Origin of the sequence: Segatella bryantii, from assembly GCF_022024215.1 — a bacterium.
Taxonomy (GTDB): domain Bacteria; phylum Bacteroidota; class Bacteroidia; order Bacteroidales; family Bacteroidaceae; genus Prevotella; species Prevotella bryantii.
In genome coordinates this window covers 1,777,229-1,834,899 of the sequence record NZ_CP091798.1, presented here as the reverse complement: position 1 = coordinate 1,834,899, position 57,671 = coordinate 1,777,229, and the positions used below count along the sequence as shown (strand labels likewise).

46 protein-coding genes (2 of these 46 running past the window's edge) are annotated in these 57,671 nt (G+C 39.7%); 20 read left to right on the top strand and 26 right to left on the bottom strand.

All coding sequences use genetic code 11. The features are described from left to right. The 4 genes from rhaD to rhaB all read right to left on the bottom strand — a co-directional run. Positions 1-493, bottom strand: partial view of a rhamnulose-1-phosphate aldolase gene (gene rhaD / locus L6471_RS11730; protein WP_237797381.1) — the 5' portion only. Its footprint begins 329 nt before the window's first position; only the first 493 of its 822 coding nucleotides appear in the window; its start codon is at positions 491-493; the stop codon falls past the left edge of the window. A 58-nt stretch (positions 494-551) separates the two neighbouring features. Next, complete coding sequence (locus L6471_RS11725) at positions 552-1,898, bottom strand: MFS transporter (RefSeq protein WP_006283058.1); 1,347 nt, start codon at positions 1,896-1,898, stop codon at positions 552-554. A 2-nt stretch (positions 1,899-1,900) separates the two neighbouring features. Further along, entirely contained in the window at positions 1,901-3,157 is a 1,257-nt protein-coding gene (locus tag L6471_RS11720) for an L-rhamnose isomerase (protein ID WP_074613862.1), read from the bottom strand. Positions 3,158-3,220: 63 nt separating this feature from the next. After that, entirely contained in the window at positions 3,221-4,696 is a 1,476-nt protein-coding gene (gene rhaB / locus L6471_RS11715; protein WP_027453574.1) for a rhamnulokinase, read from the bottom strand. Between the two features lie 147 nt (positions 4,697-4,843). Between rhaB and nhaD the strand changes: the two genes are divergently transcribed. Next, on the top strand, positions 4,844-6,199 hold the full coding sequence (gene nhaD / locus L6471_RS11710) for a sodium:proton antiporter NhaD (RefSeq protein ID WP_237797380.1): 1,356 nt from the start codon (positions 4,844-4,846) through the stop codon (positions 6,197-6,199). A 103-nt stretch (positions 6,200-6,302) separates the two neighbouring features. Here the strand turns inward: nhaD and L6471_RS11705 are convergent, their stop codons facing one another. The 4 genes from L6471_RS11705 to L6471_RS11690 all read right to left on the bottom strand — a co-directional run bounded on the left by L6471_RS11705 (position 6,303) and on the right by L6471_RS11690 (position 10,660). Beyond that, positions 6,303-7,175, bottom strand: a complete 873-nt coding sequence (locus L6471_RS11705) for a helix-turn-helix domain-containing protein (RefSeq protein WP_006281922.1) — start codon at positions 7,173-7,175, stop codon at positions 6,303-6,305. Between the two features lie 125 nt (positions 7,176-7,300). After that, positions 7,301-8,248 carry a cysteine synthase A gene (gene cysK, locus L6471_RS11700; protein WP_006281921.1) on the bottom strand — a complete coding sequence of 316 codons (948 nt, stop codon included), beginning with the start codon at positions 8,246-8,248 and terminating at the stop codon, positions 7,301-7,303. 42 nt (positions 8,249-8,290) lie between these two features. Next, a complete protein-coding gene (locus L6471_RS11695; protein WP_094447925.1) occupies positions 8,291-9,577 on the bottom strand; it encodes an O-acetylhomoserine aminocarboxypropyltransferase/cysteine synthase family protein in 1,287 nt (428 codons plus the stop codon). Positions 9,578-9,745: 168 nt separating this feature from the next. Beyond that, the gene (locus L6471_RS11690; protein WP_074550337.1) at positions 9,746-10,660 is read right to left on the bottom strand and encodes a DMT family transporter; all 915 of its coding nucleotides are present in this window, start codon (positions 10,658-10,660) and stop codon (positions 9,746-9,748) included. Positions 10,661-10,813: 153 nt separating this feature from the next. Here L6471_RS11690 and L6471_RS11685 point away from each other — a divergent pair, with 153 nt between their 5' ends. After that, positions 10,814-11,632: an AAA family ATPase gene (locus L6471_RS11685; RefSeq protein ID WP_237797379.1), complete on the top strand. Its 819-nt coding sequence runs from the start codon at positions 10,814-10,816 to the stop codon at positions 11,630-11,632. Positions 11,633-11,647: 15 nt separating this feature from the next. Further along, positions 11,648-12,646 (top strand): DUF4435 domain-containing protein, encoded by a 999-nt coding sequence (locus L6471_RS11680; RefSeq protein WP_006283041.1) that lies wholly within the window; start codon positions 11,648-11,650, stop codon positions 12,644-12,646. Between the two features lie 59 nt (positions 12,647-12,705). On the opposite strand, the gene L6471_RS11675 is transcribed toward L6471_RS11680, so the two are convergent. From L6471_RS11675 to L6471_RS11655, 5 genes are all read right to left on the bottom strand, one after another. Beyond that, a complete protein-coding gene (locus tag L6471_RS11675; protein WP_006283040.1) occupies positions 12,706-13,668 on the bottom strand; it encodes a type I phosphomannose isomerase catalytic subunit in 963 nt (320 codons plus the stop codon). A 28-nt stretch (positions 13,669-13,696) separates the two neighbouring features. Beyond that, positions 13,697-15,157 carry a TrkH family potassium uptake protein gene (locus tag L6471_RS11670; protein ID WP_094447921.1) on the bottom strand — a complete coding sequence of 487 codons (1,461 nt, stop codon included), beginning with the start codon at positions 15,155-15,157 and terminating at the stop codon, positions 13,697-13,699. Beyond that, on the bottom strand, positions 15,154-16,497 hold the full coding sequence (gene trkA, locus L6471_RS11665) for a Trk system potassium transporter TrkA (protein WP_027453568.1): 1,344 nt from the start codon (positions 16,495-16,497) through the stop codon (positions 15,154-15,156). The genes L6471_RS11670 and trkA overlap by 4 nt, the downstream gene beginning before the upstream one ends. Next, positions 16,494-18,398 carry a 1-deoxy-D-xylulose-5-phosphate synthase gene (gene dxs, locus L6471_RS11660; protein WP_094447920.1) on the bottom strand — a complete coding sequence of 635 codons (1,905 nt, stop codon included), beginning with the start codon at positions 18,396-18,398 and terminating at the stop codon, positions 16,494-16,496. Before dxs ends, trkA begins: the two co-directional genes overlap by 4 nt. A gap of 148 nt (positions 18,399-18,546) precedes the next feature. Then, positions 18,547-18,942: an FMN-binding protein gene (locus tag L6471_RS11655; protein ID WP_027453566.1), complete on the bottom strand. Its 396-nt coding sequence runs from the start codon at positions 18,940-18,942 to the stop codon at positions 18,547-18,549. A 277-nt stretch (positions 18,943-19,219) separates the two neighbouring features. Here L6471_RS11655 and L6471_RS11650 point away from each other — a divergent pair, with 277 nt between their 5' ends. Beyond that, on the top strand, positions 19,220-20,077 hold the full coding sequence (locus tag L6471_RS11650) for a metallophosphoesterase (RefSeq protein ID WP_231390740.1): 858 nt from the start codon (positions 19,220-19,222) through the stop codon (positions 20,075-20,077). 51 nt (positions 20,078-20,128) lie between these two features. Beyond that, complete coding sequence (locus L6471_RS11645; protein WP_006283034.1) at positions 20,129-21,070, top strand: YitT family protein; 942 nt, start codon at positions 20,129-20,131, stop codon at positions 21,068-21,070. A 37-nt stretch (positions 21,071-21,107) separates the two neighbouring features. Here L6471_RS11645 and L6471_RS11640 read toward each other — a convergent pair whose 3' ends face one another. Further along, positions 21,108-22,007 (bottom strand): diaminopimelate dehydrogenase, encoded by a 900-nt coding sequence (locus L6471_RS11640; RefSeq protein ID WP_006283033.1) that lies wholly within the window; start codon positions 22,005-22,007, stop codon positions 21,108-21,110. Positions 22,008-22,227: 220 nt separating this feature from the next. Between L6471_RS11640 and ruvA the strand changes: the two genes are divergently transcribed. Together ruvA and sov are read left to right on the top strand one after the other, a co-directional pair. Then, positions 22,228-22,845, top strand: a complete 618-nt coding sequence (gene ruvA, locus L6471_RS11635; RefSeq protein WP_006283032.1) for a Holliday junction branch migration protein RuvA — start codon at positions 22,228-22,230, stop codon at positions 22,843-22,845. A gap of 18 nt (positions 22,846-22,863) precedes the next feature. Continuing rightward, a complete protein-coding gene (sov, locus tag L6471_RS11630; RefSeq protein ID WP_237797378.1) occupies positions 22,864-30,507 on the top strand; it encodes a T9SS outer membrane translocon Sov/SprA in 7,644 nt (2,547 codons plus the stop codon). 63 nt (positions 30,508-30,570) lie between these two features. Here sov and L6471_RS11625 read toward each other — a convergent pair whose 3' ends face one another. After that, a complete protein-coding gene (locus L6471_RS11625) occupies positions 30,571-32,229 on the bottom strand; it encodes an outer membrane beta-barrel family protein (protein WP_237797377.1) in 1,659 nt (552 codons plus the stop codon). 147 nt (positions 32,230-32,376) lie between these two features. On the opposite strand from L6471_RS11625, the gene L6471_RS11620 reads away from it, so the two are divergent. Beyond that, positions 32,377-32,871, top strand: coding sequence for an S-ribosylhomocysteine lyase (locus L6471_RS11620; protein ID WP_006283029.1), 495 nt, complete (start codon positions 32,377-32,379; stop codon positions 32,869-32,871). 95 nt (positions 32,872-32,966) lie between these two features. Here L6471_RS11620 and nadB read toward each other — a convergent pair whose 3' ends face one another. After that, positions 32,967-34,556 (bottom strand): L-aspartate oxidase, encoded by a 1,590-nt coding sequence (gene nadB, locus L6471_RS11615; RefSeq protein ID WP_237797376.1) that lies wholly within the window; start codon positions 34,554-34,556, stop codon positions 32,967-32,969. 154 nt (positions 34,557-34,710) lie between these two features. Between nadB and L6471_RS11610 the strand changes: the two genes are divergently transcribed. From L6471_RS11610 to L6471_RS11600, 3 genes are read left to right on the top strand one after another with little or no spacing between them, the layout of a single operon-like run. Next, on the top strand, positions 34,711-35,121 hold the full coding sequence (locus L6471_RS11610) for a PH domain-containing protein (protein WP_006283027.1): 411 nt from the start codon (positions 34,711-34,713) through the stop codon (positions 35,119-35,121). Beyond that, positions 35,118-36,398 carry a D-alanyl-D-alanine carboxypeptidase/D-alanyl-D-alanine endopeptidase gene (dacB, locus tag L6471_RS11605; protein ID WP_094447916.1) on the top strand — a complete coding sequence of 427 codons (1,281 nt, stop codon included), beginning with the start codon at positions 35,118-35,120 and terminating at the stop codon, positions 36,396-36,398. The genes L6471_RS11610 and dacB overlap by 4 nt, the downstream gene beginning before the upstream one ends. 26 nt (positions 36,399-36,424) lie before the next feature. Further along, the gene (locus L6471_RS11600) at positions 36,425-37,540 is read left to right on the top strand and encodes a mechanosensitive ion channel family protein (RefSeq protein WP_237797375.1); all 1,116 of its coding nucleotides are present in this window, start codon (positions 36,425-36,427) and stop codon (positions 37,538-37,540) included. Between the two features lie 21 nt (positions 37,541-37,561). Here the strand turns inward: L6471_RS11600 and L6471_RS11595 are convergent, their stop codons facing one another. From L6471_RS11595 to L6471_RS11575, 5 genes are all read right to left on the bottom strand, one after another. After that, positions 37,562-38,065 carry an N-acetyltransferase gene (locus L6471_RS11595; protein WP_237797374.1) on the bottom strand — a complete coding sequence of 168 codons (504 nt, stop codon included), beginning with the start codon at positions 38,063-38,065 and terminating at the stop codon, positions 37,562-37,564. A 53-nt stretch (positions 38,066-38,118) separates the two neighbouring features. Beyond that, positions 38,119-38,523: a hypothetical protein gene (locus L6471_RS11590; protein ID WP_027453558.1), complete on the bottom strand. Its 405-nt coding sequence runs from the start codon at positions 38,521-38,523 to the stop codon at positions 38,119-38,121. Positions 38,524-38,734: 211 nt separating this feature from the next. Then, entirely contained in the window at positions 38,735-40,459 is a 1,725-nt protein-coding gene (locus L6471_RS11585) for an acyl-CoA dehydrogenase family protein (protein WP_237797373.1), read from the bottom strand. 3 nt (positions 40,460-40,462) lie between these two features. Next, positions 40,463-41,485, bottom strand: a complete 1,023-nt coding sequence (locus L6471_RS11580; RefSeq protein WP_006283021.1) for an electron transfer flavoprotein subunit alpha/FixB family protein — start codon at positions 41,483-41,485, stop codon at positions 40,463-40,465. 3 nt (positions 41,486-41,488) lie between these two features. Continuing rightward, the gene (locus tag L6471_RS11575; protein ID WP_006283020.1) at positions 41,489-42,358 is read right to left on the bottom strand and encodes an electron transfer flavoprotein subunit beta/FixA family protein; all 870 of its coding nucleotides are present in this window, start codon (positions 42,356-42,358) and stop codon (positions 41,489-41,491) included. A gap of 258 nt (positions 42,359-42,616) precedes the next feature. Between L6471_RS11575 and L6471_RS11570 the strand changes: the two genes are divergently transcribed. From L6471_RS11570 to cls, 5 genes are read left to right on the top strand one after another with little or no spacing between them, the layout of a single operon-like run. Then, positions 42,617-44,224 (top strand): GDSL-type esterase/lipase family protein, encoded by a 1,608-nt coding sequence (locus L6471_RS11570; protein ID WP_006283019.1) that lies wholly within the window; start codon positions 42,617-42,619, stop codon positions 44,222-44,224. A 27-nt stretch (positions 44,225-44,251) separates the two neighbouring features. Beyond that, complete coding sequence (dnaG, locus tag L6471_RS11565) at positions 44,252-46,228, top strand: DNA primase (protein WP_006283018.1); 1,977 nt, start codon at positions 44,252-44,254, stop codon at positions 46,226-46,228. Positions 46,229-46,238: 10 nt separating this feature from the next. After that, on the top strand, positions 46,239-46,571 hold the full coding sequence (locus L6471_RS11560) for a 6-pyruvoyl trahydropterin synthase family protein (protein ID WP_006283017.1): 333 nt from the start codon (positions 46,239-46,241) through the stop codon (positions 46,569-46,571). After that, positions 46,558-47,148, top strand: coding sequence for a 7-carboxy-7-deazaguanine synthase QueE (locus L6471_RS11555; RefSeq protein ID WP_027453048.1), 591 nt, complete (start codon positions 46,558-46,560; stop codon positions 47,146-47,148). The genes L6471_RS11560 and L6471_RS11555 overlap by 14 nt, the downstream gene beginning before the upstream one ends. 25 nt (positions 47,149-47,173) lie before the next feature. Next, positions 47,174-48,598 (top strand): cardiolipin synthase, encoded by a 1,425-nt coding sequence (cls, locus tag L6471_RS11550; RefSeq protein ID WP_237797372.1) that lies wholly within the window; start codon positions 47,174-47,176, stop codon positions 48,596-48,598. On the opposite strand, the gene rsmD is transcribed toward cls, so the two are convergent. The 3 genes from rsmD to L6471_RS11535 all read right to left on the bottom strand — a co-directional run bounded on the left by rsmD (position 48,582) and on the right by L6471_RS11535 (position 50,531). Next, positions 48,582-49,178: a 16S rRNA (guanine(966)-N(2))-methyltransferase RsmD gene (rsmD, locus tag L6471_RS11545; protein WP_237797371.1), complete on the bottom strand. Its 597-nt coding sequence runs from the start codon at positions 49,176-49,178 to the stop codon at positions 48,582-48,584. The genes cls and rsmD overlap by 17 nt on opposite strands. 71 nt (positions 49,179-49,249) lie before the next feature. After that, positions 49,250-50,068 (bottom strand): DUF3822 family protein, encoded by an 819-nt coding sequence (locus L6471_RS11540; protein WP_006283013.1) that lies wholly within the window; start codon positions 50,066-50,068, stop codon positions 49,250-49,252. Next, positions 50,049-50,531 carry a hypothetical protein gene (locus L6471_RS11535; RefSeq protein WP_006283012.1) on the bottom strand — a complete coding sequence of 161 codons (483 nt, stop codon included), beginning with the start codon at positions 50,529-50,531 and terminating at the stop codon, positions 50,049-50,051. The genes L6471_RS11540 and L6471_RS11535 overlap by 20 nt, the downstream gene beginning before the upstream one ends. A 38-nt stretch (positions 50,532-50,569) precedes the next feature. On the opposite strand from L6471_RS11535, the gene L6471_RS11530 reads away from it, so the two are divergent. The 3 genes from L6471_RS11530 (at position 50,570) to L6471_RS11520 (ending at position 53,846) form a co-directional block, all read left to right on the top strand. After that, the gene (locus tag L6471_RS11530; protein WP_237797370.1) at positions 50,570-52,021 is read left to right on the top strand and encodes an ATP-dependent DNA helicase; all 1,452 of its coding nucleotides are present in this window, start codon (positions 50,570-50,572) and stop codon (positions 52,019-52,021) included. A gap of 65 nt (positions 52,022-52,086) precedes the next feature. After that, entirely contained in the window at positions 52,087-53,184 is a 1,098-nt protein-coding gene (locus tag L6471_RS11525; RefSeq protein ID WP_027453043.1) for a metallophosphoesterase, read from the top strand. Further along, positions 53,181-53,846 (top strand): SprT-like domain-containing protein, encoded by a 666-nt coding sequence (locus L6471_RS11520; RefSeq protein ID WP_094448170.1) that lies wholly within the window; start codon positions 53,181-53,183, stop codon positions 53,844-53,846. Before L6471_RS11525 ends, L6471_RS11520 begins: the two co-directional genes overlap by 4 nt. Before the next feature lie 102 nt (positions 53,847-53,948). Here L6471_RS11520 and alaS read toward each other — a convergent pair whose 3' ends face one another. Next, complete coding sequence (alaS, locus tag L6471_RS11515) at positions 53,949-56,615, bottom strand: alanine--tRNA ligase (protein WP_006281199.1); 2,667 nt, start codon at positions 56,613-56,615, stop codon at positions 53,949-53,951. 130 nt (positions 56,616-56,745) lie between these two features. Here alaS and L6471_RS11510 point away from each other — a divergent pair, with 130 nt between their 5' ends. After that, positions 56,746-57,093 carry a MerR family transcriptional regulator gene (locus L6471_RS11510; protein ID WP_027453040.1) on the top strand — a complete coding sequence of 116 codons (348 nt, stop codon included), beginning with the start codon at positions 56,746-56,748 and terminating at the stop codon, positions 57,091-57,093. 75 nt (positions 57,094-57,168) lie between these two features. Here L6471_RS11510 and L6471_RS11505 read toward each other — a convergent pair whose 3' ends face one another. After that, on the bottom strand, positions 57,169-57,671 hold the end of the coding sequence (locus tag L6471_RS11505; RefSeq protein WP_237797369.1) for a pectate lyase family protein. It continues 709 nt past the right edge of the window; the window shows 503 of its 1,212 coding nt (coding positions 710-1,212); its start codon lies beyond the right edge, outside the window; the stop codon is at positions 57,169-57,171.

Genomic DNA, 57,671 nt, shown 5'->3' with positions numbered 1-57,671 from the left:
GAGTCATTTCGTCGCCCTGAAGGAATCTCTTAATGTGGCTCATAGCAACGAGCTCAATAGGATGTGTATGAAGAGTTGCTTTATAGCAGCTACCTGTTTCAAGAAGGTAGTTTTGAAGAGCCAAGTGTGTTGGTAGCTCTGAAGTAGGAGCTACAGGACAATCTGCGATAATCTCGTAGCTAGCACAATCGTCACAGATGCGAACGATAGAACCATTCTGCATAGGGTTACGAGCCAAATCGCGCATACGTTTGCCTGTACCTTTGCAATAGAAATATTTGCCTTTGAGTTGTGGTAATACAAGACCAATCTGTTTAACTGGTGCTATAGCTGGTAAAGCTTTACATTCATCGTCCATGAATTCTGTAACATTAACAGTGATATTTCCACCGTTACGCTCTGCCCAACCTTTTTCCCAAAGGTATCCTGCTACTTCTGCAACTTGATCGATAACGGCTTTCAGACCGTCTCTTCCATCTAAAATACTTTTCATCTTTATTTTAAGTTTTACTTTCTTTTTATTTTTTATTTATGATTTTCTTTTGTTCTGTTTAGACATTATCGCCATAACGTTCCTTGGTAATGGCATCGAGAGTTTTGCCCTGTGTCTTTGGAGAGCCGATAACACCTACAACCAGTGAAATGAGCAGTAAAGCAATCATGCAGTAAGCTGCAATTTGAAAACCTTCGCCGTTTTCACCATAGATATAAGTAAATACTAATCCCCAGATTGCAGAGAGACCGCGAACGATAAAGAACATCAACCCCTGAGCTCCAGCTCTAAACTTGGCTGGGAATAACTCTGTGCCCCATAGGGCATAGAAAATCTGTACTGACATACCTCCCTCGATACCCCAAAGGATAGCAAAAGCCCAAAGTCCTGTAGGACCGTTTACTCCGATGGTAACAATGATAAGCCATGCACTAATAGCGAATAAGAGGCCAAGTATGTATATAATCTTGTGACTGCTATTGTCGATAAACTTTGAAACACCAAGTGTAGTAAGAACGATGATAGCCCACTGTATGCAGTTCATCCAGTTAGCCTGCTCATTGGTCACTCCTCCGGCGGTCTCGTAGATGTGAGGCTGGAAGAAGCCCATTACTGAAGCTACAAGGTTCCAGGTGAGATAGATACAAGCTAAGAAAACTACTGTACGAACTGCAATTTTGTTGGAGAATAATACTCCGATTGCGTGGAGTAACCCAGTATCTTCACCCTTGGCTTTTGCAGCTTCTTTACTAGCTTTCCATTCGCTACTTTCTTCTAGTTTACGTTGCATATTCCAAGCAATAAATGCTACTATGAAGAGTGAGAAAAATACAATACGAGAACTAAATACGTTAATCGCATCTGTGTTCAGATTACTTCCACCGATAGCCAGTGCCAGTGCTTCTACAGAGTTGAACAAGTATCCACCTGGTGCAAAGAACATACCAAACAAGAGGATAATCATAGGTCCAATTCCCCATGACATTTGTGAGATACAGATATTTCGACCACGATTGTTAACCTCTGAACTTTCAGAGATATAGGTCCAAGATGCAGGTACTCCAATACCTACAGAAATGCCTGTAAAAAGGAAACCACATAGTAGCATTGGAAAATTAACAGAAAACATGACCAATAATACACCTAGCATATATACTAAAAGATTGTACGTATAGATGAATTTGCGGCCATATTTGTCAGCTAGGAAACCACCGATGATTGCTCCTATAGCTGCACCAAGACAATTGGCACTAATAAAGTTTAACCATCCAAGATGAACTTCTGTTAGGCCAAGATATTTCTGCCAAAGGGTAAGTCCACTTGCTCCTGCTACAATTGCACCTGCATCCAGGTAATTATTAAGAGACACAGCGATCGTGCTCTTTAGACTGCTTTTTGCTGCCATAGTTATGCTCTTTTATTGATTATTTCTGATTGATATTTATCGATGTCAAGAATAAACTCGTGACCTACTGGTACGTTGTTTCGCATACAGAATTCATCGTATACGGCTTGCCAAGGCATAGCTTTCTGTTCCTCCAAAAGTGCCAGAACTTTGTAACCTTCTCCTGCAATTTCGTATTCTGAAATCTTTTTGCTAGGTTCTAAAAGGGCACGAAGCATACACTTCTGTGCTGCACGAGAACCTATTACATAGGCGCCTATGCGATTGATAGAGCCATCGAAAAAGTCGAGACCATAGTGTACACGGTCAAGTGCATCTGCACGAACAATTTCAGAGAATAAGTCCTGAGTGGCATCATCCATAATAGTAACATGGTCAGAGTCCCAACGTACGGGACGAGATACATGTAACATCAGTTCTGGGAGGAAGTTGAGTAGGGCACTTACTTTATCTGCTGGCATCTCTGTAGGATGATAATGACCTGTGTCGATGGTCTGCATCATTTGGTGAGAAGCTGCATAGGCAGTATAGAAATCGTGGGAACCGACAGTGAATGACTCTAAGCCTATACCGAATACTTTTCCTTCGATAGTGTCCTTCATCATTGGTTTCTTTTCTGCGTAAATCTCATCGAGAGATTCTTTAAGCAGTTTACGATATTGATAGTGATTTACGCTTACGTCTTTACATCCGTCGTGTACCCATAGATTCATGATACAAGGATCATTTTGGGCTTCACCTATGGCATTCGAAATGTCACGACAGCGCTTAGTATGCTCTATCCAAAAATCACGTATACTCTTGTCGGGATTAGCTAATGATAAATTGCCTGATTTTGGATGAGAGAAAGAGGTTGAGTTAAAATCGAGTTTTGTATTGTACTCTTTACCCCAGTCTATCCAAGACTGAAAATATTCTATGGTTACTTCATCGCGATCAACGATTTTGCCTTTAAAATCACCATAGATTTCATGTAGGTTTAATCGATGAGTACCAGGAATTAATGATTTCGCTTTTAAAATATCCTGTCGAAGTTCGTCAATGTTACGTGCTGCACCTGGCTGATTACCAGTAGACTGGATACCTCCAGAGAGAGCTCCTGCCTGTACTTCAAAGCCTTTTACATCGTCAGCCTGCCAACAATGCATTGACAGATGAAAGTTTTGTAATTTTTTGAGAACATCTTCGGTGTCTACACCAATTTCAGCATAGCGGTCTTTCGCAATCTCGTATGCTTTAGAAATATATTCTGCTTTCATTTTGCTTTTGGGTTAAGATTGAAAGCTGGATACGTTTATTACGTATCCAGGAGGTTTATAGGTTTATTTTGTAATCTCAAGATATTTGTGATATGCCTGATCCCAAACTTCTTGATCTTGAGGCATAAATTCTTTTAATTCCAAAGAGAATGCAATAAAACGACGCATTTCCCAAATATCTTTAACATCGCCTGCAGCTTTAGCCTGAAGCATGATGTTTCCAATAGCGGTACCTTCTTGAGGACCTGCCAGAACTTTTACACCTAGAGAGTTGGCTGTAAACTGATTGAGGTATTGATTGAGTGAGCCACCACCTATAATGTGTAAGGTGTTGATATCGAAATCTGCAAATTCTTTCAGCCAGCTAAAGATTTGACGATAGCGGAGGGCTAAAGACTCAAAGATGCATCGGGTGATAGCAGCATATCCTACAGGTACAGGCTCGTTGTGCTCCTTACAATAGGTTTGAATAGCTTCTACCATAGAGTTTGGATTTGCAAAAATCTTATCATCAGGATTAATAAGACTCTTGAAAGGCTCAGCTTGCATAGCTTCACTTAAAATCTGTTGGTGCCCCATACCTGAAACTTCAGGCCATTCCTTGCGACATCGTTCGTATATCCACATACCACAGATATTTTTAAGGAATCGTGTAGTACCCTCGATACCGCCTTCGTTGGTAAAGTTCTTGTCGAAACTGTTTTCGTTGATAATAGGCTCTTTCGACTCGATACCCATCAAGCTCCATGTACCAGAACTGAGATATGCAAACTTCTCATCCTTAGCAGGAACAGCTGCTACTGCACTTGCTGTATCATGACCGGCAACAGCAATAACTGGTATTGCACCAAGGCCTGTCATCTTCTGTATTTCTTCGGTGAGAACACCAATTTGCTCACCTGGATTAATCATTGGACCAAACTGCTCTCTTTTCAGGCCTAAGCTTTTAATCAAGTCTTCATCCAAGTCTTTGGTATTTGGATTAAGAATCTGAGAAGTGGATGCTACAGTATATTCGCAAACAGCATTTCCAGTAAGCATATAGCTTAAAGCATCAGGGATAAACAGTATCTTTTCGGCATTTTCCAATGCTGTATTTCCAGCTTGGCGCATCGCATATAACTGGAACAGTGAATTGAAATTCATAAATTGAATGCCAGTCTTGTCATAAACCTGCTCTTTGCTAATTTCTTGATCGAAATATTTTTCCATCACACCGAATGTATGAGGGTCGCGATAAGCTAATGGATTACGAAGGATAGCTCCATCTTTGCCGATATATACGAAATCGCATCCCCAAGTATCAATACCGATGCTTTTGATCGGAATGTTACGTTGGTGTACAATTTTTAATCCGTTGATAATCTCGTTATAAAGGGCATAAATATCCCAATAGAAGTGACCGCCAGTTTCTATAAGGTTATTATTAAAACGTGTCAGTTCTTCTAAATTAAATTTGCTACCTTCAAGTGTACCAATGATAGTTCTACCACTAGTAGCTCCAAGGTCTACTGCAAAAAAATATTCTTTATTACTCATTTTAGGTCAGATAGTTTTCTTTAATGTTGCAAAATTATAATGAAAATTGTGTCTGAAACACGATTATTTGATTTTAAATCTAAAAGTTTTGAGATTTATTGTTACCTTTGCATGAATTATAAAACAAATTTATAAATTATTTTTGATATGTCAATTTTAACCATTTCAATTGTGGTCGTATTTGTAGCAGGTTATCTTTGTATTGCTCTGGAGAGTGTTACAAAAGTTAACAAGGCTGCCATTGCTTTACTTATGTTTGTGGCTTGTTGGACTCTTTTCATGGTAGATCCAGGTAGCTATATTTCTGGAGTTGCTGATAATTTAATTCCACAAGCGGTAAGTGATATTATAGAGAAGCATTTAGGTAGTACTTCTACTACATTATTCTTCTTGATGGGGGCTATGACTATTGTCGAAATAGTCGATCAAAATGGGGGCTTCGACTGGGTACGTGAAGTTATGGTAACAAAGAGTAAGCGTAAACTTCTGTGGCGTATTACAGTTTTGACTTTTATCCTTTCTGCTATCTTGGATAATCTGACAACGAGTATCGTAATGGTTATGATTTTACGTAAATTGGTAGAAAATCGTAAGGATCGTATTATATTTGCTTCAATGGTAATCATAGCTGCCAATAGTGGTGGTGCATTCTCTCCAATCGGAGATGTAACAACTATTATGTTATGGAATAAGGGACTAGTTACTGCAGCAGGTGTAATTAAGGAGGTAATATTCCCTTCTATCGTTTCTGCTGTCATTCCAGCTTTGATTCTTCAGTCTCAATTAAAAGGTGAACTAGAAGCCCCTAATAATGTCATGTATGAGTCAGATGCACAGACTCAGGTGCTTGAGTTCTCGGGTACTCAGCGTAAAGTTATATTCTTACTCGGTGTTGGTGGTTTAATGTTTGTTCCTGTTTTTAAGACGCTTACTCATCTACCTCCATTTGTTGGTATTTTGCTAGTATTAGGTTTACTTTGGACTGTTACAGAGATTTTCTATCGTAATTTGCATCGTCATAATGATCAGATTTCTTTCCAAAAGCGTGTAAGTAATTTATTGTCTCGTGTTGATATGACTACCATCTTATTTTTCTTAGGTATTTTGATGGCAGTATCTTGTTTGGAACAGATTGGTGCATTAACTTTGTTGGGTCAAAGTCTTAATATTGCATTTGAAGGTAACCATTATGCTGTAACAGGTATTATAGGTGTACTTTCAAGTATTGTTGATAATGTACCATTAGTTGCCGGCTGTATGGGTATGTATCCTGTTCAGCCTACTGGTGATATGGCTGTTGATGGTATCTTCTGGCAGTTGCTTGGTTACTGTGCAGGTGTGGGTGGTAGTATGCTGATTATTGGTAGTGCTGCGGGTGTCGTTGTGATGGGCCTTGAAAAAATCAGTTTTGGCTGGTATATGAAGCATATCAGTTGGATAGCTTTTGTGGGTTATATCGCAGGTATTATCAGTTATTGGTTGCTTCGTACCTTTATTTTCTAAAGAAAGATTATTTGTGGGTTAATTCCATATTTTATATAATAGACGTAAAAAGGTTGCCTTCTTAATTGAAAAGGCAACCTTTTTACGTCTATTATATAATTAGTTAATACTTCATCTTCGACCGGTATTCGCTAGGCTTAAGATTTGTTTTAATTTTAAACTTAGAAGAGAAGTAATCGGGCGATTCAAAATTGAGGCGATAAGCTATTTCCTTGATACTCAAGTTTGTCGTAGATAATAACTCCTTTGCTCTTTGCAGTTTTAGATCCTGTTGGTAGAGTGAAGGTGAAATACCTGTAAACTCTTTGAATAGTTTTCTGAAGTTACTGTAACTAACACCCATTTCCTCAGCAATTTGCTGAATAGTTAAGTCGTCTTCTAAAGCTTCTCTGATTCGAAGTCTAGCCTGATTAATCATATCCACATGATTACGATTTTTATTAAGGATAATGTTTCTTTCCAAAGAATACATTAAACCTATAATATGGTTTACGATACCTGCTAGTGTCTGTTGTGAGTAAGCAGCTTCTTCCTGAGCTGTTTTGTATGCCTCTTCGTATAGGTGGATAATATCACTACTATATCCGATGTGATAGATGGGTTTCTCAGGTGATAAGAATTTTTCTTTCACTCGATCGTCTATATTCTTACCCTTGAATCCTATCCAATAACTTTTCCATCCTTTAGTAGGATGATAGGTATGCCATTCCCCTGGAAATAGAAGAAAAATGTCACCTGCGCGGATTATTGTTTCAGGAATATGTGAAGATTGAAATATACCTTCCCCTTCGGCGATATAAAGAAGTTGGTATTCATTGAGTTCTCTTCCCTTACTGATGTCGAAATAGTAGCCGTCAGCATGTCCTTTTGTTGGGTATGCGTCTTTTGGAGTGATGTCCTCGAAACCGGTGGTACTCACAGTAAGACCCCATAAGGCGTCTCTTGTGTTTGCAACAAGATATTTGCTTATTTGCATGTCAGACGATTTTTAGCTAAACTTTTGTATTTATTTGTATAATAAAGATGGTACAAAGATAAAAAAAAAAACGGACTTTCTGATTAAAGCCCGTTTAATTTATGATTAATTTTTAAATGATTTGCTTAAAGAGGATATTCTTCAAATGCAAAGAGTACAGTTGAGAGATAGCGTTCACCTGTATCAGGAAGAAGAGCGACGATCTTTTTACCTGCGTTTTCTGGGCGTTTAGCTACTTCGATAGCACCGTAAGCTGCTGCACCAGAAGAAATACCCACCAATAGACCTTCTGTCTGTGCCAACTGTCTTCCTGCGAGAATAGCTGCATCATTGTCTATATCGAGAACTTCGTCAACATATTCACCGCTATAAGTTTTTGGAACGAATCCTGCACCTATACCTTGAATCTTGTGAGGACCACTTTTACCACCATTCAGTACTGGAGAAGTTGCTGGTTCTACAGCAATGACTTTGATATTTGGATTCTTTTCCTTCAAGTATTTTGCAATACCAGAAATTGTTCCACCAGTACCAACACCTGCTACAAAGATATCAATTTCGCCATCTGTGTCAGCCCAAATTTCAGGACCTGTAGTAGCATAGTGCTTAGCAGGGTTAGCTGGGTTAACAAATTGGCCTAGGATGATACTTCCAGGAATCGAATCTCTCAATTCTTCAGCAGCCTTGATAGCTCCAGGCATACCGTCACTACCTTTAGTGAGTCTTACCTCTGCACCATAGGCCTTTACCAAATTTCTGCGTTCGATGCTCATGGTTTCTGGCATAGTAAGAATGAGGTGATAGCCTTTCACTGCAGATACAAGAGCCAAACCTACACCGGTATTACCGCTAGTCGGTTCGATAATCGTTGCTCCTGGTTTCAGTAAGCCTTTTTGTTCGGCATCCTCAATCATAGCGAAGGCAATACGATCTTTAACACTTCCACCAGGGTTGAAAGATTCTACCTTTGCGATGATAGGTGTTGTTACTCCTTTTAGTGATGAATATTTGCTCAGTTCTACAAGTGGAGTATTACCGACCAAGTCGGTTATTTGCTTATATATCTTTGCCATAGTTGTAACTATTATAATTTTTTCTCTATTATTTATGTTGAATTATTGAATAGCCTTGAAAGCCTGATCGAGATCTTCTATGAGGTCTTCGTAATGTTCGGTACCGATACTCAAACGGATTGTTCCGTCAAAGATACCCTGTTCATTTGCTTCTTCCTCGCTAAGCTCAGAGTGAGTTGTGCTCTTTGGATGAACAATAAGAGATTTCACATCAGCAACGTTAGCAAGATTAGAGAAGATTTTAAGACTATCAATGAAATCCCATGCCTTTTGTTGACCACCTTCGATTTCGAATGTAAAGATTGAACCTGCACCTTCTGGGAAGTAGCGGTTGTACAAGTCATGATTTGGATGACTTTCCAATGAAGGGTGATTAATTTTCTTAACTAATGGTTGAGATTGTAGATATTCGATAACCTTCTTGGTGTTGAAGATATGGCGTTCTACACGAAGAGATAGTGTCTCAAGGCCTTGAAGTAATACCCATGCATTAAATGGAGAAATACTTGCACCTTCATCACGGAGCAATAATGCGCGAACACGTGTTGCGAATGGAGCAGGAAGTTCACCGAATTTTAAGCCATAGTATGAAGCGTCAGGCTGTGTAAAACCTGGGAATTTGTCATTCTGGAACCAATCGAATTTACCACCATCTACGATAACACCACCGAGAGATGTACCATGACCACCTATAAACTTAGTAGCAGAGTGTACAACGATATCAGCTCCGTGTTCCAATGGTCTAATTAAAAAAGGTGTACCAAAGGTGTTATCGATAACAACAGGAATTCCGTTCTTGTGAGCGATTTCTGCAGTTCGCTCGATGTCTGATATATTTGAGTTTGGATTACCTAATGTCTCAATGAATACTAATTTGGTATTTGGTTTGATAGCTGCTTCTAACTCATCATAGTTATCTGGGTCTACGAAAGTTGTTTCGATACCATATCTGGTTAATGTGTGCTTGAGAAGATTATATGTACCACCATAAATAGTCTTAGTTGCTACTACATGGTCACCAGCGAATGCTAGGTTGGTAATTGCATAGGTTATAGCTGCTGCTCCAGAAGCTACAGCTAAAGCTCCAACACCACCTTCTAGAGCAGCTACTCGCTCTTCGAAGACACCTTGTGTTGTGTTTGTTAGACGACCATAAATATTACCTGCATCTTTCAGATGGAAACGGTCTGAAGCATGCTGAGCACTATGAAAAACATAAGAGGTAGTTTGGTAGATTGGCACTGCACGTGAGTCAGTTGTTGGATCTGCCTGTTCCTGGCCTACGTGAAGTTGAAGTGTCTCGAAGTGAAGTTTCTTTTCGTTGCTCATAATCTAGTCCTTTCTTTTATTTTTTTATTCTTTAATTTCTAGTTTTATTTTACGATTGCAAAGATAAGGCAAAAAATAGAGTAGGACAATAGCACAAAAAAGGCATTCTATATACCATATTTGTGGTATTTGGTATAAAATGCCTTATTTCATAGGGATTATTGAGCGTTATTCTGCTTTTTCGATGTCTTTTTTCGACTTAGATTTGATGACTAGCCATACTCCAGAAAATACGAGGATGATTGCTAATCCTTGGAAAATAGTGAACAATCCAAGTCCCATGCAGATGCTTACAGCTACAGAGACAATTGGTTGGATATAGTTGTATATACTTACGACTGTAGGACGTAGAACACGCTGTCCTATCATTGTTAGTATATAACCGATAAAGGTACCGAAAAATACCACATAGCCAGCTTCAAGCCAAGTTTGTAGTGGAGTAGTACTCCATTCTATTTGTGATACATGGTTTGCTGTAAATGGTAATAATAGGAATGAAGCCCATAGGAACATCCATTTATTAATGGTAAATACCGAGTATCTTTTTATAATAGGGCTGAATAGCGCTAGGTACAATGCAAATGACAGTTGGGCTGCAAGACATAATAAGTCACCTCTGGTGTCACCTACTTTAGTATTGACAGCGGTTGCACTAGAAGTGATGAGAATGAGAGCACCACTACATCCTAGAATTACTCCTACTGTTTTTTTCCAAGTTATTGGCTCTTTAAGAATGAAAAACGAGAGTATCATGGCAAAGATAGGCATGGATGTTGTCATGATGCTGGCATTCATAGGTGAGGTGATGCTTAAGCCGATCGTGTAGCAACACTGATTGCAAACTAAACCGAATATAGCTGCACCAGCAAACATAAGTTTGTCTTTCCAAGGTACATTTTCTTTTGGCGCAAAAATGGAAGCTATCCAAAATAGAATACATCCGCCTAAAACTCTGAATGATACCATGTCTATACCATCTAGACCATGGGTCATTGCATCTTTGGCTAATGGTGCCATGAGTCCCCAGAAGACTTCTGCACCAAACATACTTAAATGAGCAGTTAACGCTTTATTGTTTGTCATTTAAATGTTATTTATCTTTTTTACCTTAAAATCTGCTGCAAAGGTACTAAAAAGATGGGCTATAGCGGAATAATGTTTGCATTTTTTCTGAGAAATACATTTTGCAAGTCAGAAAAAATGTGTATGTTTGCATGAGAACAAAACAAAGAGACTATGCTAAAGTACGCTGATTACATACAGCAAATTGAGATTGATTCGCTCTGGAGTGGAACGAAGCATATTTTGTGGAACCTTGATCGACAGGTAAATATTCTGAGTGGAGTAAATGGTGTCGGTAAGAGTACTATTTTGACTAAGGTTATCAAGGGCTTAAGTTATGGAGGTGAGTTTCCTAGTCATATGCTTAAGGGTGTTCATCTTAAAGTGAGTCCTGTTGATGCAAAATGGATTCGTTATGATGTGATTCGCTCGTTTGATCGTCCCTTATTAAATTTGGAAACTATTAGTAAGATAGATCTGTCTATGGCGACGGAGATGGATTGGCAGATTTTTCAGTTACAGCGTAAGTATCTGGATTATCAAGTAAATATCGGTAATCGTATCATTCAAGTATTACAGAGTGGACAACCGGATGCTGCAGAACAAGCTCAGGCTTTAAGTGCACCGAAAAAGCTTTTCCAGGATATGATAGATGATTTGTTTAAAGAAACCGGCAAGAAAATTGTTCGTACAGAGAATGAAATAAAATTCTCTCAACTCGGTGAACTCTTGGAACCTTATCAGTTATCTAGTGGTGAAAAGCAGATGTTAGCTATTTTGTTAACTGTTTTGGTTGAAGATAATAAGCCATACGTGCTTTTTATGGATGAGCCAGAGGTAAGCCTTCATTTTGAGTGGCAGAAACGTTTGATTGAGTTGATTATGAAGTTGAATCCGAATGTGCAGTTAATCATGACTACACATAGTCCGGCTGTTGTCATGAACGGATGGGCAGACAAGGTGACAGAAGTAACTGATATTACAATTAATTAGGTGGAGGTTCTGCGTATGGGCAGTCGGTTAGTGGATAATATTACTTCAAAGTATATAGAGGCAGCTAATCAGTTGACTTCCAAGTCAGCTCGTCGGAGAATTGTTGCCTATGTAGAAAGTTATGATGATGTATATTTCTGGCGGACTATTCTTAGTCAGTTTGAAGATGAAACTCGATATTTTGAAGTGATGCTTCCTACTCGAGATAATACGCTTGAGCGAGGCAAAAAAGCTGCGATTACAAATATGAAAAAGGGATTAGGTAAAGATATGATAGCTTGTGTTGATGCAGACTATGATTATCTGAAATCGGGATATACCCAGTCTTCTCGAGAAATGCTAGATAGTCCCTATATTTTTCATACTTATGTTTATGCGATAGAAAATTTTCAGTGCTATGCTCCATCACTTCATAATGTGTGTGTGGCAGTAACGCTTAACGATTCACTGGATTTTGATTTTGTCGATTATTTTTCTCGTTTTTCCAAAATTATCTATCCGTTATTTGTATGGAATATTTCGTTGGCTTGTAGCTCTTATTTCAATGCATTTACGATGTCAGACTTTAATAGTGTAATAGAGATGAGGCATCTGCATAACAAGAATCCATGGAGTCTTTTAGATCGTTTGGAGGAGAAAGTCCGTGCTCGTGTACATGTCTTAGAACAAAATTATCCGGATGTAGCAGGACAGTGGAAGTTAACGGAAGAGCGTTTACGTAATTTGGGAGTTTCGCCCGAAAATACATATCTTTATATACAAGGTCATCATTTATTTGATAAGTTTACTTCTCCATTATTAAATAAAATATGTAGTCATTTGGTGGAGCAGCGTTTACGAGAAATTGATGAGCAGAGCATACACAGTGCACAGAAGGAGACAGAGATGACGTGTTATGAGAATAGTGTGCTGCCGATAAAGGCCATGTTGAAAAAAAACTTAGGCTTTGTTTTTGCTCCTCAATATAAACAAATTGTTAATGATTTGGCAAAATATATAGAAGAAACCTCTTGATAAAATAAAAAGTCGACTGGTCAATGGGCCAATCGACTTTTTGTTGCATCTTATTATAATTAGATATAAGTTTCAAGGAATTTAATAGTTCCGCTAACAGTAATCGTTTCTGTTGTAGCAGGGTAGAGAATTGATTCTCCTTCACGCAGAGTTACCTCATTGCCTTCGTTATCCTTTAGGATACCTTCACCCTTAATGCCTATAAGAATAACAAAACTGTCAAGTTCTGAATAATCAAGAGTCATCGGCTCATCCAAATCATATACAGAGGTAGTGAAGAAAGGACAGTTTACCATATTTACGCCTTTATTTTTCTCCGGTGTATATTCTGTTCGGTAATTGCTCTCTACATGATAATCGATACATTCTGCAGCTTGTTGGGTGTGAAGTTGACGATAGTTGCCATTTTTGTCTTTACGTTTGAAGTCATAGATACGATAGGTAACATCACTAGTCTGCTGTATTTCTGCTAAGAAGCATCCTGCACCAATACTGTGAATGCGTCCTGCAGGCAAAAAGAAACAGTCTCCTTCCTTCACTTGATACTCAGCGATAGCATCTGTAATCGTGTCGTTATCTACCATTTCCTTATATTCCTCTGGAGTAATCTTATTTTTCAGACCACTTCTCAGTTTTGCGTCAGGTTCACCATCCATAATGTACCACATCTCTGTTTTTCCACGTTCCTTGCCTTGGCGCTTTGCAATTTCGTCAGAAGGATGAACTTGAATGGATAGCTGTTGACGAGCATCGATAAATTTAATTAAAAGTGGAAATTCATTGCCAAAGCGAGCATAATTTTCTTTGCCCAATAATTTGTCTTTTAATTGGGCAACAACATCGTTGAGTTTTACTCCTTGATATTCCCCAGCAGAAACGATAGATTCGTTATCCTTGACACCTGAAATTTCCCAACTTTCACCAACGTCTTTTTGATTACAGTCAAGGTGTTTGAAGGGAATGATTTTGTCACCACCCCAAAGGGTTGATTTCAAAAGGGGAGAAAATTTTAATGGTTTCATTTCGTATATTTTATTTAGGTTTTCTTTTTTAGCGACCTCTCCAGAATTGTGGTGTGAAAATAACCAATACGGTGAATATTTCTAGACGTCCTACAAGCATCATGAGTGAGCATATCCATTTTGCAAAGTCTGGTAGGCTGCTCCAACTCATGGTTGGTCCAATAGGCATTCCAAGCGAAGGTCCCACATTGCCAATAGCACTCAATGTAATAGTTGTGGAGTTCACATAGTCGATACCCGCAGCTGTCATTACAAAGGATGATATCATGAAAAGAATAATATAAGTTGCCAGATAGGCTAATAACGTTACGCGTTTTTGATTGGGAACATTTGTTCCATCAACTTTTAGTGGTAGTACGGCATTAGGATGGAGTTTTTGCTTGAATTCGTTGCGGATAATCTTGAGTATCATGACACCACGAATGCTCTTGAAGCCACCGGCAGTACTTCCGGAAGATCCACCTAAGAACATACATACGGCTAGAGCTATCCAGGTAACATGCGGCCATGTACCTGCATTATCGTTGAATAGACCTGTTGTTGTCATAAATGACACCACTTGGAAAAGTCCACAACGTATAGCATATTCAAGATGATAATGATTTCTAATAATTAGTTCTACCGCAATGAATGTTGAAAAAAACAGGATAGAGAATAAATATAGTCTGAATTCTGAATTTTTCCATAGTTCCTTGAATCTCAACTTAGAAAGAGAAAAGTAGAGTAAGGTAAAGTTTGTTCCTGATAAGAACGTGAATATGATACAGACGTACTCTATAGTCTTAGAATTGAAAAATTCAATACTGGTGTCATGAGTAGCAAAACCACCGGTAGCTGTTGTTGTCATGGCGTAATTGATACTGTCGAAAACATTCATTCCGCCGATGTAATAGCCTAATGTGCATCCGATGGTCAAGATAATGTAGACTAACCAAATCCATTTAGCACTGGTAGATAGTCGAGGATGCAATTTTGATTTAATCGGTCCCGTAGCTTCTGCAGCAAAGATTCTTACGTTTCCTCCCACAAGTGAAGGGAGTAAGGCTATGGTGAAGAAAACAATACCTAAACCTCCTATCCATTGACTTAGCGACCGCCAGAATAGCAGACCATGTGGTAGTATCTCTACGGAGTCAATGATGGTTGCTCCTGTTGTAGTAAATCCAGACATCGTCTCGAAATAAGCATCTGTAAAATTAGCAATGTAACCACTAATCATAAATGGTAGGGTGCCAAAAAGACTAAAAACAACCCAAGTAAGAGCCACAACTAGATAAGCCTCTCTTCTTGATAAGTTGTTGGATGCTTCTTTTCTGCCTAAAATCTTTAGGATAAATCCTGCTAATACTGTAGTAATCGTAGAAACAACAAAAGCAAGAGAGTCGTCTTCACGATAGCAAAAGGATAAGATCGTGCAGTAGAACATTAAGGTTGCTTCTAGAAAAAGCAACTGTCCTATGACCTTATATATAATTTTCCAGTTGATCATGAAATGAAATATTTTTCGATCTTCTTCATATTGATATTATGACAAAATACCATGACAGAGTCTCCTGGCATAATCTGTGTATTACCCGAAACGAGCATACCCTCACCTTGGCGTACTAGGCCACCGATAGTAACGCCTACCGGCATTCCTAAATCTTTAACAGGGTGTTTGGTTACTTTAGCGCCTTCCTGAACGATAAACTCGGCCACATCAGCATTTGCAGAGTCTAAAAATCTTACATTCATAACGTCTGCATCTAACATCATCTGGTAGATGCGGCTTGCAGCGATAGTTTTACGGTTGATAATGGTACCGATATCCAAATTTTCTGCCATGGCTACATAGTCTGTATTTTCTACCATAGCAACCGTTTTTCGCACACCAAGACGTTTCGCAGTAAGACATGCTAAGATATTGGTCTCAGCATTACCTGTTAGTGCCACAAAGGCTTGAGTATTTTTGATCCCTTCTTCGATAAGAAGAGGAACATCTCGACCATCTCCATTGATTACCAATACATTGTCGTCAAGAATATTGTTGAGTTCCTGACATCTTTGATTGTCGATTTCAATAATTTTTACCCCCATATAGTTTGGCATCGTCTTGATGGCTCTTACAGCAGTTTGGCCAGCTCCCATCACCATGACATTCTTCACATCAGCATAGTGTTCTTTGCCAACGATAGTACGGATATAAGGAATATAGTTCTTGGTAGTCATGAAGTAAGCCATATCGAAGAGCTTTAGTTCATCATTACCGCCAGGAATAATAGTTTCACCTTGTCGTTTGATAGCAACAATATGGAAAGGATCATTTGGACCACAGATGTTTTTGAGTGGCTCGTTCAGAATCTCACATTCTTCACGAAGTTTGATGACAAGCATTACCAGGGCACCATCGTGTACATCCCATCGTTGGCGTACCCAGCTCATTTTCAGACCATTGTTGATATCTATAGCCGCAAGCATTTCTGGATAAATCAGAGAACTTACACCTAAATTATCAAAGAAAGCCTGTAGTTTTGGATCAGTAAATTCAGGGTTGTCAATCTTTGCAACCGTTTTTTTGGCTCCGAGAGCCTTTGCCATGATACAGCAGTTTAGGTTCAGAGCTTCGTCAGGTGTCACACCGATGTATAAGTCTGCATGTTCTACACCAGCTTCTTTCATGGCTTCGATAGAGCTTGGATTGGCCTCCATGGTCAGTAAGTCATATTCATCATTGATATGACTTAATCTATCCAAGTCCTCGTCCATCAATGTAATATCCTCATTGTTGCGGGATAATAGTTTTGCGAGGTGTATACCGATGGCATAAGCGCCAGCTATAATAATTTTCATTGTATAATTGCTTGCTTAATGCTTGTATTGTCTAATCCGACCAGTTTGCGTAGTTCATCTATCGTTCCATGTTCTACGAAATGGTCTGTTGGTAAACCCATTCTGATGATTTCAGGAGTGAAATGATGATCATCCATCCATTCCAATATAGCACTTCCCATGCCTCCATCTCTTACACCGTCTTCAATGGTGATGATACGTTTAAATTTTTTACCGATTTCTGTTAGCAGATTATTATCGAGTGGTTTCACGAATCGGATGTCATAATGAGCTACAGAAATATTTTTGGTTTCTTCGTCAGATTCAATTTCCTGAATCACTTTTTCCACATCGTTTCCGATAGGGCCTAAAGTAATAACGGCCACATCATTACCATCGTGGATGATTCGACCTGTACCTATCTTGATTTCCTCTAGAGGACATTTCCAGTCAAGGTGTTCACTGTTCCCTCTAGGATATCTGATAACAAAGGTGCCTTGGTTAGGTAGTTGAGCTGTGTACATCAGTCTGCGCAGTTCATGCTCATCCATAGGTGAAGCAATGGTAATATTAGGTACGGAGCGAAGCGCAGCAATATCGAATATACCATGATGGGTAGGACCGTCTTGACCTACTAACCCGGCGCGATCTAAACAAAGTACTACAGGGAGTTTCAGTATAGCGAGATCATGAATGACATTATCATATGCTCGTTGGCTAAATGCACTGTAGATATTGCAGAAAGGTTGCAAACCATCTTTGGCCATACCTCCAGAGAAGGTTACAGCATGTCCCTCTGCAATGCCGACATCGAACACGCGATCAGGCATTTCTTTTTGCATGATATTCATAGAGCATCCTGTAGGCATAGCCGGTGTTACACCGACAATCTTTGCATTCTTTTGAGCAAGTTCCAATAAGGTTTCACCGAAAACTATCTGATATTTAGGAGGGGTATTCGAATCATCTTCTAGAATTCGTTTCCCTGTCTTAGGATCAAATTTTCCAGGAGCATGCCATATTGTAGCCGATTTCTCGGCAGGTTTATATCCTTTACCCTTAACAGTATGAAGATGGAGGAGCTTTGGCCCTTTCATATCTTTGATTTGCTGAAGTACTCTTACCACCTCTTCGATGTTATGGCCGTCAAAAGGTCCAAAGTATCGGATATTCATGCCCTCAAAGATATTTTGTTGATGAGCAAGTGCACTCTTTAGAGCATTGTTGAGTCTTATAATTCCTTTACGTCTGTCTTCATTTAAATATCCTTTGGCATGTAACCATTGGCTGGCTTTAAAGCGTAAGCGATTATAGGTTTCATTGGTATCTAGATTAAGCAGATATTTTTCCATACCTCCCACGGCACGGTCAATACTCATATCATTATCATTCAAAATGATGAGCATGTCGTTAGGAGTAGAAGACGCATTGTTAAGACCTTCAAAAGCCAGTCCTCCGCTCATAGAGCCATCACCGATGACAGCAACAACATGACGATTAGATTTACCTGTCTGTTTTGCTGCCACGGCCATACCAAGAGCTGCTGATATGGAGTTGGATGCGTGGCCACAAGTAAATGTATCATATTCGCTTTCAAAGGGTGTAGGGAATGGACAAATTCCATGAAGCTGTCTGTTGGTCTTGAATTTTTCTCGTCTTCCTGTAAGGATTTTATGGCCATAAGCCTGATGACCGACATCCCATACAATGCGATCTTCAGGAGTATTGAATACATAATGTAAGGCAACAGTTATCTCAACAACTCCAAGAGAAGATGCAAAATGTCCGGGGTTAGCAGACACTTCTTCGATAATATCTTCACGGAGTTCCTGACAAACCTGAGGAAGCTGTTCTATTGTCAGCTTGCGAAGGTCTGAAGGATATTTGATCTGATTTAAAAGCCTATATTTGTTCTTATCCATTAAATGTTTCTACGTATAACGTTGCAAAGATACTTCAAAAAGAGGAGAGTGCAAAATAAATTTAAAGTAAATAGCAGAAAGTGAATAGAAACAAAAAGGGATTTCCATGTGGAAATCCCTTTCATAAATATAATAGTAGTGATGGAAATTATTTATTTTTCTGATAATATTCCAAGCCTAATTGTACATTTTTCTTAAGTGATTTACTTGTAAAAGTTGCACCAGAAACACCATCTACTTCCATTTTGGCAGCTTTCTTAACAGTTTTACCTTCATAATTGGCTAATAGTTTCTTTGCCATAGCCATATATTTTGGAGTCTCTTGATTTTTAAGAGCTTCAATTTTTATTACTTTATTTTTTTCAATATAGATTTTCAGAGGAGTAGCTCCGCGGAATCCACGTACCTTTTTACCTAGTAATTGTGTATTAACAATAGTTGTTTTACCTTCTTTGGTCATGATGCCGTCTGTAGGCATAGCACTTACAAAAATAGTAGCCATAGCAACTACGCAAGTGGCAGTCAAAGCTTTGATTTTTTTCATAAATTGTATTTTTACCTTAAATAATTTTATGGGTGCAAATATACTTGCTTTTTCTAAACTTTTGTATTAGAGACGTTTTAAAATTGCAAAAGTTTAACGTAGTACGATGTGTTTTATTAGAAAATTGCTATATTTGCTATTGCCTAAATAGAATTACATGAAGATAAAACTGCGTCATAATACATTTATGCGTCTCATTGTTGGAAGTTTTTTATTAATAGGCTTTCCTGGGATGTGCTTTTTGTTAGTTTGGTTGATATGGGGAGTTGGCATAGCAATGATGTCAGTATTATTTCTGCTACTATTGGTTGTCTATGGTTTTATTTTTGGGTGGCGAAGGATAGTAGTGAGAAGGGCCGAATGCTTTTCGCCATTACTACCAAAAGCTTTTGATGGATATCGGGTACTTCAGTTGTCTGATATTCATATTGGAACTTTTCTTCAAAATCAGAAATTTATTCATCGTTTGGTAGACTGTGTAAATGCGCAGAAACCGGATATAATAGTTTTTACGGGTGATTTAGTGAATGTATCTGCTAATGAGGTTATTCCTTTCATGAAGACATTGAACAAAATGCATGCTACTGATGGCATTTTTTCGGTTATGGGAAATCATGATTATTGCGAGTATGGTGAGGATAAGAGTGTTGGGAATATTATTCGTAACCAGAATATTCTGCAGTATATGGAAGAAAAAATAGGTTGGAAATTACTTAATAATCAGAATGTGACAATTTCTCGGGGTGAGGGTCAAAGAAAGTCTGCTATTTATTTAATAGGTGTAGAGAATATTTCACGTCCGCCTTTTCCTAATTATGGCGATTTGAAACGTGCAATGGAAGGATTGGAAAAAGGAACATTCAAAATTTTATTGAGCCATGATCCTAGCCATTGGCGTCGTGGTGTGTTGCATCAAACAGATATTGCTCTAACGCTGAGTGGACATACTCATGCAGGTCAGGTAAAAATTGGTAAGTTTTCACCAGCAAAATGGGCATATAATGAGTGGGGAGGTAAATATACTGAAGGTGGTAGTATGCTTTATGTTTCATTGGGAATAGGGGGAACCGTTCCGTTTCGTTTTGGTGCTTGGCCTGAGATAAATGTAATAACTTTGCGAAGAAAAGAGAGTTAATTTTTGTTTATTTGCATGTTTTTTGTAATTTTGCATAACAAAAATTATGCAATGGAAGCGAGAAGAAAAGAAAGTATCTATCGTGCTATTCGTGATTATTTGATAATTACGATAGCTATGTTGATTGGAGTAGTTGGTCTTAACCTTTTTTTACTGCCTAATCATATTCCGATGGGGGGCATCATGGGTGTTGCTTCTATTATTTATTGGGGAACTGGTATTCCAGTACAGAATACGTATTTTATACTAAATGCCATTTTGATTGTGATGGCCTTGAAGGTTTTAGGATGGCGTTTTTGTGCGAAAACAATCTATGGTGTTGTCATATTTACTGTAGGCTCCTCAATATTTCAGTCGCTCATGGATCCTCAACTTCATCTGTTAGCCGATCAAAAATTTATGGCTTGTCTGGTAGGCGGAGTATTTATGGGTATCAGTGTTGGTCTTGGTCTTTCTGCTGGTGGTAGCACTGGTGGTTCGGATGTGATAGCCGCAATGGTTCACAAATATCGTGATGTGTCTTTAGGCCATATCATTCTTTTTTGCGATTTGACCATAATCACATCCAGTTATGTGGTGTTGAGAGATTGGGAGAAGGTACTTTATGGTTATGTCCTATTATTTATCATCTCTTATTGTGTTGACCATATTGTCAACTCTTTGCGGCAGAGTGTACAGTTTTTTATCATTTCTGATAAGTATCAAGAAATAGGTGAGGCAATTAATAAAATTGCAGATCGTGGTTGTTCTACATTGAATGGTAATGGCTTTTGGTCAAAGAAGGATATTAAGGTCATTTTCTGTATTGCTAAGCGGAGTGAGTCGAGATTTATCTTTGATTTGATAGATGAGATAGATCCGAATGCTTTTGTAGCTCAAAGCGCAGTTATAGGTGTGTATGGTCAGGGATTTGATCGGGTAAAAGGTCGTAAGAAGATCAGTCTTGATGAAATCAATGAGAAATTAAATAAAAATCCGCAGACTTCAAAGTGAAGCCTGCGGATTTTTATTTAATAAGGTAAGATTTCGCTTATACCAATGTAGCAACGATTTCTTCACGAGAGCCTGGGAGTAAGTCGATTACAGGAATCTCAGGCATAGTATAGCAACCTGGCTGCAAACGAGTAGTTGCACGAGCTACGCATACAAGAACTTGTGCAGTAAGTGCAGGGTTGTTGATACTCATATTGAATTCGAAACGTTGGTTCTGTGTTTTACCGCTGACACCCTTACGAATGAGGTTTACACCGTGACCCATATCGCGAACATCGTCAACGCTTTCTACAGCGAATACGTGGGTCTCATCATGTGCAAAATAAGGGTCTGCCTTGATAGCAGCTGTTACATCCTCTAGTTTAGCACCCTCTTCCAGTTCAACATATACCATACGGCGGTGGATACCCTCGCCCAAAGGAATTGTTACAGAGAGAGCATTCTTAACACCTTCCTTACTGCGAACGCATACAGAGTGACCCATAGACATACCTGGACCAAAGTTGGTATAGCTTAGTCCCTTTGGTGCTAGTGCTTCAAGGAGAACACGTACTACAGAGTCTGATCCTGGATCCCAACCGGCAGCAATAACACTTACAGTGTTAGTTTTCTTGTTGTTCTCCATTTGCTTAGTGCGGTAGTCTAGAATAGAAGTATGGATATCGAAACTGTCAACAGTATTAATACCTAATTCTACGATTTTAGCAGCTTGTTCTGGGCAAGAACGTGTAGGGAGGGCCAAAATAGCTACATCTACATTGTCCAATTTTGTAATATCATCTACTACAGGGTAAGCAGCCAATTCCGCTGGTTTATCTTTGTCACCTTGACGACGAACAACACCTGCGATTTCGAAATCCTTAGCGGCTTCAAGTGCTTCAATACTGTAGTGTCCGATATTGCCGTAACCTACAACGGCAGCTCTGATTTTTTTCATATAAAAAACGTTGTTTTAGTTTGACTTATCTATTTCTTTGGCAACAAAAGTAATGATTAATTATCAAATAGCGTTAAATAGAAGCCTTTTTTTTCTAAAAATATTGAACAACTTACAGATTGTTAGTATATACTGTGTATTTGTGAATACTTGTAATATCATGCAATATACTTCATCTTTAATCGTTATACTATGTAGACGCGCGAAAATATTTGCAAATATGATTGAATATATCAAAGGAGAATTAACAGAACTGACTCCTGCTTTGGCTGTTGTAGAAGCCGCCGGTGTCGGTTATGCTTTAAATATATCATTGAATACGTACTCGGCTATTCAAGGTAAAAAAGATGTGAAATTATATGTTCACGAGGCTTTAGTAGCAGGGGGGCGTGATGATTCTTTCACTTTATATGGTTTCTTTACAAAACAAGAACGTGAGTTGTATCGTTTACTGATTACAGTATCTGGCGTTGGAGCAAATACAGCTCGTATGATTTTATCTTCACTCTCACCAGTAGAGCTTTGTACGGTTATTTCTTCAGGTAATGATAAGATGCTGAAGAGTGTTAAGGGTATTGGTCTTAAGACGGCTCAGCGTATTATCGTTGATTTGAAAGATAAAATTATCAGTTTGGGTATAGCTACCGAATTACCTTCTAATGCAGGTCATGCAACTGCGATAATCAATAATGACGTCAAAGATGAAGCGGTTGCTGCTTTGACGATGTTAGGTTTTTCGCCAGCGCCTAGTGCTAAGGTGGTTACTGCAATCTTGACAGATAGCCCAGATATGCCGGTAGAGCAGGTGGTTAAGCTAGCGCTTAAGCAAATCAAGTAGTTTTGGTGTTGTATAGGCATGGATAAACTGAAGCTTAGTAGACTTCTGAGTATTGTATTACTGATGGTGGCAGCTATTAGTTATACGATAGCTATGCCTATACTCCAGAATAATAGGCAAAGAAATAAGCAACAACAGAAAGAAGACGAGAAAAAGAAAGTTATTGGTGTAAAAGCCCAGCCGATATTGGTTTATGAGGATTCGATTCCTGATTCTCTGTTGCATCCGCGTTGGCAGATTCAGCGAATTCAGCCGATAACAACAGCCGATTTGTCTCAGAATGCAACAGATTTGCGTCGTCCTGATAATCTGAAATATGAGGTGGTCTATAATGATACGATTAATCGTTATATTATAGGTAATAAAATAGGAAATACATGGATAACAACTCCGATAGTGATGACTCCTGAAGAGTATCTCAAGTGGAGTGAGACAGAAGCTCGTCTTCGCTTCTACCGTTCAAAGAATGACGACATTTTCCAACGTAAAGGTAAGGATAAGTTCGATTTCAGTGATATGCACTTCGATTTGGGGCCAGCTGAGAAAATTTTTGGTCCTGGGGGAGTCCGTGTCCGTACGCAAGGTACTGCCGAATTGAAAATGGGTGCAACCATCAAGGATGTGGATAACCCTTCACTTCCTGTTAACAATCGTCATACTACCCAGATTGATTTTGATGAGAAAATTAATTTGAGTGTCAATGGTAAGATTGGTGATAAGGTTAATATGAACTTGAATTACAACACCGATGCTACGTTCGACTTCGATGCACAGAATATGAAGTTGAAATATGATGGCAAGGAGGATGAAATCATCAAACTTGTAGAAGCGGGTAATGTTAGTTTCCCGTCTAATTCTTCGCTGATTTCCAGTGCCAGCAGTCTTTTCGGTTTGCGTACAGATATGCAGTTTGGTAAATTAAAACTGCAGATGGTTGGATCACAGAAAAAATCGAATAATAAAAGTGTTAGTTCAAAAGGTGGTGTGCAGACTACTCCGTTCGAGATAGATGCAGCTAACTATGAAGAAAATCGCCATTTCTTCTTATCTCACTATTTCAGAGGCATTTACAATCAAGCTATGTCACGCCTCCCAAATATTTCTACGGGAATCAATATTACTAAAATTGAAATTTGGGTAACCAATAAGACAGGTACTACTTCCAATACGCGTAATATTGTCGCTTTGACGGGTTTGGGTGATAGACCTTTGTCTGCAGATTCTTCAAGTTGGAGTTTGCCTTCCAATACCGCAAATGATGAGTATGCTACTTTGAGTACAATGAGTGGTGTACGTGATATCGGACAAGCTACTTCCACTTTGGAGGGAATGAATATGGTAAGTGGCGTTGATTTTGAGAAACTGGAAAGTGCTCGTCTATTGTCATCCTCAGAATATAGCTATAATCCTTATTTAGGATTTGTTTCTTTGAAATCCGGATTGCAGACCGACCAAGTTCTGGCTGTAGCTTATTCATTTACTTATGGAGGACAGACTTATCAGGTAGGTGAGTTTGCCAGTGAGAAGACTAACGCCAGTGATGCTCTTTTGGTAAAATCATTGAAAAATTCTACTAATTCTCCTTCACAGAGAAACTGGAAATTGATGATGAAGAATGTATATTATCTAGCTTCTTCTGTCGAAAAGAGTAATTTTAAGTTGAATATTAAGTATCAGAGCGATACTACCGGTGTCTATTTGAGTTATATTCCAGAATCGCAGGTGAAGGATTATACCTTAATCAAGGCCGTAGGTGCTGATCGCTTGGATAATAACAATAAGGTACGCAGTAATGGTGCTTTCGACTATATTGAGGGTTATACTGTAAGTAATGGTCGTGTTTTTTTGCCTCGAGTAGAACCTTTTGGTGATGACATGAAGGCATTCTTGATAAGTAAGGGTGTTTCAGCAGCTGTTGCAGAAAAGTATAACTTCAGTGATTTGTATGATGCTACTAAGACGATAGCCATGCAGAATGCAGAGAAGGATAAGTACATTCTTACGGGTTCTTTCCGTGGTACCTCTGCAAATGTCATCTCGTTGGGAGCAGTAAATGTTCCACAGGGAAGTGTGATAGTTACTGCTGGTGGTGTTACTCTTACAGAGGGTTCTGACTATAGTATCGATTATAGTGCAGGTGAAGTTACTATTCTTAATCAAAGTATTATAGATGCTGGTACCAATGTGAATGTATCCTTTGCCAGTAATACCGATTATGGTCAAATTCGGAAAACGATGTTTGGCTTAAACTGGGAATATGATTTCTCTAAGAGTCTTCAAATGAGCGGTACTATTCAGCATTTATCTGAACAGGCACTTACTTCTAAGGTTACTATGGGCTCAGAGCCGCTCAACAATACTTTATGGGGTATAAATATTAATTGGAACAAGGAAAGTCAGTGGCTTACTGATATGTTGAATAAGATACCATTCTTGCATGTTACCCAGCCTTCAAAGATTTCGTTTACGGGTGAGTTTGCTCAACTTATTGCAGGTCAGGTAAGTGGTACTCAAGATAATGCATCTTATATTGATGACTTCGAGAATTCAACCAATGGTATAGATTTAAATTCACCAGTAGCCTGGATGTTGTCTAGTACTCCTTATGACAACGGAAATCATGGTTGGGGTTACAGTGATAAAACCTCTTTGAGCAGTGGGTATAAGCGTAGTCAAATAGCTTGGTATAATATTGATAACCTGTTTACACGTACCAGTAGTTCGCTCACACCTTCTCATATCAAGAGTGATCTTGATCAGTTGAGCAATCCATATTGTCGTGCCTGGTATGTTAACGAGCTCTTCCCAAATAAGGAAGTTAGTTCGTATAATGGTGAATCTACGACGCTTAACTTGTTTAATATTGCTTATTACCCACAAGAGCGTGGACCATATAATTTTAGTACCTTATTAAATCAGGATGGTACATTGGCAGATGATCCAAAGAGTCATTGGGGTGGTTTCATGCGTAAACTGAATACTACGGACTTTGAATCTGCTAATATTGAGTATATCGAGTTTTGGATGATGGACCCATTTATCGGTCATGAGAATGATTTGAGTTATGGGGGTAATTTATATTTTGATTTAGGTGAAATTAGTGAGGATGTGCTCAAGGATGGACAGAAATTCTACGAGAGTGGTATGTCTGTAGATGGTACAGGTTCTTATGAAACTACCCAGTGGGGTAAGATACCAAAGAATGCTACCATTACTTATTCTTTTGCTACTTCCTCAGGAAGTCGTGCAAAGCAGGATGTGGGTTTTAATGGTTTAACGAATGAAGAAGAACGAGAAACTTTTGCAGATTACCTCAATACTGTCAAGGGGGTAGTTAGTGACTCTGTTTTCCAAAATGTCATCTATCCAGACCCTGCTAATGACCATTATCACTATTTCCGAGGTTCTGACTATGATCAGCAGCGTACCTCCATTCTTGATCGTTATAAGCGTATCAATAATCCAGAGGGCAATTCACCTGATAGTGATAATGATACCGAGAGTTACAGTACATCATACAAGACTACTCCTGATGTTGAGGATATTAATCAGGATTATACCCTGAATGAGAACGACCGCTATTATGAGTACAAGGTGCCACTCGACCCTACAAAAATGTCTGTCAGCAGTAATCAGTATATTGTCGATACGCATACCGTGTCAAGTCGATTGCGCAATGGTGACAGAGATAGTGTAACTTGGTATAAGTTCCGTATTCCTCTTTCTTCAGGATATACTCAGGTGGGCAGTATCTCAGACTTCTCAAATATTCGCTTTATGCGAGTTTATTTGTCAGATTTCGAAAAACCTATCATTTTACGTTTGGCTAACTTCTATCTTATGCGTGGCGACTGGCGTTCTTATGAGCAGCCATTAAGTAGCTCTTCATCAGGTATTATGAATGTGAGTTCAGTCAGTATCGAAGAGAATAATACCAAGGAGCCGGTTAACTATATTCTCCCACCCGGTATTAGCCGTAGTACCGACCCAACGCAGAGCCAGCTAACCCAAGAGGATGAGCGCTCACTTCAGTTAGAGGCAAATAATTTTGCTTCAGGAGAAGCACACGCTGTTTATAAGAATACCAATCTCGACTTGCGTGAATACAAACGTATTCAGATGTTTACGCATGCCAATGCCTTTGAGAATAATACTACCAATTTGAAAGATAAGGAAATGTCTGTCTTCATTCGTTTTGGAAGTGATTATCGTAACAACTATTATGAATACGAGATACCATTAGATTTGACAGAGGCGCGTCAGTACAGTCGTTACTCTTTAGCTGATTGTCAGGCTGTGTGGCCCGAAAATAATATGATGAATATTACGCTTTCGCTCTTTACTCAGTTGAAGAAAAATCGAAATATTAAGAAGGCACAAGGTACCGCCTCATATACAGTAGAGTATAGTGAGTATGATACTGATTATCCGAATAATCGTGTCAGTATCAAGGGTAATCCAAGTTTGGGTGAGATCAAGACCATCATGATAGGTGTGCGTAATAATTCAAGTACAGTAAAGAGTGGTGAGGTTTGGGTTAACGAACTTCGTGTACTTGATTATACAAATGACGGAGGTTGGGCTGCTAATGGTAAACTCGATGTTCAGTTATCAGATTTAGGAAGTGTTAATGCTCGTGGAACTTATATTTCTGATGGCTTTGGTGGTCTTGAAGATGGCGTTGCTTCGCGAAGTACAGCTTCAGATGCGTCTTACTCGTTCACAACAAGTTTGCAGTTGGGTAAGTTCTTTCCTGATAAAGCAAAGGTATCTATACCTTTTTATTATAGTGTTACCAAAGAAACCTCAACGCCACGTTATAATCCGTTGGATACGGATATGAAGCTGGAGGATGCACTTGATGCCTTAGCTGATGAGGCTGCAAAGGATAGTCTTCGTGATATTGCCATCACTAAAACCACCAATACCAACTTTGCTATTTCTAATGCCCGTATTGGTATTAGCACGAAGCGTCATCCGATGCCGTATGATCCAGCTAACTTTACGTTCTCGTATGCACATTCTCACTCACGTACATCAGGTGAGACAACGGTTTATCAGACCACAGATAACTGGAAAGGTAGTGTGAATTATAACTGGAGTCCAGTTTATAAAGCTTGGGAGCCTTTCAAAAAGCTCAAAAATAAGAGTAAGTGGCTTGATATATTTCGACGTTTTGGTCTCAACTGGTTGCCTCAAAATGTAGCTTTCAATACGGATATGACTCGTATTTATGACGAGTTACAAGAGCGCGATTTAGATGCAACAGAGAATGCCCAGTTACCTTTGCAGTATAGCTCAGATTTCCGATGGAACCGTGAGTTCTCTTTGCGTTGGGATCTCACTAAAAACCTGCACATGAATTTCCAGAGTGCTACGGATGCAGAAATTCAAGAACCAGACCGTCCTGTTAACAAAGACCTTTATCCAGATGATTATGAGGTGTGGCGTGATTCGGTATGGCAAAGTATCAAGCGTATGGGTACTCCTATTACGTATCAGCAGAACTTTAAGTTGCAGTATCAAGTTCCATTAAATTTGATTCCAGTATTTGACTGGTTGAATGCGGATGGTTCATATACCTCTAATTACAATTGGGAGCGAGGTACTCAGAGCGATAGTGTGTGGTCGGGTAATAAGATAACAACGAATCGTACCTATACAATAAACTCTACCATGAATATGGTGAAGTTGTATAACCATATACCATTCTTGAAAAAGGCGAACGAGCGTTTTGAAAAGAATGTCAGTACGGCAAGTTTACGTCAGAAAGAGGAACAGAAAAAGAAAGAGCGTGAAAAGAGAAAAGCGGAAGAAAAGAAATTGAAAGAAGAGGAGGTTAAGGTACGTCAGGAAGCCATTGCTGCCGGTAAAGATGGTGATGAAGCTGTGAAAAAGCTCCTGGCCGATCGTAAACTTAAAGAGCAGAAGAAAGCCCTTCCTCAGAATCGAAGAAGTTTCGAAAAAGAAATAACTCTTCTTCCTGATACTGTTATCAGTCTGCAGCATGGCAAGAATTCTAATCGTCTTATGGTGACAGCTCGTACTGTGGACGGTAAAGTTTTCCCATTGAAATTTAAAAAAGATGGTAAGAACAAGATTATCATTAAGAATAAGGTAGACTCAGCTCAGAAGGTAAAAGTTATCGTAACGCCTAAGACTCCGCTCGACGATGAGAAATGGTATAAGTTTGCTCAAAGTGCTGCGCGTGTTATGATGATGGTTCGCAATGTCAATGTAAGTTATCGTAATCAGTATTCGCTTACGTTGCCAGGTTTTATGCCTTATGTCGGTAACTTCTTGGGCCAGACGAAAGGTTCAGGCGTTTATTCTCCTGGGCTCGATTTTGCTTTCGGTCTCGTAGATGATAGTTATATAACTAAAGCTCGAGATCATGGTTGGCTATTAAGTGATACCACGATGGCAACCCCAGCAACATCTAGTTCTTCTGAAGATTTGCAGATTCGCATGACACTCGAACCGATTAAGAACTTGAAGATAGATTTGTCTGCTACTCGTACTCAGACGCGTTCAAGAAGTATGGAGTATGTTTATTCGAGTACACCTACCACAGAAAGCGGAACTTTCTCCATGACCACGATTTCGCTGAAAAGTGCCTTCGAGGGTATTGGTGATGCCAATAACGGTTTCTATAGCAAGAGTTTTGAGAAATTCTGTAATTCATTGGAATCATTCCAAAAGATGGTAGAAGCTCAGTATACGGGTTCTCAATACCCTGCAGGTTCAACTTTGGCAGGTAAGGAATTCAGTGCAACGGAGACACCTGTAGATAAATATAGTGCTGATGTCATGATACCTGCATTCTTGAAGACTTATGCTAATGGTGGAGGTTCTTTGAATATTTTCCCAACCTTGGCAAAACTATTACCTAACTGGTCCATGCGATATAGTGGATTAGGTAAGTTACCTTGGTTCAGAGATCATTTCAAGAGCGTCAATATTAATCATGCCTATAGAAGTGTTTATACAGTGGGTAGTTATAATAGCTATAGCAATTATCAGGAGTACATGAATGGCTGGGGGTTTGTTATCAACAGTTCTACAGGCGATCCTTCTCCTAAGAGTATGTATGATATCTCTACAGTAAGTATTAGTGAATCGTTCTCACCATTACTGGGTGTGGATATGACGTTCAATAATAACCTCACGGCTAAGGTGGAGTATCGTTCTACTCGTGTATTGAGTTTAAGTATGACCAGTGTTCAGTTGAATCAGGCTAGTAGTAAAGACTGGGTAGTTGGTATGGGCTATAAGATTAACGACTTTAATCTTTTTGGTGGTAGTCGTAAGATAAAAAGTCGTAGCAAGTCTGGTAATAATACTACGAACTCGAATAGCAGCAAGAGTACATCTGGTAATACCACCAAGGGACAGGCTAATCGTAACTTGAATCTTCGTTTGGATGTAAGCTATCGTAATCAGGCATCTATCACACGTGATATTCGTACAGTTACCAGTACGGCAAGCAGTGGTAATACGGCCTTTAAACTTAGTTTTAGTGCCGACTATACTTTAAGTCGATTACTTACGATGAGTTTCTATTATGATCGCCAAACGAATAATCCATTACTCACCAGTAGCAGTTATCCTACTACTACACAAGACTTTGGATTAAGTATCAAGTTTAGTTTAACACGCTAACATTAATAAGGGGCGCTATCTCACAATGAGGTAGCGCCCCTTATTATTAAATATATATGTCTATCAGAATCGATATTGTATGCCTGCCAGAAAAGCATTATAATGGCTTGAAAAAATATCGTGCCATTGTGTAAGTAGTTCCCACTTTTTTTGAAATACCTTGTGAATCTCAAGATTACCATAGGCACAGGTATTGTCATTATTACGTTGAGGTGCGTTCTTTGTGAAGAAGAACGTCTGTATTGCCAGTTTCCAGTTAGAAGGTAAATATAAAGCAGGATTCACTTGGAATACGCCGTAATTATTTCCGTTGGCACCATGGTAATAATGTGCTCCCGTATTGATGGAAGCGAAGTTCTTTCGCCAAGTGACAGAAACATCCGCGGAAGCATAATCCGTATCTTTCCATCTGAAATAGTTGGTATTCATGTTAAACACGAAAGGATGCGAACTATATGAATAACCCAATTTGAAGAAGTTGATGCCCGTATCTGACCATTCAGGCAGAGGTAGTCCTGTCAATGCAGCCTGTTTGCGAGTGTAAGTTTCGCCAATGAAATCAGATATTATGGTATATTTATGATAATATGCCAACTGAAGTTGATTTTTCTGGTCGAAATGGTATACTGCACTGGCAATAAAGTGATTGTATCCCTTGTTTTCACTAGTTAAAGCCAAGTATCGGTGGGCGTTGTAATGAGTATGTACAAATCGGTCACCCAAGCAAAAATCAAATTTGCCAAGCTTATAGTCCAGCTGAATATAATAGTTATAATAGAAAGTATTCAGGCAAGCATTACCGTCACCGGCAATGGGTTCTAAGTGATTTTCGAAGAGAAAATCAGCCTCAAAACCGAGCATCATCCATAGATTCGGAGTTAGGATAGGGGTGTTGAGTTCGATTACGGCTACAGGGCAGTTATAATGGTATCGACTGGTCTCTCTACTATACATATTCTGTGCTATCAGAAGCAGATTGGTACCCTTTTCATTGAAATCATGACTATAATCAATTTCAAATACATAATTACCATTCTGATATCTTTCTGGTTCTATAGGGGGTGTTGCATGTTGGTTGCTCACCGAGCCATTGAGAGCAGTAGTGAGAATATCACCGTTTCTTAATTGAGAATTTAGGTGAATACCAGCATATGTCTTGCGTTGCGTAATGTGATTAAAATCCTGATAGCCATAACTAGCATTAGCAAAAATATTCGTATTTTGAGTGCCTATCTTAGTTGTAATCGAAGGAGAAAAATAAGAATGTTGTCCCCCTTGTACTTCTATAGAACCTTCTACTCCCTTGTTATACTTGACAGGAACCAAGTCGATAACATGCTTAAAGCCTGATGTACCTTTAGCCACACCAGGATGATCACAAATTCTTATCTCTTTAAAGTCAGAGGCTTTTGTACGTGTAAGAAAAAGTCTTTGATCTACAGTCATCGGGATATTATTGATGCGAAGTTCGTAGTTGGATAAGGCACCGTCTGCCTGATACACCTGTAGATTATCCTCGAATCCAGAAGAGATTAATTCGGGAAACATTAAAAGTACGTCAAGTAGACTCTCTTCGTCATGAAGTTTGAGCTCTTGAGGATAGATAACTGTACGGTCACCTAGAAAGGTAATAGCAGGTTGACGGCTCTCTGCAGCAATGCTTGTTGTTGGCATAGAGAACAAACAAAGCATAGCCAAAGCCACTAATTTTTTTCTCATCATATCAAATAAATAGATGTTTATTTTACTGCAAAGTTACAAATAAATATTTGATGTCCCTTGAAAAAAATACTGATATTTATCAAAGTTATTAAAACATTGCATCATGTGATTATTTTTATTACCTTTGCACTGTAAATAATAAGAATTATGGAAGTAATACAAAGTTTTACGATTGATCATACCTGCTTGAAGCCTGGTATTTATGTGTCACGAGTAGATCGAAATTTCACTACTTTCGACCTGCGCATAACAGAACCAAATAAGGAACCAGCTGTGGCTCCAGCGGCTATTCATAGCATCGAACACTTGATGGCAACTTGGTTTCGCAATTCAAGAGTGAAAGATGATGTGGTATATGTTGGTCCGATGGGTTGTCTCACGGGTATGTATATCATTATGACAGGAACTTATTCTGTATATGATATGCGTGAACTGACCATAGAGTGTCTGGAGTGGATTCTCACCCAGACAGAGGTGCCTGCTACAACTCCTGATACTTGTGGTAATTATTTGTTGCACGATTTACCTATGTGCAAGTGGGAGTGTGCCCGATACCTCGATCGCCTAAAGAATGATTTTCACTGTGAATATAATAAGTTGAAAGTCACTCTTGAAGATGGTAAGACTTTTGCAGACGCTTAGCTCAAGTGCTCTTATAAGAGTGTAAGGTAAAACAAAGAATTAACGGCTGACTTACGCAAAGGTAAGTCAGCCGTTAAAATATGTAAGTTTCTCAATTATTTTTTGTCGTATGCGTGAGCAGGGTAGTCTACAGTATAGTGCAAACCTCGGCTCTCCTTTCGTTCGATAGCCATGCGGGTAATAAGGTAACCTGTATTAATCATGTTACGAAGCTCACAAAGTTCTTTGCTTACTTTGACACGCTTAAATAGGTTCTCGGTCTCTTCATAAAGCAAGTCGAGACGATCCCAAGCACGTTTCAGTCGGAGGTCACTACGTACGATGCCGACGTAGTTACTCATAATCTGTCCTACCTCTTTTATACTTTGGGTAATCAGAACCTTTTCCTCATTAGTCAATGTACCCTCGTCATTCCATTCAGGTACCTTCTCATTAAAGTCGTAGTCATTTACGTGCTCGATACTATGTTTAGCAGCAGCATCTGCATACACTACAGCTTCGATGAGAGAATTACTTGCCAATCGGTTTCCACCATGTAGACCTGTACAAGAACATTCGCCCAAAGCATAGAGACCGTTGATACTTGAACATCCGTTCAAGTCTACCTTGATACCACCACACATGTAATGTGCAGCAGGGCGAACAGGAATCATTTCCTTGGTAATGTCTATACCGATGCTAAGACATTTGGTATAGATATTTGGGAAGTGATGTTTGGTCGTTTCTGGATCTTTATGAGTAACATCCAAGCAAACGTGATCGAGACCGTGAATCTTCATCTCCTTATCAATGGCACGAGCTACGATATCGCGTGGAGCCAAACTCAATCGCTTATCATATTTTTCCATGAAAGTTTCGCCATTAGGTAGCTTCAGAATACCACCATAGCCACGCATAGCTTCTGTGATAAGGAAGGCTGGGTGGGTTTCGCCAGGATGATATAATGAAGTAGGGTGGAACTGTACGAACTCCATATCCTTCACGGTACCCTTAGCGCGATATACCATAGCTTCACCATCGCCTGTGGCAATTACAGGATTGGTTGTGGTCTGATATACAGCACCACATCCACCGGTACACATCACTGTTACCTTACTTAGGTATGTGTCAACTTTCTCGGTCTCAGGATTGAGAACGTAAGCACCGTAACAATTGATATAAGGAGTGCGACGAGTAACACGCGCTCCCAAATGGTGTTGCGTAATAATTTCTACGGCGAAATGGTTTTCCTTGATTTCAATGTCAGGGTTAGTACGGACAGCTTCCATGAGGGCTCTCTGTATTTCGGCACCTGTATCATCTGCATGATGTAGGATGCGGAACTCAGAGTGTCCACCTTCGCGATGGAGGTCATAGCGGCCGTCCTGCATTTTGTCGAAGTTAGTTCCCCAGTCTACGAGTTCCTTAATTTGTGAAGGAGCTTTTTCTACAACCTGTTTTACTGCTTCTTTGTCGCTGATGAAGTCACCAGCTACCATTGTGTCGTGGATATGTTTCTCAAAATTGTCGACCTCAAGGTTGGTCACTGATGCTACACCGCCTTGTGCAAAGGAAGTATTCGCTTCTTCCAATGAGGTTTTACATATCATACATATTTTGCCTTTATGTGCTTTCGCAACCTTTAAGGCATAACTCATTCCGGCAATACCTGAGCCGATAATGAGGAAATCATATTTATAAACCATGATTAAATTATAATGGTTGTTTGTTAAACTAGTTGCAAAAGTACGAATTTATCAGCAGAAAGCACACACGAAAAGTATTTTTTTTGTAATTTTGCAAATGGATGTGTCGGTTTGCTAAAAAATTGACACCAATGCATATAATGATTTCTTAACTGTGGATAGACTATTTCATCAGCGATTTACCATAGCTGCCAAAAGTGGCATAACTGTATTTGTTTTGTTGGCTTTTTGGTTTTTTTGGCAGAAACAGGCTCTTGTCGGTTTGTTTCTGATGATTATAGTTGTGGGTATGATAGAGCGTGTTCTCCATACGACTTATACCTTTAAGCGGGTAAAGCCGATTGATCGTGATGAAGAAACCGAGTTTCTTATTGTTGATAAGGGGCGATTTTCAAGAAATGTGAACATCCCGGTGCCTGAAATTAAAAAAGTATGTATCCTTCCGACAGCATTTCGTCTTTCTCACTTTATTCTTATTGAGTATGGTGAGGGTAATATGGCGAGTTTTCAGCCGGAAGATGATCAGGCTTTCTTAGCCGAACTTCAGAAGAGAAAAAAGAAATGAAAGAATTGAAAAGATTGAGTAAGAAAGGATTCTGGGTATTATGCTTACTTTGTATTTTTAATTGTCAGGTTTGGGCGCAGACCGAAGAGGTGATTGACGATGACGATACGCTTGTTGCAGATACTCTCTTTACAGATACTCTTGCCGTAGATAGCATCCGTTTACCTTGGCCAGAATCTGTTCAGCGACAATTAGATCATTTACTACAGCATAGTATGTTTGATACGTCACAGTTGGGTCTTATGGTATGGGATCTTACTGCGGACAGTTGTATCTATAAGCACAATGAGCGTCAGCTCCTTCGTCCGGCGAGTACAATGAAGGTAATTACTGCTATTGCAGCTATCGATCGTCTGGGAGGCTCGTTCCAGTTTAAGACACAATTGAAATATACCGGTACTATTGATAATCATTGTCTTAATGGCGATCTATATTGTGTAGGTGGTATGGATCCCCGATTTAATAATGATGATATGAAAGCGATGGTGTCGAGTCTTCGAGAGATGGGTATAGATACTATTCGTGGCCATATTTATGCTGATGTATCGCTTAAAGATAGTAATAAATTTGGTGAAGGTTGGTGTTGGGATGATGATAATCCTGTACTTACCCCTCTATTACTTGGACGCAAAGATCAGTTTATGGATCGATTTATGAGTAAGATTCATGAGGATAGTATCGTTTGTTCTTACTATACCTATAGTAATAAGACTTGTCCATCAGAAGCTTATACCATTTCTACTCGTAGCCACTCTATCGATCAGATATTAATGCGTATGCTTAAGGAAAGCGATAATCTTTATGCTGAGTGTCTTTTTTACCAGATGGCAGCCAGTACAGGTAATAGACCCGCTTCTGCTAAGAGCGCTCGTTGGGTAGAAAAGAAATTAATACAGAAAGTAGGTCTGGATCCGTCTCGCTATAAGTTTGCTGATGGTAGTGGACTTTCTTTATACAATTATGTGTCGGCAGAACTAGAAATAAAGCTCTTGCGTTATGCCTTCAATAATAATAACATTTATCTGCATTTACATCCAGCTTTGCCAATAGCAGGTGTAGATGGTACTTTGAAGAAACGTATGCATGGCAGTTTTACTCATGGTAATGTATATGCTAAGACAGGTACGGTTACGGGTATCAGTAGTTTGGCCGGTTATTGTAAGGCCGCTAATGGGCACGACCTGTGTTTTGCCATCATTAATCAGGGTGTAATGCATGGTAAAAACGGCCGTAACTTCCAAGATAAGGTTTGTACTTTGTTGTGCCAACCACAGTAATGATAAGATAAACAGTCAAACATCGTATGGAGGAAATAAAAGTATTTGTAGAACAACTTATCAATTTGACGGGTATCAATGGTATAGCTGTTCCGATAATTCGGCACGGTGTCATGATACTATTTGCAGTTTTATTGTCGTGGGTGGCTGGCTTGTTGTGTCGTCGGCTGTTAGTGCCATTGTTCAAAAAGATTATCGCACATACAGAGGTGAAATGGGATGATATTATTTTTAGTGATAAGGCACTTCTCAGTGCTTGCCACATTGTGCCTGCCATCGTGATTTGGGTATTGTTGCCTCTTGTCTTTTATCAGTATCCTTTTGTCCGGGAATTATTAAAACGTGCCACTGCTATCTATATTACGGTTATGAGTACCCGTACTTTGGTGGTTTTTATTGATGGTTTTAACCGTTTGGATGACCAGCCTAATCGTAAGAGTATTCAACAATACATGCGTAGCTTTTGCGGTGTTCTCAAAATTGCGATGTATTTTGTAGCGACTGTTGTCGTTGTTGCTATCGTATTGGGAAAAAATCCGATGACTCTTTTTGCAGGATTGGGTGCTACTAGTGCTATCCTCATGTTGATTTTCAAAGATACCATTACCGGTTTGGCTTCAGGTATTCGCTTAAATAGTAATGATATGGTACATCGTGGTGATTGGATTACCGTGCCAGGTACACCTGCCAATGGTATTGTTAAGGATATTACCTTGACCACGGTTAAGGTTCAGAATTTTGATAATACCATAGTAACGATTAGTCCTACAACCTTAGTTACCGGTTCTTTCCAAAACTGGATAGGTATGCAACAGAGTCCGGGTCGTCGTGTACAACGAAAGTTTTATCTCGATTGTCATTCTATCAAGCGAGTTAATGAGGGGAAGGATACAAACTTTGGCCAGTATCGGGCAGCAATCAAAAAATACTTAGAAACCCATAAAGCTGTTAATGCCAATATGCTTATTATGGTTCGCCAAATGGAAGGTACCCAAAGTGGTATTCCTATTGAAGTGTATTTCTTCTTGAAATACAAGGAGTGGAAAGTATATGAAGAGCATTTGGCTAGTATTATGGAACATATCTATGCTCTTGCTGCAGATTTCGACGTAAAACTTTATGAGCAGTATCCAGAGCAATAGCACCTTGTAACTAGTAGATGCTTATGGCTTTATTTTTTGGTAAGCTAATCGTTCATCGCCATTTTCCAGATAGATAATACCACAATAAGTAAAGCCATGCTTCTGTAGATTATGTTGCATAATGGTATTATTGCGATGAGTATCAATACGTATATTTGAATCAATTTGGAAGCAGAAATCCATGGTGCTTTGGAAGATACCGTGAGCATCGGGTACACCTGCAATACGGTGAATGACATGATAGGGGAGAGACTCCTCAAGCCATTTTCCATTGTTGATAACAGCATATGTTGGGTCAGGGGAAGGTAATAGAGCGAAATAGCCTACGATTCGAAAAGCTTCTTCTATCACGTATCCACCTCCTAAGGCAATGTCATGTCGGATAATATCAGCTGAAGGGTAACCATCACTCCATTGATGTAAATTTCCAGATGAGCGCATAATTTTCTTTGCTTCATCCATAACGAAGAGTATATTGTGGATATCTTGCTCGTTTGCTAGTCTAATATTATATTTCGTTTTCATGTTGTATTTTCTATACGACTTAGCTTTATTAGAATGTCGCCCGATAGTATGATTTATTCTACCGTGTTATATTCTTCTACAGATGTAACGATATTTACAGTACTGTCACCATGGTTGATTGGCATAAAGCCTACACGTACTATTTGTCCGAAATCAGCATTGCCTTTTACCTTGATATGCTTGCTTTTCCAGTAGAGTGTAGTATCTTGTCGTGATGGATAGCTAATAAGTTGTAGATTATTCTTATCTGACCCTTCACCTATAATAAAGATATTTGAACTGTCTTGTACTGTTGAATCTTTGACTGTAGACTTGGTTATTTTTTGGTGTATTTGAGCAGGCTCAAAAACGGATGCTGCTACGGTATCGCCATCATTTTGACTTGGAGCCATTTTGCATCCTATAGCAAATGTACTTGCAACTATGATAGCTATAATAGGCAATATTGCTTTTTTCATTGTTTATTGATTCTTTGTTAATAATATGAATCGCAAATTCATAATTCAAAACAAAGGTAGATAAATTTATTCAAAATAAATCATCTGTTTCTGATAAAAATAGTTATTAAGTGATGTAATACCGTTTGTGCGTAGCGTTTCTTATAAAAAATAATCGGCGAACCCAGTTGTTTGGATTCGCCGATAGTTTGATATATGAAATAACTCTCAATTATTCTGCTGTTTCCTCATCTTCTGCTACGAAACTCTTAAGATCTTCAGCATTGAAATTCTGGATGTAGGCAGCTGAACCGATAACCTCTTCCTCGGCCATACGAACGAAGACGTTAGCACTCTTCTTGAAAAGTTCTGGAGCCTTGCTAGCGTCAGCAATAATAAGCAAAGACTCTACGATGTCGGCTGTCATGTTATAAAGACGACGACCCAAGAAGTCATGTTCATCCTGATTTTCATCAGCCTTAACTTTCTGAATGGCAGCTTCGTATGCTTCAACCAACTTTGCCACACGAGCCTGTAATGGTTTCATGCAGTCGCAAACCTCTTCCTGAAGCATCTCTTTGATGATATTGAGATAAGTACCATTGGTGATATAGCGGATTGCTGCAACAACTTGGAGCTGGGTAGTACCCTCATAGATAGAGAAAATACGAGCATCGCGAAGTAAGCGCTGACTCTTATACTCCATAATGAAACCTGAACCACCATGTACTGATACGGCATCGTATGCATTCTGGTTAGCATACTCAGAGTTTGTACCTTTAGCCAGTGGAGTGAAGGCATCAGCCAAACGACTATACAACTTCATTTCCTTACGTTCTTCTGGAGTCAACTTACGCTCACGAGAGATATCCTCCAAAGCTTTATAGATATCAACATAGCGTGCTGTCATATAGAGAAGAGAACGACCTGCGTCGAGTTTTGCTTTCATACGAGAGAGCATATCGTAAACTGCAGGGAAAGTGATAATCTTCTTACCAAACTGCTGGCGCTCTTTTGCATAAGCGAGCGCTTCATTATAAGCCTCCTGTTCTACACCAACACTCTGGGCAGCGATACCCAAACGTGCACCATTCATCAACGCCATGACGTATTTTATCAAACCGAGTTTACGATCACCGCATAGTTCAGCCTTGGCATTCTTATAAGTAAGCTCACAAGTAGGTGAACCATGTATACCCAGCTTGTGCTCAATGTGTCGAACATCTACACCACCATCACGCTTGTCGTATATGAACATAGACAAACCACGACCATCGTGTGTACCTTCCTCAGAACGAGCCAATACCAAGTGAATGTCAGAGTCACCATTGGTAATAAAACGTTTTACACCATTCAGACGCCATGTGCCGTCCTCATCCTGTGTAGCTTTCAGCATGACACGCTGTAAATCAGAACCAGCATCTGGCTCTGTTAAGTCCATAGACATCGTTTCACCCTCAGCGATACGTGGAATGTACTTCTGACGCTGTTCCTCTGTACCAAATTCATAAAGAGTATCGATACAGCTTTGGAGTGACCATACATTTTGGAAACCAGCATCGGCAGCTGAAATAATTTCAGATGCCATAGAGAATACTACATTAGGAAGGTTCAAGCCATTGTAGCGGCGAGGCATAGAGATACCCCAAAGACCGGCCTTACGAGTAGCTTCGAGGTTTTCGAAAGTTTTGCTGGCATAAATCATTCGACCGTTTTCGAGATGTGGACCTTCGAGGTCTACGCTCTCAGAATTTGGTTCGATGATATTAGCTGCAACGTCACCTGTAATATCAAGTAAGCGCTTGTAGTTTTCGATAGCATCCTCGTAGTTAACTGGAGCATCTGCATAATTATCTTTGTCTGCGTAGTTGCGCTCTTTCAGTTCAACAATACGCTTCATCAGAGGGTGGTTCAGATGGAACTCAATCTCTGGATGATCTGTATAATAGTTTGCCATTTTTTACTTAGAATTCTGTTTGTAATACTTAATGAGCTTAGGGAGAACTTCCTCGCAAGTGCCATTGATAACATAGTCGGCTATCTTGTTGATAGGAGCATCTGGATCGCTGTTAACAGAGATGATAATACCTGCATCCTGCATACCGGCGATATGCTGAATCTGACCAGAGATACCACATGCGATATAAACTTTAGGATGTACAGTTACACCTGTCTGACCAATCTGTCGATCATGGTCTACCCAACCAGCATCTACAGCAGCACGACTTGCACCTACTTCGCCATGAAGTTCTTTAGCGAGTTCGAAGAGAAGATCGAAACCTTCCTTGCTACCTACACCATAACCACCAGCAACTACGATAGGAGCACCCTTCAGATTGTTCTTGGCTGCTTCTACATGACGGTCGATAACTTTCACAACAAAGTCAGCCTCTGGTACATATTTAGCAACATCAGGGTAAACGACTTCGCCTTTAGCCTGGCCATCGTAGATAGCCTTCTGCATAACGCCAGAGCGTACTGTAGCCATCTGTGGACGGTGGTCTGGGTTAACAATAGTAGCTACGATATTACCACCGAAAGCTGGACGAATCTGATATAACAGATTATCATAGTGCTTACCACTCTTCTTATCATCGTATTCACCGATTTCCAACTGTGTACAGTCGGCAGTCAAACCTGAAGTCAATGAAGAAGATACGCGTGGACCAAGGTCACGACCGATAACGGTAGCACCCATCAAAGCAATCTGTGGATTTTCTTCCTTGAACAGATTAACGAGAATATCAGTATGAGGAGCTGATGTATAAGGGAAAAGACCCTCAGCATCGAAAACAAACAATTTATCTACACCGTAAGGCAGTATCTGATCTTCTACCTTACCCTTGATGCCAGTACCGGCAACGATAGCGTGAAGTTCTACACCAAGATTATTGGCCAACTTACGACCTTTGGTGAGAAGTTCCTGAGAAACTTCCTGAATGGTAGTTTCTTCAACTTCGCAATATACAAAAACGTTATTCATAAATTAGCCAATAATTTTTTCGTCTAACAATTCTTTCATCAGGCTGTTGATATCTTCATCACTTCCTGTAAGGGTCTTGCTTTCCTTAGCCTGGAACACAATGTTCTTAACGGCTTTTACCTTAGTAGGTGAACCTGATAAACCACACTGTGCCTCGTCACCATTTACATCGGCTACACTCCACTGGTTGAGTGTAAGATAAGGACGTGTCTCGTAAAGGTCAGTCCAAGGTTCGTCACCTTTGCGTTCCATAGGGCAAGTAGCATACTTATACTTCATGACGAGCTTGGCATTGCATGGACGAGCAGGAGCAGCTGAGCCATTAACAGTAATTACTACAGGAAGAGGAGCGACAACAGTCTCAACACCACCATCAATGTGACGACGGATAGTAGCTTTCCCATCCTCGATTTTTACGACTTCTTCTGCGTATGTTACCTGGTTTAAACCCAGTTTCTGAGCAACCTGTGGACCTACCTGAGCTGTATCACCATCGATAGCCTGACGACCACCAATTACGATATCTACATGGCCAATTTTTTGGATAGCTGTTGCCAAAGCGTAAGAGGTAGCTAAGGTGTCAGCACCAGCAAACTTACGGTCGGTAAGTAACCAGCCTGTATCTGCGCCTCTGTAAAGGCCTTGACGAATAATTTCACCGGCACGTGGAGGACCCATGGTCAGTACTCCTACGGTAGAACCTGGATTTTGGTCCTTGATACGAAGGGCCTGCTCCAAAGCATTTAAGTCTTCTGGATTGAAGATTGCAGGTAAGGCAGCACGGTTGACGGTGCCTTCGGCAGTCATGGCATCTTTACCCACATTTCTTGTGTCTGGTACCTGCTTAGCAAGTACTACAATATTCAACTTCATATATAAAAGTGTTTTATAAGATCAATCGGTTTTATTAAAAATACCTCGCAAAAGTACATTATTTTCTATTATTGTACAAATAAATTTGCTTTAAAATGCACATCGTGCTATTTTATGTGCACAATTTTTTCTAAATGTGCAGTATAGATTTTATCATTTCATTGCTTTTTGTTATCTTTGCACCTAATTATAATAAGCCTATAAAAAATAATAAATACCTATTAAAAGATGAAGCGACTTTTTACATCTATAACTCTAATGTCAGCTATTGCAGCTGGAGCTATGGCTCAAACTGGATTTGATAATTTACCTGACCCTGTTGAAGATGTCAACAAGGTGGTTGATAATACTCCGGACAGTATCGCTAAGGCATTGATGTCTCGTCCGGCTCCTGGTTCTACCCGTAAAGGTAACCAACCTGTTTTGTTCCTAGTGGGCAACAGTACGATGCGTAATGGTACCCTTGGTAATGGTAATAACGGTCAATGGGGTTGGGGCTTTTTTGCCAGCCAGTATTTTAATGCCAACAAAATTTCGGTGGAGAATCAGGCTCTCGGTGGTATGAGTACTCGTACTTTCTACCGTAAGTTATGGCCTGCTATCGAACAAGCTTTGAAGCCAGGTGACTGGGTAATTATCTCTATCGGACATAATGATAATGGCCCTTATGACTCTGGTCGTGCACGTGCAGTTATTCCGGGGACAGGAAATGATAGCTTGCATGTAAAGATTAAGGAAACCGGTGAGGAAGAAACGGTATATTCTTATGGTGGATATCTTAGAAGATATATAGCGGAGTGTCGCGCTAAAGGTGCGCATCCTATTTTGATGTCGCTTACTCCTCGTGATGCTTTTGATGAAAAGACGGGAAAGATTATACGTAAGCCGCAGACAGGTTGGGCTGCTGTAGTGGCTGCTGAAGAAGGAGTGCCTTTTGTAGATTTGAATGAAATAAGTGGTCAAAAACTTGACTCTTACAGTAAATGGAAAGAGCAGTACCATTTCTATCAGGATCATATCCATAGTAGTGCATGGGGGGCTCAGATGAATGCACGCTCTGCAGCAGAGGGTATTGCAGCGAGCCGTAATCCTGATTTGAAACCTTTACAGGATATGATGATTAATGTGGCTCTTCCTACATGGCCCGTAAATCGTGAGAAGGGTAAACCGGTAGTTTGGATTACTGGTGACTCTACTGTAAAGAATGCTGATAAGGATAAAAATGGTATGTGGGGATGGGGTTCTCAAGCTAACACCATTTTCAATGAAAAGAAAATTACCATCTATAATGCGGCTATGGCCGGAAGAAGCAGTAGAAGCTATATCCGTGAAGGCCGTTGGGAAAAGGTGTATAACAGTTTGCAGCCAGGCGACTTTGTGCTGATTGAGTTCGGTCACAATGACATTTGTCCTATTAATGATAAGAAAGAGCGTGGTGTAATCGCTTCTGCAGATGATACTTGTCATGTGTACAAGATGGAGAAAGATGGCCGTTATGAACTGGTATACAGTTTTGGATGGTATTTGAAAAAAATGATCGATGATGCCCGTGAAAAGGGGGCTACACCTATACTGGTATCATTGACACCTCGTAACGAATGGCCTAATGGTAAGATTGAGCGTAGAAACGACAGTTATGGCAAATGGTATCGTGAGGTCGTAAAGGCAACGGGTGTAGAGTTCCTTGATTTACATAATATTTCAGGTGACTGGCTCGATAAGCATTGCGGAAGTAAGGATAAAGCCATGAAGTATTTTAATCATGACCATACCCATACCAGTCTGAAGGGTGCTCAGATGAATGCCCAAAGCATAGCCAGAGGGTTGAAACAAATCAAGAGCAAACTGGCTGATTATTTGAAATAAAAACAAAATATAGACCATATATATTATATGATAGATAGATCGACAGTACAAAAGATTATGGATGCCACCAACATCGTGGAGGTGGTATCCGAATTCGTGTCATTACGAAAGTCAGGAGCTAACTATAAAGGGCTCTGTCCTTTCCATGATGACACCACACCGTCGTTCTATGTCTCTCCGGCTAGAGGAATCTGTCATTGTTTTACGTGTGGAAAGGGTGGCAATGCTGTCAATTTTCTCATGGAACATGAGCAGATGACTTATCCGGAATCTTTGCGCTGGCTGGCTCGAAAATATCATATCGAGATACAGGAACGCGAACTAAGCGAAGAAGAAAAAAGGCAGGAAAATGAACGAGAAAGTATGTTCATTGTCAACGAATGGGCAGCTAAGTATTTCCAGAATATCCTGCATCATGATGTCGATGGGCTGGCTGTGGGGATGCAATATTTCCGTAGTCGTGGCTTTCGTGATGACATCATTCAGAAGTTTCAGTTGGGATTTGACCTTCCTGAGCGTAATAAGTTGCCAGAAACTGCTATTCAAGAAGGCTATCAGAGGGAATTCCTTATCAAGACCGGTCTTTGCTATGAACGAGATCATGGTGAACTAGTAGATCGATTTGCTGGTCGTGCCATGTTTCCTTGGATAGGTGTCAGTGGTAAGGTTGTGGCTTTTGGTGGACGTGTGCTCGATTCGCGTACCAAGGGTGTAAATCAGAAATATGTTAACTCACCTGATAGTGAGATTTATCATAAGGAACGCGAACTATACGGTATCTATCAGGCTAAACGTGCCATAGCCAAAGAAGACCGTGTTTACATGGTAGAAGGTTATACAGACGTTATTTCCATGCATCAGAGTGGTATCGAAAATGTTGTGGCTAACTCGGGTACAGCATTGAGTAAATATCAGATACATTTACTACATCGATTTACCTCTAACATCGTCTTGCTCTATGATGGTGATGCTGCCGGTATCCATGCAGCTCTTCGTGGTACCGATATGCTTTTGGCTGAAGGTATGAATGTAAAGGTGCTCTTGTTACCTGACGGGAATGACCCGGATAGTTTTGCCCGCAGTCATACGGCAGAAGAATTTCGCCAATATGTAGAAGAACATCAGATGGACTTTATTGAGTTTAAGACTGATGTGCTGCTGAAAGGAGTAACCGACCCCATTAAGCGATCAGAGGCTATCAACTCGATCGTCTTTAGTGTATCTGTCATAACCGATCAGATTATTCGAGCTACTTATATTCATGACTGCTCTGTGCGACTCGGTATTGCTGAGGCTACATTGATTAGTACGATGAATCGTTTTATCCGAGAAGGGCAAGATGAGAAGATCAAGGAGGAGCAACGACAGATTAATCAGCAAAGCCAGGAAACAGTGGAACTTCATTCTGCCGAGACGCAGAAAACGGCTATGGATACTGTGCTTGGGTTCAATCAGTCAACATCTTCACAAGCCTCACATGTCGAGACGATGCTTGTGCAGATGTTGGTAAGATATGGTGACCGGGTAATTACGATTATTGCACCAGACCGGTCGGAGATTAGCTTGCCATTAGCTCAATATGTGGGACTGGATTTGGGAAGTGACCAACTTCGTTTTCATGATGATCGTTATAATCAGATACTCAATGAGGCTTTACAGCATGTTGGGGAAGAAAACTTCAAATCAGAATCTTATTTTCTGCAGCATCCTGATCTGAAGATCAGTGGTCTGGCGGCCAAACTCTGTGTAGATAAGGTACAAATCTCTAAGAGTCTGAAACCGGAACCAACTGAGGAGCAAATAAGAAATAATGTACTTCGACTAGTATTGAACTTTCGTTGTGAATTTATGGAGAATCGTTTAAAGAATCTGAAAAATCAGATTAACCAACTCTCGATCAGCGATCCGGATGACAAACTATTAGAAGTAATGAAGGAATATAAGGAAGTGCAAGACATCCGTAATGTGCTTGCCAAAAAATTGGGAAATGAAATAATACAATAAGGAAGACAATATGTATTATATAGAAAAAAGTTTAGAGGTGTCGGCAAGTCACCATTTAAATCTCTCTTATGAGAGCAAGTGTAGTAATGTGCACGGCCATAACTGGCACATAAAAGTATATTGTAAGTCGAAAACCCTGAATAAAGATGGCATGGTAGAAGATTTCGGTGCGATTAAGCAGCGAATTCATGGTGTCTTGGATCATGCGGATTTGAATGAGGTTCTTCCGTTCAACCCTACAGCCGAGAATATAGCGCGATGGATAACCGAGCAGATTCCTACTTGCTATAAAGCAACTGTTCAGGAAAGTGACAACAATATTGCTACTTATGAAGAAGATTAACGAGATATTTTATTCTCTTCAGGGAGAGGGACGCCATACTGGTAGAGCTGCTATCTTTATTCGGTTCAGTGGATGTAATCTGAAGTGCTCGTTCTGTGATACCGATTTCAAGGACTATCAGGAAATGAGCGATGAGGATATATTATATAAGGTGGAAGAACTCCGTAAGGATAAAATAAAGGATGCGGGACAGCCTAAGCCTATGATAATTCTCACTGGTGGCGAACCTACGATGCAGGTAGATGGTGCTTTTATAGATATGTTCCATGCTGCTGGTTATTTTGTGGCAATGGAGTCGAATGGAACGAAGGAACCACCAAAGCAATTAGACTGGTTGACTGTTTCGCCAAAAGAGCATGTGAAGGTAGCTCAATGTGATGAGCTGAAGTGTATCTTTGATGGAGAGCATCAAGTAGATACATTTGGTATTAAAGCTTATTACTATTATCTTCAGCCATGCGATACAGGAGATGCTCAAAGAAATCAGGAGATCCTTTCTGCTTGTGTAGCCTATATAGAGCAGCATCCGAAATGGCGTTTGAGCTTGCAGACTCATAAACTCATTGGATTTAAATAAGAAGAAAATTAAACCTATACCTGACATGATCTATATACATTGGATATTTCTGCTAGTCTATTTTATCATTATCATTGGAACCATGATGGCGGTATTGATGGACAATAGACAACCTGCCAAAACCATGGCATGGCTCCTTGTTTTATGGTTTCTACCGGTGGTCGGAATTATCCTGTATATCTTCTTTGGGCAGAATACCCGAAAGGAAAAAATGATAAGTCAGCGTAGTCTTGATCAACTGACAAAACGGTCGATGCTGGAATTTGCAGAACAGGAAAATCTGCATATTCCAGATAATTATCGACCATTGATGCACCTATTTACCAATCAGAGTTGGGCATTTCCTTTTAAAGATAATATGGTGGATGTGATGACGAATGGTTATGATTTCGTGTTTGCATTGTTGCGCGAAATAGGTAAGGCTCGTTATCATATCCATATCGATACCTATATTATAGAGAATGATCCTGTAGGAAATCTTATTGCTGATGCGCTCATTGATAAAGCTCGGCAAGGGGTAGAGGTGCGTTTGATTTATGATGATGTGGGTTGCTGGAAAGTAAATAACCAATTTTTCGATCGTATGCGTGATGCAGGTATTGATGTGCATGCTTTTATGCCCGTTAAGTTTCCTGCTTTCACGAGCAAAGTAAATTATCGAAATCATCGTAAGCTCTATATATTTGATGGCCAGGTAGGGTTCATCGGGGGAATGAACATTGCTTTGCGATATGTAAAAGGAACTAAAAAAGGTGGTTGGCGTGATACACAACTTCGTATAGAGGGTGGAGGGGTATACGCTCTACAGCGTGCTTTTTTGGTGGATTGGTATTTTGTAGATCGTAGTCTGGTTACAGGTCGTAATTACTATCCTCCTGTTAATCCGGCTATCAAAAATAATTGTTTGGTGCAGATTGTAACCAGCAGTCCTATATCACCATTTCCTGATATTATGCAAGGTTATGTGCGCATTCTTTTGCAGGCGCGACAGTATGTGTACATGGAGACTCCATATTTTATACCCAATGAGCCTGTGCTCTTTGCGATGCGAACTGCTGCGTTGGGAGGAGTGGATGTACGCCTGATGTTGCCCATGCATACCGATTCAAAACTGATAGAATGGGCAAGTCGTTCGTTTGTAAAAGAAACTTTGGAAGCTGGTGTGAAAGTGTATCTATATCAGGATGCCTTTAATCATAGTAAGTTGTTGGTAAGTGATGATACTATTTCTACTTGTGGTAGTACGAATATAGATGTGAGAAGTTTTGAGCACAATTTTGAATCCAATGCTTTCTTTTATGATAAGGGCATGGCTTTAAAACTGAAAAATGTGTATCTGGAAGATGAAGCCCATAGTTTAATACTGGCCGATGCTATAGATCTAGAAAAGCGTCCGTTCCTGTATAAACTATGGGAGAGTTTGGTAAGACTGCTTAGTCCTCTACTTTAGTACCTTCTACCTTTACAGTATCAGATACAGTATTTGTTTCATTGTTTTTTGCTTTGAAAAGGGTAAAGTTTACGCTACCATAATGTCTGTGTTCCAGGAAACAAGGATGATCTGAGAAATCATAATCTTTACCATGTTCGAAAACAAAAATACCCTCATCACTTAGTATACCCTGATTTAATACCAAGTCAGGTATAGTAGCTAATTCCTTCAAAGCATAAGGAGGGTCAGCAAATATGAAATCAAACTGCTGACGGCATTTCTTGATAAAGCGGAATACGTCTCCACGAATCAGTAAATCCTGATTACAGTTTATCTTCTTAAAGCATTGGCTGATAAAGTTAGCGTGGTCACGGTCAGCCTCTACGCTCACTACTTGCTTACAGCCACGAGAAACAAGTTCCAAAGAGATACTTCCGGTGCCGGCGAAAAGATCGAGCGCCATTGTATCTTCTAAATCCATATAGCCTTGTAGTACATTAAAAATATTCTCCTTGGCAAAATCTGTCGTAGGACGTGCCTTAAAACTGTGAGGGACATCAAAATGTCTTCCTTTATATTTACCTGTAATAATACGCATGATACTTGTTCATTAAAAAGATGATACTTACTGCTTCTTAATATATTAGTTACTGCTTCTTAATATGATAGTTACTGTTTCTTAATATATAGAGTAAGAAGATCAAATGGCATCTTAATTTGTGTAATTGGTGCACGATTAAATTCGGCAACGGGGTTGATAGAGAAAGTACGTTTAATATATTTACGCATGAGGTTAAGAAATTCCTCTTTTTCCTGCATCTCGCCAACAATATACATTTCATCTTGCATAGGATCAAGTCCCAACTGTTTCCAAACAAAAAGGATAAAGTAGAGCGCATCTTTACTGTATTTTACTTCGAAGGTGTTGATAAATTTAAATCGGTTTTTATCGAAGTTCATAACTTCCATCTTTCCATCGTGAAAATAGCAGAAAAGTTTATTGTGTATACCTGAGAAACTGCGAGCATACAAAAAGTTCCATACCGGTTTGCAAGTCGGAATATATCGGATATTCTCGAAGTGATCTTCGAGGACTAGTTTCAAATCTTTATTGATGGAGTAGACAGCTACAGCGTTCAGTTCTGGAAGTACATGGTGAAGTATCACATCATTATTTCTGTTTAAGAAGGTATAATGATATGTTTTTTCTATCTCATCCTCGTTGAACTCTTCTATAGGTACCATCAGTACGGGTGTGTCGATGTCGACAAGAATTTTGGTAAACCCTGAAGTGAGCAGCGAATCTTCTTTGAAAGCTTCACGTAGGTTAGCAGCCATGGATATACCACTTCTTACGGCATAAGGTTGGAAGCGTACTTGTGCTTCTTCACTTTTGTCGATAGCCGAAAAAGAAAGTCGATGACGGCTGATACGGATAGTGAGTCGTCCTGTATTATTCATTGTTGCTTTATTCCCAGTTTCCTGCATTATTATTATCTGTTGTGAGATCTCCTATTTTTAATCCGGGGAAATTACCCGAATTGTTGGCCTTTTCTATCAAATTATTGATACTGTTCTCATCCAGTCCATCAAGATAATCGCGAAAAGAGGCGCTACATTCCATGAGAGGTATCTGTCTGCCTGATTTTCCAATTTCTGTTGTTGCCTGTAAACTGAACTTCTTATGGTCAGAGAAAGGAATATACTGCAGAGAGTCGGCTAGAAGCCCTTCCTGAATGAGTTTACCGAAATCACCAGTATAAGCTCGATACTTCAGACGATATTTTTGTTCAGCAGTACGTATCTTGATAAGTCGTTTTTTTACCGCTAATTCTCTTTCTGTTCTTTTTTTGTCAAAGCGTATAGGTGAATTGATACTGTTGAAACAGAGTAAAGTTAAAATAACGACACAAGCAAACAATAGATAATTATTGTTTATTTTCAAGTTCATAGCCAAATTATTTGTACTTTTGCAAAGTTAATAAAAAAATGATAACAGACGAACTAAAATATCAGATATTACAAGAATTTGGCTTCTCGCCCACGGTAGATCAGGAGCATGCACTCGAAACTTTTGCATCTTTTTTAACTGATCGTGATGAGCATGTTGTCATGATTCTTCGGGGAAGTGCAGGTACGGGTAAATCACATTTAGCAGGTTCTATCGTGCGAACGATGAAGCGTTTTCGTCAGAAGATCATGCTTTTGGCGCCTACGGGTAGAGCTGCTAAAGTATTGTCGCTTAATAGTGGTCATCCGGCTTATACGATACATCGTCGTATTTACAGAGAGAAGAGTTATACGGGTATTGGTGGTGAATTTAATCTTAACCGCAATATGTATCAGGATACCCTTTTCATGGTAGATGAGGCTTCTATGATTAATAGTGGTATGTCTCTAGGTAATGGGCAGTTTGGGTCTGGCAATCTGCTTGATGACCTCATTCATTTTGTCTATCAAGGTAAAAATGACAAGATGATACTTATCGGAGATAGTGCACAGTTGCCTCCAGTTGGAGAGGATGAGGCACCGGCCCTTCGGGGAGAAGTGCTTCGTATGTATGGACTGAAGGTGTACGAGTGTGATTTGAATGAGGTGCTCCGACAGAGTAGCGCTTCAGGTATTTTATATAATGCTACGGTTATCCGACAGATGATAGTTTATGGAGAGCCGACAGAACTGCCTAAAATCAGTTTTCAAGGATTTGCTGATATCAAGATGGTACCTGGTAGTGAACTCATAGAGCAGTTGGCTACTAGCTATTCTGATGTAGGAATAGATGAGACGATGGTGATTACTCGTAGCAATAAGCGCGCTAATATTTATAATCAAGGTATCCGTAACAGCGTTCTCGACCGAGAAGACGAACTGACGCCTGGTGATATGCTGATGATAGTAAAAAACAACTATTATTGGATAGAGCGGGAAAAAAAGGAAAACCCAAATGCTCCAATGACTTTTATTGCCAATGGTGATCGTGCGGAAGTCGTACGTGTTAGGCATATTATTGAACTGTACGGTTTTCGATTTGCCGAAGTGCTACTTCGGTTTCCTGATTATGAGAACTATGAATTGGAAACGATGATCATCCTGGATAGTCTGTCGACCGAATCACCTTCACTGACCCAGGAACAGAACGAGAAGCTTTTTGAACAGATTATGGAAGACTATCAAGAGATACCTCTTAAGAAAGACAGACTCGGTAAAATTCGTGAAGATAAGTTTTTCAATGCGTTACAGGTGAAATTTGCCTATGCCATTACCTGCCACAAGGCACAGGGTGGGCAGTGGAGCCATATCTATGTAGATCAGGGATATATGACCGACGAAATGCTTACTCCAGACTATATACATTGGTTGTACACAGCTTTTACCCGTGCATCGGAAAAGCTATATTTGGTAAATTGGCCGAAGCAGCAAACTGATGGTGAAATTCGGTAAAACTGGTAGTTTTTATCAATAAATGTATACTTCATATTCCATGAGAATATTGTAATTTTGCTGCTATGAATACAATATGGGCTTTTACATTTTTTGTCCTACCTATCATAGGACTTGCTTATTCGCTGTGGCATGTGTGGAATATTCTGCCACTATCACCAGTTGTTAAAACCATTATAGCTGTTATTTTAGCTTTGTGTTTTGTAGTGATGATAACCAACTTCACCGTAGGTTTGGATCGTTATCCTATGATTGTATCCGAGGTGTTGTATGAGGTGGGTAATTCTTCTATTTTTGTCATGCTTTATGCAGTGATGCTTTTCCTTGTCCTTGATTTAGGAAGACTTATGCATATTGTTCCTCGAGAATGGCTTTATCAAAGTACAAAAGGTAGTATTGCAGTCTTCGTCTTTATGACTTCACTCTTTACCTATGCTTATTGGAATTATCTGCAAAAGGAACGTCAGCCGATCGTTTTGCAGACAGCGAAGGCCATAGAACGTCCTTTGAAAATCGTGATGATGACCGATTTACATCTTGGTTATCATAATCGTAAGGCAGAGATTCAGAAATGGATTGAACTGATTAATGCAGAACATCCAGATTTAGTCTTAATAGGTGGTGATATCATCGATGGCAGTATTCGTGCTATTGAAGAGCAGAATATGGCTGAAGATTTTAGAAGAATTAAAGCTCCGATTTACGCTTGTTTGGGTAATCACGAGTATTATAGTGGTGAACCACGGGCTCAGAAGTTTTATCATGAGGCAGGTATTCATCTCTTGAAAGATGAAGTGGCCGAAGTGATGGGTGTCAATATTATCGGCCGTGATGATCGTACGAATAAGAAACGTGCCTCTGTAGCTGATTTGTATAAACAGGTAAAAGACAAAAATAAATATACCATTCTGCTAGATCATCAACCCTATCATTTGGAGGAGGCAGAGAAAAGTGGAATTGATTTCCAGTTGAGCGGCCATACTCACTATGGTCAGGTGTGGCCGATATCATGGATAGAGGACGCCATGTATGAAAAAGCTTATGGGCCGTTAACCAAAGGGAAAACTCAATACTTTGTAAGTAGCGGTATCGGTATATGGGGTGCCAAATTCCGTATTGGTACTCATTCTGAATATTTAGTAGCAACATTAACAAAGCGATGATAGTAAGTGTAAGCTGGCTCGAAAGTCAGTTTCAACAATTTAATACTGCCTATTTTGGCGGAGGTCTTCCTCTACCTATATTAGGATTGTGTCGAAGTCGTACTCGTCTCGGCTATTTCTCGTGTAAACGGGCACGTAGATTATTGGGAACTAAACTTTATGATTTCACGATTAAGTTGACTACCTATTACGATATGACAGAGCGACAAGCCCAGAATGTACTATTACATGAGATGATTCATTATAGTATCGCTTATACAGGATTAAAAGATACTGCTCCACATGGAATAGTGTTTAAGGGCATGGCGGAAAAACTGAACCGTAAGTATGGTTGGGAAATAAAGGCTATGACTACTACGAAAGGATGGAAACTTTCTAGTAAGGCAGAACAGAAAGTTCTGCGTAAGCGAAGTTCTTCTTATTTGGTATTAGCTTTGGAGATGGAGGATGGCAAGCACTATCTAAGTGTGGTCAATCCGAAATTTTCTACTATAATCGACCGCCAGATTCGTGGTGTTCGTCAAATTCAAAACTATGGTTGGTATTCTAGTAGAGATGCCTACTTTGATAGTTTTCCGCAGGTAAGAAGTCTACGAGGCAGATCGGTAACAGTTGATCTGTTTGAAGAAAAACTGGGTGAAATGCAGCAAGTCTTTCTCTAAAAGAACTTTGTTTTGACTAGATCATGGATTATTAATAAAGGAAAAGCCGAGTTCCTCGCGGAGCCCGGCTTTTGCTGATTTAGTGAGATATATAATTACTTATTACAAGTTTGCTAATTCGATAATCTTGTCGACAGCAGCATGGATACCTTCTACATCCTTGCCACCAGCCTGTGCATAGTGAGGCTGGCCACCACCGCCACCCTTGATGAGCTTAGCGGCTTCACGAATCATCTTACCTGCATTTAGGTCATGATTCTTAACCATATCGTCGCTGAACATAACGCTCAACATCGGTTTATCATTAGAGGTACTACCAATAACAGCTACCAAGTTTTCAGGAATAGCCTCGCGAATTTTGAATACCAAGTCTTTAGCAGCATTAGGTTCAAGAGGCAAAACAGCCTTTACAACCTTCACACCATTAATTTCCTGAGCCTTGCTAACCAAATCATTCTTAGTACGCTCTACCATCTGAGCCTGGAATTTTTCTACTTCCTTCTTCATGGCATCATGCTCATCGATGTACTTCTGAATAACAGCATGCAAATCTTTGGCATTATTGAAGAGAGACTTTACATCAGACAAAGTATCCTGTAAGGTATATAATGTTTCTTCACAAGCCTTACCTGTGAGAGCCTCAATACGGCGCACACCAGCAGCGACACTGCTTTCAGAGATAATCTTGAAGAAGCCGATGCGTCCTGTGCTCTGAGCGTGAATACCACCACAGAATTCAGCAGAAGGTCCGAAGCGAACAACGCGAACCTTATCGCCATATTTCTCACCGAAGAGTGCAATAGCACCAAGTTCCTTAGCTTCCTCAATAGGTGTGTCACGATGCTCATCCAAAGGCAGATCCTGACGGATCATTGCGTTGACGATACGCTCTACTTGACGAATTTCTTCATCTGTTACCTTCTGGAAGTGTGAGAAGTCGAAACGTAAAACTTTATCATCTACGTAAGAACCCTTTTGCTCAACATGATCACCCAATACCTGCTTCAATGCATAGTCGAGAAGGTGAGTAGCAGTATGGTTAGCAGCAGAACCATTGCGCTTGTCAAGGTCTACACAAGCCATGAATTCAGCGTTTAAGTCTTCAGGTAATTTCTTTACGATATGAATACTCTGGTTGTTTTCGCGCTTAGTATCGGTAACAGTTACGGTTTCATTTTCAGAAACGAGAGTACCGCAGTCACCTACCTGACCACCCATTTCGCCGTAGAAAGGAGTGTGGTCAAGAACCAGTTCGTAGAATGTATTTTTCTTCTGAGTAACCTGACGGTAACGGAGAATGTGGCATGGATATTCAGAATAGTCATAACCTACAAATTCCTGTTCACCTTCCTTGATTACCTGCCAGTCGCCATTTTCTACAGCAGCAGCATTGCGGGCACGAGCCTTCTGCTTAGCCATTTCTTCGTTGAAGCCTTTTTCATCAACGGTGTAACCATTCTCTGTACAGATAAGTTCTGTCAAGTCGAGAGGGAAACCGTAGGTATCGAAAAGACGGAAAGCAGAAGCACCATCGAGTTCTGTTTTGCCATTAGCTTTCAATGTTTCCATATCGCCATTGAGAAGATTGATACCTTTCTCCAAAGTACGAAGGAAAGAATCTTCCTCTTCTTTCATGACACGACCAATAAGTTCCTGCTGTGCTTTTAACTCTGGATATGCACCACCCATCTCGGCTACGAGAGTAGGGAGTAACTTAAACATGAATGCTTCCTTTTGGTCGAGGAATGTATAGTAATAACGTACTGCACGGCGGAGAATACGACGGATTACATATCCTGCTTTGGCATTGCTAGGCAACTGACCATCTGCAATGGCAAAAGCTACCGCACGGAGGTGATCGGCTACGACACGAATAGCGATATCTACTTTTTGTTCTTCATTGATGCCTTCACCATTATCGCCCTCTGGGAATGTGTGATTATATTTCTTGCCAGAGATACGCTCAATCTCATCGATGATAGGAGTGAAAATATCAGTATCGTAATTAGAATTCTTACCTTGCATAAGACGAACAAGGCGTTCAAAGCCCATACCAGTATCAATAACCTGCATCTTTAGTGGTTCCAGGGTACCGTCAGCTTTGCGGTTGTATTGCATAAATACGTTGTTCCAAATCTCGATAACCTTAGGATGATCTTTGTTAACGAGTTCTTCGCCAGGAACTTTAGCCTTTTCTTCTTCAGAACGGAAGTCGATATGGATCTCTGTACATGGACCGCAAGGACCTTGGTCGCCCATCTCCCAGAAATTATCATGCTTGTTACCATTGACGATATGGTTTTTAGGGAAGTGCTTCTCCCAGAATTTTGCAGCTTCGTCATCACGTTCGAGATTCTCAGCTTCGTCACCTTCGAATACGGTTACGTAAAGGTCTTTAGGATCAAGCTTGAGTACATCAACAAGATACTCGTATGCCATATCGATTGCACCTTCTTTGAAGTAGTCACCAAAGCTCCAGTTACCTAACATCTCAAACATGGTGTGGTGGCTCAACGCAGAATCACGACCTACTTCTTCGAGGTCATTGTGCTTACCACTAACGCGCAAACATTTTTGTGTGTCAGCACGACGGCGTGGTTCTGGTTCCTTAGTACCAAGGATGATATCTTTCCACTGGTTCATACCAGCATTTGTAAACATCAGCGTAGGGTCGTCCTTCACAACAATAGGAGCAGACGGTACGATAACGTGTCCTTTTGACTCGAAATATTTTAAATATGAGTCACGGATTTCATTAGCTGTCATCATATTATATCTTGTTTTAATCTTTTTGCATTAAAAATCGCTTGCAAAGATACAAAAAAGATAAGAGACAAAAGGGTGGGGATAAAAGATTTTTCTTATCTTTGCAATTAAAAGTTATTAATTGTGAATGACCATGGCATTGAACCAAAATAAAAACGTCAAATTATATTATTCGATTAAGGAAGTTGCTCAAATGCTGGATGTGAATGAATCGACTCTTCGCTTCTGGGAAAAGGAATTTCCTCATCTCAAGCCGAAAACTTCTGGCAGTGGTGTTCGCCAATATATGGAGAAGGATATTGAACAAATTAAGGTTATTCGTAGTTTGATTAAGGTGAGGGGCTTGAAAATAGCTGCTGCTCGAAAATATCTTAATGAAAATCGTAAAGGTGCAGATAAAAGTGCGCAGATACTTGAAACGCTGATTTCTGTGCGTGATCAACTGATGGAGTTGAAACAGAAAATTGATAGTTTGGTATAGTCAATAGCTGAATATACAACAAAAAAGGATTGCTTCATACGGGCAATCCTTTTTTGTTGTAATAGTGTATAATTGTTACTTTTGAATATATTTCTTACCGTTTTTAATAACTAAACCGCGGTAGTTACTATTGACTCTCTGACCTGCTTGGTTATAGATTGCATGATCTTCATTTGTCAAAGATGTTTCTACAGCAATGGTTTCGATGCCTGTCGTATATGCTTCGCCTTCATTAATGGTTAAGGTTGCACCTGCGCCATTTTCCTCGTTGCCTACTACAGATTCAACTAAATTCGCATCATATACACTCATAGAGTAATCAGTTGATGGAATCCAATAGTCTTCACTTCCTGATTTTGCTTGAATTTCTTCGTTTACGCCCAAGTTGTCTTTAGTCGTGATATTATAATCGGTATATGAACCACTGGTAGCATAATTCTTCCATGGAGTCTTTTTAGCTTTAGCTGAAGTAAAAGCATTACCTTCAGCGTAGATATTACTTTTATAGCCGTAGCCAATACAATAGCTAACCACAGAAGAAGAGAAAAGGCAGTTGGCAACGTGTACTTTGCCGAAGC

What these genes read in the sequence shown, in the direction of transcription:
- L6471_RS11725 (WP_006283058.1), bottom strand. Translation starts at nt 1,898, where the DNA reads ATGGCAGCAAAAAGCAGTCTAAAGAGCACGATCGCTGTGTCTCTTAAT.
- L6471_RS11720 (WP_074613862.1), bottom strand. Translation starts at nt 3,157, where the DNA reads ATGAAAGCAGAATATATTTCTAAAGCATACGAGATTGCGAAAGACCGC.
- rhaB (WP_027453574.1), bottom strand. Translation starts at nt 4,696, where the DNA reads ATGAGTAATAAAGAATATTTTTTTGCAGTAGACCTTGGAGCTACTAGT.
- nhaD (WP_237797380.1), top strand. Translation starts at nt 4,844, where the DNA reads ATGTCAATTTTAACCATTTCAATTGTGGTCGTATTTGTAGCAGGTTAT.
- L6471_RS11705 (WP_006281922.1), bottom strand. Translation starts at nt 7,175, where the DNA reads ATGCAAATAAGCAAATATCTTGTTGCAAACACAAGAGACGCCTTATGG.
- cysK (WP_006281921.1), bottom strand. Translation starts at nt 8,248, where the DNA reads ATGGCAAAGATATATAAGCAAATAACCGACTTGGTCGGTAATACTCCA.
- L6471_RS11695 (WP_094447925.1), bottom strand. Translation starts at nt 9,577, where the DNA reads ATGAGCAACGAAAAGAAACTTCACTTCGAGACACTTCAACTTCACGTA.
- L6471_RS11690 (WP_074550337.1), bottom strand. Translation starts at nt 10,660, where the DNA reads ATGACAAACAATAAAGCGTTAACTGCTCATTTAAGTATGTTTGGTGCA.
- L6471_RS11685 (WP_237797379.1), top strand. Translation starts at nt 10,814, where the DNA reads ATGCTAAAGTACGCTGATTACATACAGCAAATTGAGATTGATTCGCTC.
- L6471_RS11680 (WP_006283041.1), top strand. Translation starts at nt 11,648, where the DNA reads ATGGGCAGTCGGTTAGTGGATAATATTACTTCAAAGTATATAGAGGCA.
- L6471_RS11675 (WP_006283040.1), bottom strand. Translation starts at nt 13,668, where the DNA reads ATGAAACCATTAAAATTTTCTCCCCTTTTGAAATCAACCCTTTGGGGT.
- L6471_RS11670 (WP_094447921.1), bottom strand. Translation starts at nt 15,157, where the DNA reads ATGATCAACTGGAAAATTATATATAAGGTCATAGGACAGTTGCTTTTT.
- trkA (WP_027453568.1), bottom strand. Translation starts at nt 16,497, where the DNA reads ATGAAAATTATTATAGCTGGCGCTTATGCCATCGGTATACACCTCGCA.
- dxs (WP_094447920.1), bottom strand. Translation starts at nt 18,398, where the DNA reads ATGGATAAGAACAAATATAGGCTTTTAAATCAGATCAAATATCCTTCA.
- L6471_RS11655 (WP_027453566.1), bottom strand. Translation starts at nt 18,942, where the DNA reads ATGAAAAAAATCAAAGCTTTGACTGCCACTTGCGTAGTTGCTATGGCT.
- L6471_RS11650 (WP_231390740.1), top strand. Translation starts at nt 19,220, where the DNA reads ATGATGTCAGTATTATTTCTGCTACTATTGGTTGTCTATGGTTTTATT.
- L6471_RS11645 (WP_006283034.1), top strand. Translation starts at nt 20,129, where the DNA reads ATGGAAGCGAGAAGAAAAGAAAGTATCTATCGTGCTATTCGTGATTAT.
- L6471_RS11640 (WP_006283033.1), bottom strand. Translation starts at nt 22,007, where the DNA reads ATGAAAAAAATCAGAGCTGCCGTTGTAGGTTACGGCAATATCGGACAC.
- ruvA (WP_006283032.1), top strand. Translation starts at nt 22,228, where the DNA reads ATGATTGAATATATCAAAGGAGAATTAACAGAACTGACTCCTGCTTTG.
- sov (WP_237797378.1), top strand. Translation starts at nt 22,864, where the DNA reads ATGGATAAACTGAAGCTTAGTAGACTTCTGAGTATTGTATTACTGATG.
- L6471_RS11625 (WP_237797377.1), bottom strand. Translation starts at nt 32,229, where the DNA reads ATGATGAGAAAAAAATTAGTGGCTTTGGCTATGCTTTGTTTGTTCTCT.
- L6471_RS11620 (WP_006283029.1), top strand. Translation starts at nt 32,377, where the DNA reads ATGGAAGTAATACAAAGTTTTACGATTGATCATACCTGCTTGAAGCCT.
- nadB (WP_237797376.1), bottom strand. Translation starts at nt 34,556, where the DNA reads ATGGTTTATAAATATGATTTCCTCATTATCGGCTCAGGTATTGCCGGA.
- dacB (WP_094447916.1), top strand. Translation starts at nt 35,118, where the DNA reads ATGAAAGAATTGAAAAGATTGAGTAAGAAAGGATTCTGGGTATTATGC.
- L6471_RS11600 (WP_237797375.1), top strand. Translation starts at nt 36,425, where the DNA reads ATGGAGGAAATAAAAGTATTTGTAGAACAACTTATCAATTTGACGGGT.
- L6471_RS11595 (WP_237797374.1), bottom strand. Translation starts at nt 38,065, where the DNA reads ATGAAAACGAAATATAATATTAGACTAGCAAACGAGCAAGATATCCAC.
- L6471_RS11590 (WP_027453558.1), bottom strand. Translation starts at nt 38,523, where the DNA reads ATGAAAAAAGCAATATTGCCTATTATAGCTATCATAGTTGCAAGTACA.
- L6471_RS11585 (WP_237797373.1), bottom strand. Translation starts at nt 40,459, where the DNA reads ATGGCAAACTATTATACAGATCATCCAGAGATTGAGTTCCATCTGAAC.
- L6471_RS11580 (WP_006283021.1), bottom strand. Translation starts at nt 41,485, where the DNA reads ATGAATAACGTTTTTGTATATTGCGAAGTTGAAGAAACTACCATTCAG.
- L6471_RS11575 (WP_006283020.1), bottom strand. Translation starts at nt 42,358, where the DNA reads ATGAAGTTGAATATTGTAGTACTTGCTAAGCAGGTACCAGACACAAGA.
- L6471_RS11570 (WP_006283019.1), top strand. Translation starts at nt 42,617, where the DNA reads ATGTCAGCTATTGCAGCTGGAGCTATGGCTCAAACTGGATTTGATAAT.
- dnaG (WP_006283018.1), top strand. Translation starts at nt 44,252, where the DNA reads ATGATAGATAGATCGACAGTACAAAAGATTATGGATGCCACCAACATC.
- L6471_RS11560 (WP_006283017.1), top strand. Translation starts at nt 46,239, where the DNA reads ATGTATTATATAGAAAAAAGTTTAGAGGTGTCGGCAAGTCACCATTTA.
- L6471_RS11555 (WP_027453048.1), top strand. Translation starts at nt 46,558, where the DNA reads ATGAAGAAGATTAACGAGATATTTTATTCTCTTCAGGGAGAGGGACGC.
- cls (WP_237797372.1), top strand. Translation starts at nt 47,174, where the DNA reads ATGATCTATATACATTGGATATTTCTGCTAGTCTATTTTATCATTATC.
- rsmD (WP_237797371.1), bottom strand. Translation starts at nt 49,178, where the DNA reads ATGCGTATTATTACAGGTAAATATAAAGGAAGACATTTTGATGTCCCT.
- L6471_RS11540 (WP_006283013.1), bottom strand. Translation starts at nt 50,068, where the DNA reads ATGCAGGAAACTGGGAATAAAGCAACAATGAATAATACAGGACGACTC.
- L6471_RS11535 (WP_006283012.1), bottom strand. Translation starts at nt 50,531, where the DNA reads ATGAACTTGAAAATAAACAATAATTATCTATTGTTTGCTTGTGTCGTT.
- L6471_RS11530 (WP_237797370.1), top strand. Translation starts at nt 50,570, where the DNA reads ATGATAACAGACGAACTAAAATATCAGATATTACAAGAATTTGGCTTC.
- L6471_RS11525 (WP_027453043.1), top strand. Translation starts at nt 52,087, where the DNA reads ATGAATACAATATGGGCTTTTACATTTTTTGTCCTACCTATCATAGGA.
- L6471_RS11520 (WP_094448170.1), top strand. Translation starts at nt 53,181, where the DNA reads ATGATAGTAAGTGTAAGCTGGCTCGAAAGTCAGTTTCAACAATTTAAT.
- alaS (WP_006281199.1), bottom strand. Translation starts at nt 56,615, where the DNA reads ATGATGACAGCTAATGAAATCCGTGACTCATATTTAAAATATTTCGAG.
- L6471_RS11510 (WP_027453040.1), top strand. Translation starts at nt 56,746, where the DNA reads ATGGCATTGAACCAAAATAAAAACGTCAAATTATATTATTCGATTAAG.